At 51.4% G+C, this 57,276-nt stretch carries 53 protein-coding genes, 1 pseudogene and 1 other annotated feature; of the genes and pseudogenes, 18 read left to right on the top strand and 36 right to left on the bottom strand.

Annotation, left to right across the window (positions count from 1 at the left end; translation table 11 throughout):
• Window positions 1-564: 564 nt before the first annotated feature.
• Together pykF and TU92_RS18285 are read left to right on the top strand one after the other, a co-directional pair.
• Complete coding sequence (gene pykF, locus TU92_RS18290; RefSeq protein ID WP_112168611.1) at window positions 565-1,977, top strand: pyruvate kinase PykF; 1,413 nt, start codon at window positions 565-567, stop codon at window positions 1,975-1,977.
• Window positions 1,978-2,270: 293 nt separating this feature from the next.
• Window positions 2,271-2,507 (top strand): major outer membrane lipoprotein, encoded by a 237-nt coding sequence (locus TU92_RS18285; RefSeq protein ID WP_056773575.1) that lies wholly within the window; start codon window positions 2,271-2,273, stop codon window positions 2,505-2,507.
• A gap of 233 nt (window positions 2,508-2,740) precedes the next feature.
• On the opposite strand, the gene TU92_RS18280 is transcribed toward TU92_RS18285, so the two are convergent.
• The 7 genes from TU92_RS18280 to sufA form a co-directional block, all read right to left on the bottom strand.
• On the bottom strand, window positions 2,741-3,754 hold the full coding sequence (locus TU92_RS18280; RefSeq protein WP_112168609.1) for a L,D-transpeptidase family protein: 1,014 nt from the start codon (window positions 3,752-3,754) through the stop codon (window positions 2,741-2,743).
• A 266-nt stretch (window positions 3,755-4,020) separates the two neighbouring features.
• Window positions 4,021-4,434, bottom strand: a complete 414-nt coding sequence (gene sufE / locus TU92_RS18275) for a cysteine desulfuration protein SufE (protein ID WP_112168608.1) — start codon at window positions 4,432-4,434, stop codon at window positions 4,021-4,023.
• Between the two features lie 28 nt (window positions 4,435-4,462).
• The gene (gene sufS / locus TU92_RS18270; RefSeq protein WP_112168607.1) at window positions 4,463-5,683 is read right to left on the bottom strand and encodes a cysteine desulfurase SufS; all 1,221 of its coding nucleotides are present in this window, start codon (window positions 5,681-5,683) and stop codon (window positions 4,463-4,465) included.
• The gene (sufD, locus tag TU92_RS18265) at window positions 5,683-6,984 is read right to left on the bottom strand and encodes a Fe-S cluster assembly protein SufD (protein ID WP_112168606.1); all 1,302 of its coding nucleotides are present in this window, start codon (window positions 6,982-6,984) and stop codon (window positions 5,683-5,685) included. The genes sufS and sufD overlap by 1 nt, the downstream gene beginning before the upstream one ends.
• Window positions 6,959-7,705 (bottom strand): Fe-S cluster assembly ATPase SufC, encoded by a 747-nt coding sequence (sufC, locus tag TU92_RS18260; protein ID WP_112168605.1) that lies wholly within the window; start codon window positions 7,703-7,705, stop codon window positions 6,959-6,961. The genes sufD and sufC overlap by 26 nt, the downstream gene beginning before the upstream one ends.
• Window positions 7,706-7,825: 120 nt before the next feature.
• Window positions 7,826-9,349 (bottom strand): Fe-S cluster assembly protein SufB, encoded by a 1,524-nt coding sequence (gene sufB, locus TU92_RS18255; RefSeq protein ID WP_112168604.1) that lies wholly within the window; start codon window positions 9,347-9,349, stop codon window positions 7,826-7,828.
• A gap of 47 nt (window positions 9,350-9,396) precedes the next feature.
• Entirely contained in the window at window positions 9,397-9,768 is a 372-nt protein-coding gene (sufA, locus tag TU92_RS18250; RefSeq protein ID WP_112168603.1) for a Fe-S cluster assembly scaffold SufA, read from the bottom strand.
• 455 nt (window positions 9,769-10,223) lie between these two features.
• Here sufA and TU92_RS18245 point away from each other — a divergent pair, with 455 nt between their 5' ends.
• Window positions 10,224-10,628, top strand: coding sequence for a hypothetical protein (locus tag TU92_RS18245; protein ID WP_112168602.1), 405 nt, complete (start codon window positions 10,224-10,226; stop codon window positions 10,626-10,628).
• 107 nt (window positions 10,629-10,735) lie between these two features.
• Here the strand turns inward: TU92_RS18245 and TU92_RS18240 are convergent, their stop codons facing one another.
• Complete coding sequence (locus TU92_RS18240) at window positions 10,736-11,155, bottom strand: hotdog fold thioesterase (protein WP_112168601.1); 420 nt, start codon at window positions 11,153-11,155, stop codon at window positions 10,736-10,738.
• Window positions 11,156-11,171: 16 nt separating this feature from the next.
• Window positions 11,172-14,227: pseudogene (gene ydiJ, locus TU92_RS18235) on the bottom strand (D-2-hydroxyglutarate dehydrogenase YdiJ).
• 332 nt (window positions 14,228-14,559) lie between these two features.
• On the opposite strand from ydiJ, the gene ydiK reads away from it, so the two are divergent.
• Complete coding sequence (ydiK, locus tag TU92_RS18230; RefSeq protein ID WP_112168600.1) at window positions 14,560-15,657, top strand: AI-2E family transporter YdiK; 1,098 nt, start codon at window positions 14,560-14,562, stop codon at window positions 15,655-15,657.
• Between the two features lie 421 nt (window positions 15,658-16,078).
• On the opposite strand, the gene ppsA is transcribed toward ydiK, so the two are convergent.
• Window positions 16,079-18,454, bottom strand: coding sequence for a phosphoenolpyruvate synthase (gene ppsA, locus TU92_RS18225; RefSeq protein WP_112168599.1), 2,376 nt, complete (start codon window positions 18,452-18,454; stop codon window positions 16,079-16,081).
• A gap of 510 nt (window positions 18,455-18,964) precedes the next feature.
• Here ppsA and ppsR point away from each other — a divergent pair.
• From ppsR to TU92_RS18195, 6 genes are all read left to right on the top strand, one after another.
• The gene (gene ppsR, locus TU92_RS18220) at window positions 18,965-19,786 is read left to right on the top strand and encodes a posphoenolpyruvate synthetase regulatory kinase/phosphorylase PpsR (protein WP_112168598.1); all 822 of its coding nucleotides are present in this window, start codon (window positions 18,965-18,967) and stop codon (window positions 19,784-19,786) included.
• Window positions 19,787-19,913: 127 nt separating this feature from the next.
• Window positions 19,914-20,960 carry a 3-deoxy-7-phosphoheptulonate synthase gene (locus TU92_RS18215; RefSeq protein ID WP_112168597.1) on the top strand — a complete coding sequence of 349 codons (1,047 nt, stop codon included), beginning with the start codon at window positions 19,914-19,916 and terminating at the stop codon, window positions 20,958-20,960.
• Window positions 20,961-21,318: 358 nt separating this feature from the next.
• Complete coding sequence (locus TU92_RS18210; RefSeq protein WP_112168596.1) at window positions 21,319-22,353, top strand: hemin-degrading factor; 1,035 nt, start codon at window positions 21,319-21,321, stop codon at window positions 22,351-22,353.
• Window positions 22,350-23,180, top strand: coding sequence for a heme/hemin ABC transporter substrate-binding protein (locus TU92_RS18205; protein ID WP_112168595.1), 831 nt, complete (start codon window positions 22,350-22,352; stop codon window positions 23,178-23,180). The genes TU92_RS18210 and TU92_RS18205 overlap by 4 nt, the downstream gene beginning before the upstream one ends.
• Window positions 23,181-23,197: 17 nt before the next feature.
• Window positions 23,198-24,205, top strand: coding sequence for a FecCD family ABC transporter permease (locus tag TU92_RS18200; protein ID WP_112168610.1), 1,008 nt, complete (start codon window positions 23,198-23,200; stop codon window positions 24,203-24,205).
• A complete protein-coding gene (locus TU92_RS18195) occupies window positions 24,198-24,986 on the top strand; it encodes a heme ABC transporter ATP-binding protein (protein WP_112168594.1) in 789 nt (262 codons plus the stop codon). Before TU92_RS18200 ends, TU92_RS18195 begins: the two co-directional genes overlap by 8 nt.
• A gap of 53 nt (window positions 24,987-25,039) precedes the next feature.
• Here TU92_RS18195 and TU92_RS18190 read toward each other — a convergent pair whose 3' ends face one another.
• From TU92_RS18190 to TU92_RS18120, 15 genes are all read right to left on the bottom strand, one after another.
• On the bottom strand, window positions 25,040-26,494 hold the full coding sequence (locus tag TU92_RS18190; RefSeq protein WP_112168593.1) for a protein adenylyltransferase SelO: 1,455 nt from the start codon (window positions 26,492-26,494) through the stop codon (window positions 25,040-25,042).
• Between the two features lie 139 nt (window positions 26,495-26,633).
• Complete coding sequence (locus TU92_RS18185) at window positions 26,634-27,362, bottom strand: EAL domain-containing protein (protein WP_112168592.1); 729 nt, start codon at window positions 27,360-27,362, stop codon at window positions 26,634-26,636.
• A gap of 328 nt (window positions 27,363-27,690) precedes the next feature.
• The gene (gene lplA / locus TU92_RS18180) at window positions 27,691-28,707 is read right to left on the bottom strand and encodes a lipoate--protein ligase (RefSeq protein ID WP_112168591.1); all 1,017 of its coding nucleotides are present in this window, start codon (window positions 28,705-28,707) and stop codon (window positions 27,691-27,693) included.
• Between the two features lie 83 nt (window positions 28,708-28,790).
• Window positions 28,791-29,270: an NlpC/P60 family protein gene (locus TU92_RS18175; RefSeq protein WP_082465713.1), complete on the bottom strand. Its 480-nt coding sequence runs from the start codon at window positions 29,268-29,270 to the stop codon at window positions 28,791-28,793.
• Window positions 29,271-29,427: 157 nt separating this feature from the next.
• Complete coding sequence (gene arnF / locus TU92_RS18170) at window positions 29,428-29,817, bottom strand: 4-amino-4-deoxy-L-arabinose-phosphoundecaprenol flippase subunit ArnF (protein WP_112168590.1); 390 nt, start codon at window positions 29,815-29,817, stop codon at window positions 29,428-29,430.
• Window positions 29,814-30,146, bottom strand: a complete 333-nt coding sequence (gene arnE / locus TU92_RS18165; RefSeq protein WP_112168589.1) for a 4-amino-4-deoxy-L-arabinose-phosphoundecaprenol flippase subunit ArnE — start codon at window positions 30,144-30,146, stop codon at window positions 29,814-29,816. The genes arnF and arnE overlap by 4 nt, the downstream gene beginning before the upstream one ends.
• Window positions 30,143-31,813 (bottom strand): lipid IV(A) 4-amino-4-deoxy-L-arabinosyltransferase, encoded by a 1,671-nt coding sequence (arnT, locus tag TU92_RS18160; RefSeq protein WP_112168588.1) that lies wholly within the window; start codon window positions 31,811-31,813, stop codon window positions 30,143-30,145. The genes arnE and arnT overlap by 4 nt, the downstream gene beginning before the upstream one ends.
• Window positions 31,813-32,712 carry a 4-deoxy-4-formamido-L-arabinose-phosphoundecaprenol deformylase gene (arnD, locus tag TU92_RS18155; RefSeq protein WP_112168587.1) on the bottom strand — a complete coding sequence of 300 codons (900 nt, stop codon included), beginning with the start codon at window positions 32,710-32,712 and terminating at the stop codon, window positions 31,813-31,815. Before arnD ends, arnT begins: the two co-directional genes overlap by 1 nt.
• A gap of 13 nt (window positions 32,713-32,725) precedes the next feature.
• On the bottom strand, window positions 32,726-34,708 hold the full coding sequence (arnA, locus tag TU92_RS18150) for a bifunctional UDP-4-amino-4-deoxy-L-arabinose formyltransferase/UDP-glucuronic acid oxidase ArnA (protein ID WP_112168586.1): 1,983 nt from the start codon (window positions 34,706-34,708) through the stop codon (window positions 32,726-32,728).
• Entirely contained in the window at window positions 34,708-35,688 is a 981-nt protein-coding gene (gene arnC / locus TU92_RS18145; protein WP_112168585.1) for an undecaprenyl-phosphate 4-deoxy-4-formamido-L-arabinose transferase, read from the bottom strand. Before arnC ends, arnA begins: the two co-directional genes overlap by 1 nt.
• Window positions 35,688-36,830, bottom strand: a complete 1,143-nt coding sequence (gene arnB, locus TU92_RS18140) for a UDP-4-amino-4-deoxy-L-arabinose aminotransferase (RefSeq protein ID WP_112168584.1) — start codon at window positions 36,828-36,830, stop codon at window positions 35,688-35,690. The genes arnC and arnB overlap by 1 nt, the downstream gene beginning before the upstream one ends.
• A 343-nt stretch (window positions 36,831-37,173) precedes the next feature.
• Window positions 37,174-37,950, bottom strand: coding sequence for a vitamin B12 ABC transporter ATP-binding protein BtuD (gene btuD, locus TU92_RS18135; RefSeq protein ID WP_112168583.1), 777 nt, complete (start codon window positions 37,948-37,950; stop codon window positions 37,174-37,176).
• A gap of 30 nt (window positions 37,951-37,980) precedes the next feature.
• Window positions 37,981-38,532: a glutathione peroxidase gene (locus TU92_RS18130; protein WP_112168582.1), complete on the bottom strand. Its 552-nt coding sequence runs from the start codon at window positions 38,530-38,532 to the stop codon at window positions 37,981-37,983.
• A gap of 57 nt (window positions 38,533-38,589) precedes the next feature.
• Complete coding sequence (gene btuC / locus TU92_RS18125) at window positions 38,590-39,597, bottom strand: vitamin B12 ABC transporter permease BtuC (protein WP_112168581.1); 1,008 nt, start codon at window positions 39,595-39,597, stop codon at window positions 38,590-38,592.
• A 146-nt stretch (window positions 39,598-39,743) separates the two neighbouring features.
• Complete coding sequence (locus TU92_RS18120) at window positions 39,744-40,181, bottom strand: DUF2502 domain-containing protein (protein WP_112168580.1); 438 nt, start codon at window positions 40,179-40,181, stop codon at window positions 39,744-39,746.
• Window positions 40,182-40,452: 271 nt separating this feature from the next.
• Between TU92_RS18120 and TU92_RS22330 the strand changes: the two genes are divergently transcribed.
• Window positions 40,453-40,608 carry a lipoprotein gene (locus TU92_RS22330; protein ID WP_167457459.1) on the top strand — a complete coding sequence of 52 codons (156 nt, stop codon included), beginning with the start codon at window positions 40,453-40,455 and terminating at the stop codon, window positions 40,606-40,608.
• Window positions 40,609-40,967: 359 nt separating this feature from the next.
• Here the strand turns inward: TU92_RS22330 and ihfA are convergent, their stop codons facing one another.
• The 8 genes from ihfA to thrS form a co-directional block, all read right to left on the bottom strand.
• Window positions 40,968-41,264 carry an integration host factor subunit alpha gene (ihfA, locus tag TU92_RS18115; protein ID WP_004089944.1) on the bottom strand — a complete coding sequence of 99 codons (297 nt, stop codon included), beginning with the start codon at window positions 41,262-41,264 and terminating at the stop codon, window positions 40,968-40,970.
• 4 nt (window positions 41,265-41,268) lie between these two features.
• Window positions 41,269-43,656: a phenylalanine--tRNA ligase subunit beta gene (pheT, locus tag TU92_RS18110; RefSeq protein ID WP_112168579.1), complete on the bottom strand. Its 2,388-nt coding sequence runs from the start codon at window positions 43,654-43,656 to the stop codon at window positions 41,269-41,271.
• Between the two features lie 14 nt (window positions 43,657-43,670).
• Window positions 43,671-44,654, bottom strand: a complete 984-nt coding sequence (gene pheS / locus TU92_RS18105; RefSeq protein ID WP_112168578.1) for a phenylalanine--tRNA ligase subunit alpha — start codon at window positions 44,652-44,654, stop codon at window positions 43,671-43,673.
• Between the two features lie 99 nt (window positions 44,655-44,753).
• Window positions 44,754-44,878 (bottom strand) — a sequence feature (Phe leader region).
• Window positions 44,829-44,873: a pheST operon leader peptide PheM gene (gene pheM, locus TU92_RS22325; RefSeq protein WP_106120997.1), complete on the bottom strand. Its 45-nt coding sequence runs from the start codon at window positions 44,871-44,873 to the stop codon at window positions 44,829-44,831. It overlaps the preceding feature by 45 nt.
• 113 nt (window positions 44,879-44,991) lie before the next feature.
• Window positions 44,992-45,348 carry a 50S ribosomal protein L20 gene (rplT, locus tag TU92_RS18100; protein WP_056773451.1) on the bottom strand — a complete coding sequence of 119 codons (357 nt, stop codon included), beginning with the start codon at window positions 45,346-45,348 and terminating at the stop codon, window positions 44,992-44,994.
• 42 nt (window positions 45,349-45,390) lie between these two features.
• A complete protein-coding gene (gene rpmI / locus TU92_RS18095) occupies window positions 45,391-45,588 on the bottom strand; it encodes a 50S ribosomal protein L35 (RefSeq protein WP_056773448.1) in 198 nt (65 codons plus the stop codon).
• A gap of 95 nt (window positions 45,589-45,683) precedes the next feature.
• Window positions 45,684-46,235 (bottom strand): translation initiation factor IF-3, encoded by a 552-nt coding sequence (gene infC, locus TU92_RS18090; protein ID WP_013576136.1) that lies wholly within the window; start codon window positions 46,233-46,235, stop codon window positions 45,684-45,686.
• 3 nt (window positions 46,236-46,238) lie between these two features.
• Window positions 46,239-48,167 (bottom strand): threonine--tRNA ligase, encoded by a 1,929-nt coding sequence (gene thrS / locus TU92_RS18085; protein WP_112168577.1) that lies wholly within the window; start codon window positions 48,165-48,167, stop codon window positions 46,239-46,241.
• 290 nt (window positions 48,168-48,457) lie between these two features.
• Between thrS and TU92_RS18080 the strand changes: the two genes are divergently transcribed.
• Window positions 48,458-49,141 (top strand): MarC family NAAT transporter, encoded by a 684-nt coding sequence (locus tag TU92_RS18080; RefSeq protein ID WP_112168576.1) that lies wholly within the window; start codon window positions 48,458-48,460, stop codon window positions 49,139-49,141.
• A 25-nt stretch (window positions 49,142-49,166) separates the two neighbouring features.
• On the opposite strand, the gene TU92_RS18075 is transcribed toward TU92_RS18080, so the two are convergent.
• Window positions 49,167-49,802, bottom strand: a complete 636-nt coding sequence (locus TU92_RS18075; protein ID WP_112168575.1) for a transglycosylase SLT domain-containing protein — start codon at window positions 49,800-49,802, stop codon at window positions 49,167-49,169.
• A gap of 322 nt (window positions 49,803-50,124) precedes the next feature.
• Here TU92_RS18075 and TU92_RS18070 point away from each other — a divergent pair, with 322 nt between their 5' ends.
• Entirely contained in the window at window positions 50,125-50,994 is an 870-nt protein-coding gene (locus TU92_RS18070; RefSeq protein WP_112168574.1) for a fructosamine kinase family protein, read from the top strand.
• Between the two features lie 108 nt (window positions 50,995-51,102).
• Here TU92_RS18070 and TU92_RS18065 read toward each other — a convergent pair whose 3' ends face one another.
• A complete protein-coding gene (locus TU92_RS18065) occupies window positions 51,103-51,651 on the bottom strand; it encodes a YniB family protein (RefSeq protein WP_112168573.1) in 549 nt (182 codons plus the stop codon).
• 192 nt (window positions 51,652-51,843) lie between these two features.
• Between TU92_RS18065 and hxpB the strand changes: the two genes are divergently transcribed.
• The 5 genes from hxpB (at window position 51,844) to TU92_RS18040 (ending at window position 56,768) form a co-directional block, all read left to right on the top strand.
• On the top strand, window positions 51,844-52,509 hold the full coding sequence (gene hxpB / locus TU92_RS18060; protein ID WP_112168572.1) for a hexitol phosphatase HxpB: 666 nt from the start codon (window positions 51,844-51,846) through the stop codon (window positions 52,507-52,509).
• Between the two features lie 297 nt (window positions 52,510-52,806).
• A complete protein-coding gene (kduI, locus tag TU92_RS18055) occupies window positions 52,807-53,643 on the top strand; it encodes a 5-dehydro-4-deoxy-D-glucuronate isomerase (protein ID WP_112168571.1) in 837 nt (278 codons plus the stop codon).
• Between the two features lie 77 nt (window positions 53,644-53,720).
• Entirely contained in the window at window positions 53,721-54,482 is a 762-nt protein-coding gene (gene kduD / locus TU92_RS18050) for a 2-dehydro-3-deoxy-D-gluconate 5-dehydrogenase KduD (RefSeq protein ID WP_112168570.1), read from the top strand.
• A 150-nt stretch (window positions 54,483-54,632) separates the two neighbouring features.
• Window positions 54,633-55,190: a metal-dependent hydrolase gene (locus TU92_RS18045; protein WP_112168569.1), complete on the top strand. Its 558-nt coding sequence runs from the start codon at window positions 54,633-54,635 to the stop codon at window positions 55,188-55,190.
• A 186-nt stretch (window positions 55,191-55,376) separates the two neighbouring features.
• Window positions 55,377-56,768, top strand: coding sequence for an L-cystine transporter (locus TU92_RS18040; protein WP_112168568.1), 1,392 nt, complete (start codon window positions 55,377-55,379; stop codon window positions 56,766-56,768).
• Between the two features lie 85 nt (window positions 56,769-56,853).
• Here TU92_RS18040 and TU92_RS18035 read toward each other — a convergent pair.
• A partial coding sequence (locus tag TU92_RS18035) for an IclR family transcriptional regulator domain-containing protein (RefSeq protein WP_282432552.1) occupies window positions 56,854-57,276 on the bottom strand: 423 nt, incomplete at its 5' end.

The raw sequence follows: 57,276 nt of genomic DNA, 5'->3' as shown, positions 1-57,276 counted from the left end.
CAACTGTTATTACTCTCTCGCCTTTACCTATGCAGTACTTTCCTGATTCAAACACCTTCATTTCCACAGAGCCTTTACCCCTGATCTTCCCAACGGTATATCGACAGACGCCTTGCGCCCATTGGTCTTCTTGTCGGCTTATTTCGTCTTTGTAGCATTTTCGAAAGTCACGTAACGAAACTGTTATGCCTGTGATTTCCTCGCTGCCCGCTTTGGATATTTGCGCAACAACGCTCAGTCATCTGCTCTAAGCTTGCGCATTATCACGTTTTTTATTTGGTTTCCCACCTCGTTCCCCTCTATAATACGCATCGTCTCTTCGATTGAATGGTTTCAGCCCCTTGATCTGTCGATATCGCACTTATATAAGCGTGACCACTCCCGTAGCGATCTTAAATCGCACTAATCGCTATGCTTTGGCTGAACTAACTACACCATTCCTTTCACAGTCTTCTACGCTTAGTAATGATTTGATCAACCAGGCAAGACTTCAATTCCGCGCGGGCAGCCATGCTGTCAGGCAAACACGTTTCCAATCCATCACAACTTGTAGATAAAATCGTCATGAAAAAGACCAAAATTGTTTGTACCATCGGACCGAAAACTGAATCCGAAGAAATGCTGACCAAACTGCTTGATGCAGGCATGAATGTAATGCGTTTGAACTTCTCTCACGGTGATTACGAAGAGCACGGTCAACGCATTAAGAACATCCGCAACGTGATGGCCGCGACTGGCCACAAAGCAGCTATCCTGTTGGACACCAAAGGTCCTGAAATCCGTACCATGAAACTGGAAGGCGGCAAAGATGCTGCACTGGTTGCGGGCCAGACCTACACTTTCACCACCGACCAGAGCGTAATTGGTAACACTGAACGCGTTGCTGTGACCTACGCTGGCTTTGCTGCCGACCTGAAAATCGGCAACACCATTCTGGTGGACGATGGCCTGATCGGCATGGAAGTGACTAACGTCACCGAAACCGAAGTGACCTGTAAAGTTCTGAACAACGGTGATCTGGGCGAAAACAAAGGCGTTAACCTGCCAGGTGTTTCTATCGCACTGCCAGCACTGGCTGAGAAAGACAAACGCGACCTGATCTTCGGTTGTGAGCAAGGCGTTGACTTCGTTGCTGCCTCTTTCATCCGTAAACGTTCTGACGTTCTGGAAATCCGCGAACACCTGAAAAACCACGGTGGCGAACACATCCAGATCATCTCCAAAATTGAAAACCAGGAAGGCCTGAACAACTTCGACGAAATCCTTGAAGCTTCAGACGGCATCATGGTTGCCCGTGGTGACCTCGGCGTTGAAATCCCGGTTGAAGAAGTTATCTTTGCGCAGAAGATGATGATCGAAAAATGTAACCGTGCACGCAAAGTGGTTATCACCGCAACGCAAATGCTCGATTCCATGATCAAAAACCCACGCCCTACTCGCGCAGAAGCGGGTGACGTTGCTAACGCCATCATCGACGGTACTGATGCCGTGATGCTGTCTGGCGAAAGTGCTAAAGGTAAATACCCGCTGGAAGCTGTGACCATCATGGCGACCATTTGCGCCCGTACAGACCGCGTTATGCAGAGCCGCATCGATGGTCAGAACGACAACCGCAAACTGCGCATTACTGAAGCCGTCTGCCGTGGCGCAGTAGAAACTGCCGAAAAACTGGATGCTCCGTTGATCGTCGTTGCAACCAGCGGTGGTAAATCTGCTAAAGCTGTGCGTAAATACTTCCCGCACGCGACTATCCTGGCGCTGACCACTAACGAAATCACTGCACGTCAGTTAATCCTGACCAAAGGCGTTGTGACTCAACTGGTGAAAGAAATTGCCTCTACTGATGATTTCTATCGCATTGGTAAAGAAGCTGCGATTGAAAGCGGTTTAGCGCAGAAAGGTGATATTGTAGTGATGGTTTCTGGCGCGCTGGTTCAGAGCGGCACGACCAATACTTCTTCGGTGCACGTTGTTTAATTAAAAATGTGACCCAGAGCATGAATAAACGCTGCCTACCGTGGCGTTTATTTTTTCGAAAAGCCTCTTTTTTCTTAAAAAGTGCAGAAAACAGAATGCATGAAATTGGGATAAGTCCCATGGAATACAGCTGTTTTCCCAGCAATTTTTAACTTTTTCGTAAAAAAAGATGCTTCTTTGAGCGAACGATCAAAATATAGCGTTTACCGACAAAAAATTATTCTCATTAGAAAATAGTTTGTGTAATACTTGTAACGCTACATGGAGATTAACTTAATCTAGAGGGTTTTATAATGAATCGCACTAAACTGGTACTGGGCGCTGTAATCCTGGCTTCAACTATGCTGGCTGGTTGTTCAAGCAACGCTAAAATCGATCAACTGTCTTCAGACGTTTCTACTCTGAACTCTAAAGTTGACCAACTGAGCAACGACGTGAACGCAATGCGTTCTGACGTTCAGGCAGCTAAAGACGACGCAGCACGCGCTAACCAACGTCTTGACAACCAAGCTCACGCTTACAAGAAGTAATATTTACTTCTCTAGTTCAATGGCGCACTCAGTGCGCCATTTTTTTTACCTGTAATTTCCCCCGCAGTTATGTCATTGCTCCTCGCCTCTCTCTCATTTGTTTCTGAATAACACTTTTGTGTTACTCATCTCCTCTAAAAGCACCCTCCGCCTCCCGCCAGAGCTTTGGAAATAAAAAAGGAGCCATGATGGCTCCTTTGACAAAAAACGCTTCTGAATGGTTTCAGTACCCTTTACTGCGTACTTGCTGTATCCACTGCAGGTTGTGTGGCCGCTGCGGTCTGCGGTTCGTTGACAGCCGGGGCCGTTCCCGTCGCTTTATCACCGACGCTTACTACCACAGGCATGCCTGAACGCCGTTTAATGGCTTCTTTCACCACCTCAGCATTCGTGTCGTCATGCTTGATGAATTTCTTCATCGCTGCAGTCAGCGCAATCGGTTTGGTCTGCGGATCGTCTTTTTCGGTGTGTGAGAGTGGCTGATGTACTTCGATATAGCGTTTACCGTCAGGTTCGATGTCATATTTGATCGGCTGATTGACGATTTGTACACGAGTCCCTTTAGGCACGGTGTTAAAAAGCGCCTCAATATCATCAGGGCGCAGACGGATACAACCGGAACTCACGCGCATCCCGATACCAAAGTTAGCATTTGTCCCGTGGATCAGGTACTGCCCTGTGCCTGCTGACAAACGCATGGCAAACAGCCCCATCGGGTTCTCCGGCCCCGCTGGCACCATGCTAGGCAGCTTAATACCGTCTTTCAGGTAGGCTTTACGGATATTGGCGGTAGGCGTCCAGGTCGGGTTAGGGATTTTCTGGCTGACCGATGTGATCATCTCTGGGGTGTTACGACCCAACTGGCCAATACCAATCGGATAGACGACGACTTTATCTTCGCCTTTCGGATAGTAGTACAGACGCAATTCCGCGAGGTTGACCACAATACCCTCACGCTTGGTATCAGGTAACAGCATTTGCGAAGGGATGGTCAGCACCGTGCCGGGTTTCGGCAAATAAGGATCGGTGCCCGGATTGGCTTCCAGCATAGCGATCAGGCCGATTTGATATTTGGCGGCAACGGCTTCAAGCGGCTGGCCGTCGTTTGGCACCACATAAGTCGTGTTTTCGCCAATCAGGCGGCTATTATCCGGCGGCAGAGGATATTCTGCTGCACTTGCGGTCAGGGAGTGCGTTGCCATCATTGTGCCAACTAACATTGCCAGAAGGGGTAATGCGCGTCTCATACTCAGTCCTTTTTTGGCCTGCACTCAGACAATCTGAGTCCAGACAATTATCTTGTCTGTCAATACTAGCAGCGCAGAATTTCAGAGCAATCAAACCGCAGAAAATCAGAAAGTTACCTTATCGTTAGGCAGGCATTAAACGTGGCAAAATCGAATTTTAAACAGATGAAAAATCAGGAGTAAAACGGAATGAAGCGAGGGGAAGAACAAAAAAGGCTTTGCTCATTAGCAGACGATTCCTAATGAGCAAAGCGGTCAGTCAGGTGTTAAGCAAGCGCCGCGGCATTCGCGCGGATAGACCGGATCATTGCTTCCAGCCCCTGAGAGCGTGAAGGTGTCAGATGCTGGCTGAGTTCCAGTTCGGTGAAGAACGGACGCACATCCAGCGCTACCACATCACGCGGCGTCAGCCCCTGATAGAGACTGAACACGATAGCCACCAAACCTTTTACAATGGCCGCATCGCTGTCACCTTCGAAAGTCAGTGCACCAGTGTCATCCGTGCGCATAACAATCCACACCTGACTCTGGCAACCGGAAATCAGGTTTTTATCCTGACGATATTCCTCCAGCAGAGCCGGTAACTGGCCACCGAGTTCAATGACATACAGATACTTTTCTTCCCAGTTTGGGCAACGGGAAAAATTTCTGACTAACTTATTTTTATCTGGCAAAGCCATAACAACATCCTGAGCGGGGTTGCCGGGCTTAACCCAACAACCGGTGAATACGTTGCAGTCCTGCGACCAGACGGTCGACTTCTTCGTGGGTATTGTACATCGCAAGCGACGCGCGGCACATAGCCGGAACACCGTAGAAAGACATTAACGGCATCGCACAGTGGTGACCGGTACGGATGGCAATACCGTATTGATCGAGGAAACTGCCCACATCGTAAGCATGATGTTTCCCCAGATTGAACGCAATGACGCCTGAACGGCTGGCAGGACCATAAATATGAATATCCGGTACCTTCGCCATTTGTTCCAGCGCATAAGCCATCAGTTCATTTTCGTAGGCATGGATATTTTCCAGACCCAGCTCAGTCACATACTCCATGGCTGCGCCCAGTCCCATGATGCCACCGGTATTTGGCGTACCGGCTTCAAAACGCCAGGGGGCTGCCGCGAAGGTGGTACCTTCGGTCAGACTGACGTGTTTGATCATAGAACCGCCGCCTTCCCACGGTGGCATCTGATCAAGCAATTCTTTACGACCGTACAGAATACCGATGCCGGTTGGCCCGTAAAGTTTATGCCCCGACCAGACATAAAAATCACAGCCCAACGCCTGAACGTCCACGGCGTAATGCATCACAGCCTGCGCGCCATCTACCAGTACGGTCAGACCGGCGGCTTTAGCCTGAGGAATGATTTTTTCCAGCGGATTCACGGTACCCAGTACGTTCGAAACATGCGCCAGCGTCAGCAATTTCGTACGCGGGGTGATCAGCGCGTCGAGCTGTGCGAGATCAAGCTCACCCTCCGGCGTCAAATGCCAGACGTCGATATGGAGATTGCGCTCTTTCGCCAGCATCTGCCAGGGCACGATATTCGCGTGGTGTTCCATTTCGGTCAGAATAATGCGATCGCCCGGCTGCAACAGTACACGGCCATAAGTATTGGCGACGAGGTTAATGGCCTCCGTGGAACCTTTGACGAAAACAATTTCTTCCGCAGACGCCGCATTCATAAAATGAGCGGCCTGAGTGCGGACGTTTTCCATCTGCTCTGTCGCTTCTGCGCTCATGGTGTGAATGCCGCGGTGAACCGCAGCATAACCTTGTTCGAAGAAAGACATTTCACGTTGAATAACCTGACGCGGTTTCTGTGCGCTGGCTGCGCTGTCAAGATAAGCCAGCGGCTGGCGGTTAACTTCACGGCTCAGCACAGGGAAATCGCTACGTACTCTTTCCAGTGGAAAAGTCATTACTTACCTCGATTGAGTCGACCCGCAATACGGGCAATCACGACGTCACGCAGGGTTTCATTCTCGATGGCTTCCGTCAGTTCAGCAGCAAATGCAAAGATGATCATTTGCTGTGCATCCTGACCGCTAATACCACGGGTACGCAGATAGAAAAGCTGTTCATCGTCGATACGACCGACAGTCGCACCGTGGCTGCATTTCACATCGTCGGCATAAATCTCCAGCTGAGGTTTAGTATCGACCTCAGTATGCTTGCCCAGCAACAAGTTGTTGTTGGTCATCTTGCCGTCGGTTTTAAGTGCGTGCTTCGCCACTTTGATCATGCCGTTGAAGATGGCTTTCGCGCGATCGTTGACGATCACTTTGTGCAACTGGTTGCTGTTGCAATAACCTTTATTGTGTTCCAGATACGTACGGGTATCAGCAATCTCAGTATCAACCGGCAGAACCAGGCTGTTCATGTTGAGATTGGTGTTCTCGCCGTTAAGCTGCGCACTGGTGTTATTACGGGTCAAACCCGCGCCCAGCAGGAAACTGTGGCTGGCGACACGTGCATCACGACCAATAACCAAATCATTATGCGAGAAGTGGAAGCTCGCCTGGCTTTCAAATGCCAGCTTGTAATGCGTGAAATCAGCATTGTCGCCCACGTTTACCGTCATACGCGCACCGGTAAAGTGGCCGTGATCGTTAAGACTCAGGTAATGCTCAATCACTTCAGCGTTAGCGCCGCTTTCGATCGCCATATGATAGCGATGATGGACGGTATTCATTTCACGTGACTGATCACGACCGCTGCTGATGTGTAACAGATACAGCGGTTTATCCGCCTGTTTACCCGCAGGTAAACGCACAGATAGTGGATCCTGCGCCAGACTTTCAGTCAGATGCAAAAACACTTCAGACTGAATCGGAACAGGCAGCGTTTGCTGCGCCGCCGGGTTCAGTTTTTGGATCTCAAACGCGCCCGTTTCAGTATCACTCAGGCTCGCATCGAAGCGGCCATCGACGAATACCAGACGGTAGCAATCCAAAGGCAATGCCAGCGATTTCACGGTTTCAGCCGTTACCGCCTGCTGCTGAGGAGCAAAAAACTGATTGCCCAACAGGGATGAGACCGGCGTATATTTCCAGTCTTCCAGTTTGGCATGCGGAAAACCGAGGCGCAGCACTTGTTGCCAGTGTGCATGTGCGTGAGCAGATTGTTCACCACCGCGGCCTTCAAAAAGACGGTAAAGCTGCTGCATGGCATGTGAACTGCCCGCCGCAGGTACATTACTCTTCGTCGGTAAGCCAGCCATAACCCTGCTCCTCTAACTGTTTAACCAGGCTGAAATCGCCAGATTTTACAATACGTCCCTGATACAGCACGTGCACATAATCAGGCTTGATGTAGTCGAGGATGCGTTGGTAGTGGGTGACAATCACGAATGAACGTTGGCCATCGCGCAGCGCATTGACGCCGTTAGACACAATTTTCAGCGCATCGATGTCCAGACCGGAGTCGGTTTCATCAAGAATGCACAGGCTTGGCTCAAGCGCTGCCATTTGCAGAATATCGTTACGCTTTTTTTCACCGCCGGAGAAACCGACGTTGACGGAACGGGTCAGCAGATCAGCAGGCATTTTCAGCATGGCAATCTTCTCTTCAATGAAATCCGCGAAGTCAAAGCGGTCCATCGGCGGCAGATTACGGTATTTACGCACTGCGTTAACTGAAGTTTGCAGGAAGAAATGGTTGGTCACACCCGGGATTTCTACCGGGTATTGGAACGCCATGAACACACCTTCACCCGCGCGGTCTTCCGGCGCAAGATCCAGCAAAACTTTACCATTGAACATTACGGAACCCTCGGTCACTTCGTAATCTTCACGGCCAGCCAGTGTCGCGGAGAGTGTACTTTTACCTGAGCCGTTCGGGCCCATGATGGCGTGTACTTCTCCCGGTTTGATCTCCAGATCAAGTCCCTTAAGAATTTCCTTTTCTTCGACACGGACCTTCAAATTCTTGATGCTTAACATACGTATCCTTGAGTTTGCGCCTGCGCGCTCATAATTCTGATTATGCTTTGACTGTGCTGAACTCAAACCTGTTCGTCGCCGCGTCACACCACGTAACAACGACAGGAAAAGACGCCGGAATTACCCGACGCTGTGTTCAAGGCTGATCGCCAGCAGTTTCTGTGCTTCGACAGCAAACTCCAGCGGCAGCTCGGAAAAGACATCTTTACAGAAACCGTTAACAATCATGGAAATCGCGTCATCTTCGCTGATACCACGTTGCAGGCAATAGAATAGCTGGTCATCACCGATTTTAGACGTCGTGGCTTCATGCTCCAGTTGCGCGGTGTTATTGCGCACTTCGACATACGGGAAGGTATGTGCGGCGCTGTCCGGACCGATCAGCATGGAGTCACACTGGGTAAAGTTACGGGCATTTTCAGCACCCGGCAGAATCTTCACCAGACCACGATAGCTATTCTGGCTGTGACCTGCGGAGATACCCTTAGAGATGATCGTCGATTTGGTATTTTTACCAATGTGAATCATCTTGGTCCCGGTGTCTGCCTGCTGCTTGCCACTGGTCAGCGCAACGGAGAAGAATTCGCCAATCGAGTTATCACCTTTAAGGATAACGCTTGGGTATTTCCAGGTGATCGCAGAGCCAGTTTCAGACTGCGTCCAGGACATCTTCGACCCTGCGCCTTCGCACAATGCACGTTTGGTCACGAAGTTGAGGATCCCGCCGCTGCTGTCTTTGCTGCCGGAGAACCAGTTCTGCACGGTGGAGTATTTCACTTCAGCGTCTTTATGCAGAATGACTTCGACGACTGCGGCGTGCAGCTGATAGGTATCACGCACCGGTGCTGAACAACCTTCGATGTAGCTGACGTAGCTACCTTCGTCGGCAATCAGGATAGTACGTTCGAACTGACCGGTTTTGGCCGCGTTGATACGAAAATAGGTCGACAGCTCCATCGGACAGCGCACGCCTTTTGGAACGTAAACAAAGGTGCCGTCGGAGGCGACCGCAGCGTTCAGCGCAGCAAAGAAGTTATCCTGCGCGGGCACAACGGTACCGAGGTATTTGCGAACCAGATCCGGATATTCGTGAATGGCTTCGCCGAATGAGCAGAAAATGACGCCGGATTCCGCCAGCTTCTCACGGTACGTCGTGGAAACAGAAACGGAGTCGAAAATTGCATCGACGGCCACTTCTTTCCCTTCACGTACCGGAACACCCAGCTGCTCAAAGGCTTTTTCCACTTCGCTGGTCAGGTAGTTTTTACCATCAAGCGCCGGAATGCCGTGAGAATCTGCGGGTGGCTGTTGCGTAGCACCTGGCTGAGAACCACAGGTATCATCACAGCTGCCACAAGATGGCGCGGAATAATAGCTATAATCCTGATAATCGAGAGGCGTGTAATACGCTTTCAACCAGTGCGGCTCTTCCATTTTCAGCCAAGCATGATAAGCCTGCAGACGGAACTCCAGCATCCACTCAGGTTCGTTGCGTTTCGCGGAGATCGCGCGAACCACATCTTCGTTGATGCCTGATGCTAGTTCATCGGTTGCCAGCTGGGTAAAGAACCCTTCTTTATAATTCGTTCCCTCGCCGACCCAAGACTGCACATCGTCTGGAATTTCTACGTTGCTTCGTGACATGTTGGTTACATCGCTTTGTTTACAATAATCTTAAAAACGGCCGGTGCTTACAGGCCGAAACTTTCGCCACACCCGCAGGCATGCTGAGCTTTAGGATTATTGAATTTAAATATCTGATTCAGCCCTTCGCGGACGAAATCCACCTCGGTTCCGTCTATGAAAGGCATCGCCTTCAGCGGAACAAACAGCAAAGCGCCGTCATGCTCAAACACCAGGTCATCGCTGGCCGGTTGTTTGGTTAAATCCAGAACGTAGCCAAAGCCAGCGCAGCCCGATTGTTTCACCGAGAGCTGAAGACCTTTGACTTCTGGATCCTGGGTCATCAGGGTTTTCACCTGTTTCGCCGCAGCATCAGTCAGGATCACGCCTTGCCAAACGTTGTCGTCTAAAGAGAACGAGCCGACAGTTTCAGTTTGCATCTGTCTTACCTCATAGTTTTACGGTCATAGACAAGACCTATTGTCTCTATTCTAGTGATAACATTTATCACTTCAACCTCTTGTTTTAAGAGGGTATAGCGATGACCCACGAGGAACGCCACTCAATGTGCATCGGCTTTGGGTCTGGCTGCCGGCGGGTCTTGGACACCGCAACCATCAACTGATTGAATAAGTTGTCAATTTTTTGTTAAAAAACGCAAAATTAACCTTATAAAGATCATGGTTTAATAGCTTTCATTAGGTCTATTATAAAACATTCATCGGAAATGCCTATTTATGAATTCACCCTAAACGCAATAATAAGGCTCTTTTTGTTTACTCATTTTCGCGGAAAAATGAAAAAACCGATGAAAACGTTGATCCGGTTATTTTTTGACAATATGATGTGCATTCTTTGATAATGATTATCATTAAGATAAACCGGAATACTGAGAATGGCTCAATCGGTAAATGCGTGGTTGCAAAGTAAGATCGACGAATACAAATCCAGTGTCCGCGATGCCACCGTGGATTTCTATATGGCGGATGCCGCCTTACGCCGCTCTGACGCACACCTCTGCCAGCTAAAACGCCTCAACAGCATTTGTCTGGACATGGCCAATTTATGCCTGCAAAACGGGGATGATCACAGTTATCTGCATGCGTTATGCAAGCTGCATAACCGCCTGATTCTGGAAATAAACAGTGTCGGTCGTTGCGAACTCTTCCGTGTTCAGAGCTATCATTTTGCGCGGCATACGCTCAAACTCATTTGTCAGTATTATGCCATGATGGGCATCTGGGAAAAAGCGACAGCCTTCCAAACAGACTTTGCCAAACGCGTCCCCTATCATCTTTGATTGCGTTTCAATGCGTTAGCTGATGAATACTGCGAATAAAAAAGGCGGACAACTTTTCAGCCTGTCCGCCCCTTCTGTTTTCTACCTGCCTGACTCATTCACTCAGATCATCTATCGATAACCATCGTTGTCAGCCTGGATACACAGCAAAGCCCACCCTGCTGATCGAAAATTTCAATCTGCCAGACCTGGCTGCGACGACCGGCGCGTAACGCACGGCATACCCCACGGACATGCCCTTCCCGCGCTGACTTCATGTGGCTGGCATTGATTTCCACGCCAACCACCGTCTGTGTACCTTCGCTGCACAGATATCCCGCCATCGAGCCCATGGTTTCAGCCAGTACGACGGATGCCCCACCGTGCAACAAACCGAAAGGCTGAGTCGTACGTTCATCCACCGGCATTGTAGCTTCAAGAAAATCCTCGCCCAGCTGGGTGAACACAATTCCTACGTGCCCGACCATGCATCCCTGACTACCTGCATTGAGCGCATCAAGGGTGGTGGTTCTTTTCCAAAATGACATCGTGCTTCCTTAAGTATCAGGGAATGATTTCCAGTAAAGCCTGCAAAGGATGTCGGACTCCGTTGCCTTCAATACGTTTGACCTGACTGCGGCAGGAGTAGCCGGTCGCCAGGCAGCGCTGACGCGGCAGGCGCTGTAAAGACGTGTGCCATGAGAGCTCGTAAATTCCCAGCGAGTTTTGCAGGTTTTTGGTTTCGTGACCGTAAGTTCCGGCCATTCCACAGCAGCCCACGCTGACATTTTCAAGCTTAGCGCCGTAGCGGGCAAAAATATCCCCCCACTGCTTACCGCTGGTTGGCAACGCCGTGCTTTCAGTGCAGTGTCCGAACAGATACCAGGGCTCACCGCTCTGCTGTTGTGGTGGACGTTCTGCCAGCCACGTATCTAACCATTCGTGTACCAACTGAACCTGGAACGAACCGCGGGCATCCCCGAGAATTTCCTTATATTCATCGCGATAACACAGCACCAGCGCCGGATCGACTCCCACCAGTGGCATGCCTAACTGAGCTACACGGTTAAGGAACTGAGAAGTTTTCTTCGCGGTTTTTGCAAAGCGTTGCAGGAAGCCTTTAATGTGCTGCGCTTTACCGTTCGGTGAAAACGGCAGCAGTACAGGTTTCAGACCCAGTTTTTCGATAAGCCGGATGAAATCAGCCACGACCTGCGCATCGTAAAAACTGGTAAATGGATCCTGCACCACCAGAACATATTCACCGCGCTGCGCCGGAGATATTTTCTCCAGCTGTTCGAGCGTCATCGTGCTGGCACGATGACCCAGCAGTTGCTCTCGCAGCGTCGGTGTAGACAGCAAAGGCAGGTCTACCATGCCGATGCTTTTACGGCTCATTTCCCGCACCCATGGCTGTTTCAGGAAGAAGTTAAACAGCTTCGGTGCTTTGGCCATCAGCGGCGCATAACTCTCAACGCTCGCGACGACATGGTCGCGCGCCGGGCGCAGATAACGGGTGTGATAAAGCTGAAGGAAACGCGAGCGGAAGCCGGGTACGTCAATCTTAATCGGGCACTGGGTGGAACAGGCTTTGCAGGCCAGACAACCTGACATCGCCTCTTTCACTTCATGGGAAAAATCATATTCACCTTTGTTGGCGTGCCAGGTATTACGCGTGCGGTCGATGAGAGTGCGGAAACTCAGCCCTTTCTCCGGCAAGGCATTTTCCAACGCCAGCGGATCAACACCCTGCTCAGATAGCAAACGCAGCCATTCACGGACTAATCCTGCCCGTCCTTTTGGAGAATGAATACGGCTACCGGTGATTTTCATCGACGGACACATCGGGCTTTTCACATCAAAGTTGAAGCAAAGACCGTTACCGTTACATTCCATTGCACCACGGAACGACTGACGTACTTCCAGCGGAATGCGGCGATCCAGCGTGCCACGTTTTGCCGCATCGACTTTCATCATCGGCTCATCGCAATCAAGTGGCGCGCAAATTTTACCTGGATTCAAACGGTTATCCGGGTCAAACGCCGTTTTAATCCGGCGAAGCTCATGGAACAATTCCTCACCGAAAAATGCCGGACTGTATTCTGCCCGGAAACCTTTGCCGTGCTCGCCCCACAGCAGGCCGCCATATTTCGCGGTCAGTGCAACGACTTCATCTGAAATTTGCTTTAGCAGCATTTCCTGCTGCGGATCACACATATCGAGCGCCGGACGTACATGCAGTACGCCGGCATCGACGTGCCCGAACATGCCATAACTCAGATTATGACTGTCCAGCAGCGCGCGAAATTCAACGATATAGTCAGCCAGATGCTGCGGCGGCACGCAGGTATCTTCCGCAAACGGCAGGGGTTTGGCCTGCCCTTTCGCATTGCCCAGTAGTCCGACCGCTTTCTTACGCATATTATAAATGCGCTCAATACCGGCAAGATCGGCACAAATCTGATAACCAATCACGCCGCCTTCCTGGTCACTCATCAGTCCGTCGAGGCGTTCACAGAGTGTGCTGACCTGAGCTTCAATCAGATCCGCGTCGTCACCGGCGAACTCAACGATGTTAAGCCCCTGCATGTCTTTGCCATCGACGTCTTTGATATATTCGCGAACGCTGTGCCAGACGATATCTTCGCGCGCCAGATTCAGCACTTTGGAATCCACGGTTTCTACCGACAGCGCTTTGGCTTCGACCATTACCGGCGCATTGCGCAGTGCGGAATTAAAGGAGTCGTATTTAATGTTGACCAGACGGCGCACTTTCGGGATTGGCGTGATATTCAGACGCGCTTCAGTAATAAAGGCCAGTGAACCTTCCGAGCCGGTGAGGATACGGGTCAGATTGAAGGTTTGCAGATCATCACTTAAAACGTGACGTAAATCGTAGCCGGTAAGGAAGCGATTGAGTTTCGGGAATTTTTCGATCACCAGCGCGCGGTTATCACGGCAACTGTCGAGTACAGTGCGGTAGATGCGGCCGATAACAGAATCCTCTTCGCCGAGTTTATCGGCCAGCGCCGCGGGTATTGCCGTGGTGTCTAGCATGTCGCCACCGAGCACAATGGCGCGCACACCCAGCACGTGGTCTGAGGTTTTGCCATAGACCAGCGAACCCTGACCGGACGCATCGGTATTGATCATTCCGCCAAGTGTTGCGCGGTTACTGGTAGACAGCTCCGGCGAGAAGAAATAACCCAGCGGGCGCAAATAATCGTTGAGCTGGTCTTTAATCACACCGGCCTCGACCCTAACCCAACCTTGTTCAGTATTAATATCGAGAATTCGGTTCATATGACGGGACATATCAACCACAATCCCGCGATTCAATGACTGACCGTTAGTGCCGGTGCCCCCGCGCGCGGCGTGAAGACCAACGTTTTAAAACGTTCCTGCCCTGCCAGGCGTGCTATCAGGGCAACGTCAGAGGTTGCCAGTGGAAACAGAACCGCATCCGGTAAGAGCTGATATACGCTGTTGTCAGTGGCCATCGTCAGACGGTCGGCATATGTGGTGGTGAGATCACCGGTAAATCCGTCGTTTTTTAAGGCTTCCAAAAAATCGAGCACCAGCTGGATAACACCCGGCGCCTGAGAAATCTGTGGGATCATTGAATTATGACTCTGTCTTTGTTGTATGCCTGGCAAGCGCTAAGCGATTTGCCGGATCTGCGGGGCAGATCCACCCTGTTCTTTACCCAGATTAAAAACTAACATACTTCTTTTTTAAGCGCTCCGTCTGGTTAACCATTGTTGCATTTGTTTCATGACGTGCCGCAAAACGCACGTTTAGCAACAACGTGTTGCAACTAAATTTGCTGCACGCTATCCAAAACCAACCGAATGTTCCATGCTTATGCATGGCACCGGCCGGAGCGCTGTGTCGCTAATTTTTTGGAGGCTCAAGGCTGATGCCTCTTCGTTTATCCTTTTGAGAAACATGAATGAATCTCCCAATTAAACGTTATGACTTACCGCAAATTATGTTTGGGGTGCTGTTTATTGCGCTGATGACTATCGCCAGTATCTGGATAGTGCAGCCCTTTATTTTGGGCTTTGCCTGGGCGGGCATGGTGGTCATTGCCACCTGGCCGCTGATGATCAAACTACAGCGCATTATGTGGGGACGACGCTTCCTTGCCGTCATCGTCATGACGCTGTTACTGATCTTGCTCTTCGTATTGCCCATCGCTTTACTGGTCAGCAGCGCAATCGAGAATGGCGCGCCGCTGGTGGCTCTTGCAGGAAATCCATCGACCTTACACATGCCGGATTTTCACTGGCTGAACTCGATTCCGCTGGTCGGCCACAAGCTCTATTCCGGCTGGCACGCGCTGATCAACGGTGGCGGAAATGTTCTGATGACTAAGGTTCAGCCTTACGTCGGACAAACGGCATCGTGGTTCCTGACACAGGCCGGGCATCTGGGTCGCTTTATCGTCCACTGTTCGCTGATGCTGTTATTCAGCGCCTTGCTGTACAGCCGTGGTGAGCAGGTTGCGATGGGGATACGTCACTTCGCCGTTCGTCTGGCCGCTGAACGTGGTGATGCGGCGGTGATCCTTGCCGGTCAGGCGATTCGCGCCGTGGCTCTGGGTGTGGTCGTGACAGCCATTGTGCAATCGGTTCTCGGCGGCATCGGGTTGGCCATTGCCGGCATCCCTTATGCCACCGTATTGACCGTGGTGATGTTCGTTTGCTGCGTGGCACAAATTGGCCCATTGCTGGTGCTTATCCCGGCCATTATCTGGCTGTACTGGTCCGGTGATAATACCTGGGGCACCGTACTGCTGGTATGGAGTTGCGTGGTTGGTTCTCTTGATAATGTGCTGCGACCAGTGCTTATCCGCATGGGTGCTGATTTACCCATGCTGCTTATCCTCTCCGGCGTTATCGGTGGGCTGTTTGCTTTCGGAATGATAGGTCTGTTTATCGGCCCGGTCGTCCTCGCTGTGTCTTACCGCCTGATTTCACTGTGGGTGCACGAAGCGCCGGAGCCTGAATCAGACCCGGTAGAAGCGCTAAAAGCTCTCGAAGATTAATCATTCAGTCCCTTTATAAACGCCCGGTGTACTCTCAGACAAATAAAAGAGAAGACACCGGGCGTTATTATTCCTTTTAAATTTCTGCCCCGCCGCTCGTCTCGTAAAAAATTCAAGAGTTATTCAGGTGAGAATAAAACCTATTAGGAGGATTCTTACAGACTAAATACCTTGAGAAACCTAGTATTATTAACAGTTCGGATTTCAACCCACTGATATATATACACGCTTTCCCCTAAAGCATGTATACCCCAAATTGCTGTGTGTAGTCTTTGCCTGTCTTCGAGACGGGCTTTTTTTTATCTAAAATTTCCCTCTGTGTAATTCTAATCTCAACAGTACGTCTCGCATTTTGTGCCATAAAAAAGCCATCGTTTTTACACGATGGCTTTCAGAATATTTAAATTATGGCGTTAAGATTTTATTTTTCTGCCAGTGCAAGCCAGGTTTGCACCACTGTATCCGGGTTCAGGGACAAGCTGTCTATCCCTTCATCCATCAGCCATTGGGCGAAGTCCTGATGATCGGACGGACCCTGGCCGCAAATACCGACGTATTTACCCTGTTTCTTGGCGGCCTTGATCGCCATCGACAGGAGGGCTTTCACGGCTTCGTTGCGCTCGTCAAAGAGTTCAGACACCACGCCTGAGTCACGATCGAGACCGAGCGCCAGTTGCGTCATGTCGTTTGAACCGATAGAGAATCCGTCAAAGTGCTCAAGGAATTGATCCGCCAGCAGCGCATTGGATGGGATCTCACACATCATGATTACCTTTAGGCCGTTCTCACCGCGTTTCAGCCCCTGACGTGCCAATTCGGCCACCACAGCTTCCGCCTGTGCCACGGTACGCACGAACGGGATCATGACTTCAACATTGGTCAGGTCCATGTCATTACGGACCCGTTTCATCGCCTCACATTCCAGCGCAAAGCAATCGCGGAAGCTGTCAGAGACGTAACGTCCCGCACCACGGAAACCGAGCATCGGGTTTTCTTCATGCGGTTCATACTTCTCGCCACCGACCAGATTGGCATACTCATTAGATTTAAAATCTGACAATCGCACAATGACGCGTTTAGGCCAAAAAGCTGCACCCAGTGTCGCAATCCCTTCAGTCAGGCGCGCGACATAGTATTCGCGCGGGCTGTCGTAACCCTGAATCAATTTGCTGATTTCGGCCTTTAACTCAGGTGTTTGCTGGTCAAACTCCAGCAACGCTTTAGGATGCACACCAATCATGCGGTTAATGATGAACTCCAGACGCGCCAGCCCGACACCTTCATTAGGCAAACAGGCGAAATCAAAGGCGCGATCAGGATTACCGATATTCATCATGATTTTCAGTGGCAATTTTGGCAGTTCATTGACTTCAGAACTTTGCACCGTAAAGTCCAGTTCATCCTGATAGACGTAACCGGTATCCCCTTCAGAGCAAGACACAGTGACTTTTTGGTTTTCCTTGAGTTTTTCTGTTGCATCGCCGCAGCCCACCACTGCCGGGATCCCCAGTTCACGGGCAATAATCGCGGCGTGACAGGTACGTCCACCACGGTTTGTCACAATCGCCGATGCTTTTTTCATGATCGGTTCCCAGTCCGGATCGGTCATGTCAGTCACCAGCACATCTCCGGCTTTAACGTGATGCATTTCGCTGATGTCATGAATGATTTTGACCGGCCCGGCACCGATGCGATGACCAATTGCACGGCCTTCCACCAGAACTTGGCTGCTGCCGTTGAGCTGGTAGCGCTCCATGACCTGACCGTTTGAACGAACGGTCTCTGGCCGCGCCTGCACGATGTACAACTTACCGTTATGACCGTCCTTCGCCCATTCGATATCCATCGGGCGACCGTAGTGTTTTTCGATAAGCAATGCCTGACGCGCCAGTGCCTGAATTTCGTCATCGGTCAGCGAGAATTGCGTGCTGAGTTCTGCGGGTACATCTTCAATCTGTACCTGTTTGCCATGTTCCTGACTCGGCGCGTACACCATACGGATTTTCTTGGAACCCATAGTGCGGCGCACGATCGCCGGTTTGTTTTTGGCAAGCGTCGGTTTGTGCACGTAGAACTCATCCGGGTTTACTGCGCCCTGCACAACCATTTCGCCCAGACCGTAGGCTGAGGTGATAAAGACCACCTGATCAAAACCGGATTCGGTATCAATGGTGAACATCACCCCCGCGGCCGCAAGATCGGAACGCACCATGCGCTGGATACCGGCCGAGAGTGCCACGCCGCGATGGTCATAGCCCTGATGCACACGATAGGAAATCGCACGGTCATTGAATAAAGAGGCATACACGTGTTTCACGGCAATCAGTACCGCATCAAAGCCCTGTACGTTCAGGAAAGTTTCCTGCTGCCCGGCGAAGGATGCATCGGGCATATCTTCGGCAGTGGCAGAAGATCGCACGGCAAAGGAAGCATCTGGTTCACCTTCCGAAAGCTGCTGATACGCCTCGCGGATTGACACTTCCAGTTCAGGCTGGAAAGGCGTCTCGATGATCCACTGCCGAATTTGCGCCCCCGCCTGCGTCAGTTGAGCGATATCATCGACGTCGGTTTTATCCAGCAACTCATGAATACGATGGTTAACACCACTTTGATCAAGAAAATCATTAAACGCCTGAGAAGTGGTGGCAAAACCGTTAGGGACAGAAACCCCTAACTCAGACAAATTAGTGATCATTTCCCCGAGGGATGCGTTCTTGCCCCCGACTTTATCAACGTCGTTCATACCCAGTTGGTTGTACCAGATAACATTGCGTAAATCGGGATCGAGATGAGCCATGAAACAATCCTTTCTTAATATTCAGTAGGAGAGCAGAGAGTCGTAATTCAGTCACAGTCAAATGACTTAATGTCCTTTAACTGCATGTCCTTTCAAACACGCGGTCATTTCGAGACTAGCATATTGATCCATAAGAGCAGGACAGGTGAATCGTTCCAGCAAATCAAACTATTTTTGTTTAGGAAAATTCCAGAGTGTCTTTAGGCTTTCTTCCTGTAAAAAACCTATAACCCCTTATGAATCAGCGATGAATAACAGGACATTTCGTTATATACACTACGCTACCAGAGAAGCTGACGCGCTGCTGAAGCAAATCAAAAAGGTGCGGAATAACGCGAAAAAATTAAAATCCCATTTCATTTATTACAGTCATTTTGCGCAGTATCTCGCAGCAATGAATTTAAGAATGCCCATCCGTTGAAATAGCCTTTTTATTTAGTGAAATTCTGGTTATTACTAAACAGGTTCCCGGTAGGGATAAGGCAAACAGAAAGAAATCAGGAGCGGTTTGTGGACAGATGTGTGTTTTACATTTCCGACGGCACGGCAATTACGGCGGAAGTTTTAGGCCATGCCGTGTTGTCACAATTTCCGGTGAATGCGACGACCTATTCCCTGCCCTTTGTAGAAAGTGAAGCACGGGCGAAAACGGTCGTTCAGCAGATCAATGACATATTTGAAAAATCCGGCGATCGCCCTTTGGTGTTCTATTCCATCGTTTCGCCCGATATTCGCAACATCATCAAAGCCAGCGAAGGGTTTTGTCAGGACATCGTTCAGTCGCTGGTCGCACCGCTGCAAAATGAGCTCGGCGTAGAACCGACGCCCATTGCCAACCGTACACACGGACTGACCGCCAGCAATATCACCAAATACGATGCCCGTATCGCCGCCATTGATTACACGCTGGCGCATGACGATGGCATTTCGCTGCGTAATCTCGATCAGGCGCAAGTCATTTTGCTCGGCGTTTCCCGCTGCGGGAAAACACCGACCAGCCTTTATCTGGCGCTACAGTTTGGTATCCGCGCGGCAAACTACCCTTTCACTGCCGATGATATGGATAACATCCAGCTGCCCGCGGCCCTGAAACCTCATATGCACAAGCTATTCGGACTGACGATTGACCCCGAACGCCTGACGGCGATCCGCCAGGAGCGTGTAGAAAATAGCCGTTATGCCTCACTGCGCCAGTGTCGGATGGAAGTCTCTGAAGTGGAGGCACTTTTCCGCAAAAATCAGATCCGCTATCTCAACAGCACAAATTATTCCGTGGAAGAGATTGCCGCAAAGATTATGGACAGTTTCGGCATGAGCCGGCGCATGTTCTGACCCTTTTGCTGATGTGAGTGGCATAACCTGCCAACAGTGGTTGAATTCATCTGTTTTTGCGTTATTGTGATCGCCATCACTTCCCGGTATTCCTGCCGCAGAGAAGAATCAAATTTTAGAGAGCACCATGTCACAAACAGATGAGCTGCGTACGACGCGCATCGACAGCCTGATTACGCCTCAGGCACTGGCAGATAAACTGCCAATATCCCCGTCGGTCGCCCAACACGTGATGGCATCACGTAAACGTATTGAAAAAATAATTACCGGTGAAGACCCGCGCCTGCTGGTGGTCATCGGCCCTTGCTCGATTCACGATATTGAAGCTGCTATTGATTACGCCGGAAAGCTGAATGTGCTGCGTGAAAAATATCAGGATCGTCTTGAAATCGTGATGCGTACCTATTTCGAGAAACCCCGCACCGTGGTTGGCTGGAAAGGCCTGATTTCAGATCCCGAACTTAACGGTTCATGTCGCGTTAATGACGGTATCGAGCTGGCGCGCAAGGTTCTGCTGGCGGTCAATCAGTTGGGTATTCCGACGGCGACCGAATTCCTGGATATGGTCATCGGCCAGTACATCGCTGATCTGATCAGCTGGGGCGCTATCGGCGCGCGTACTACGGAGAGCCAGATCCACCGTGAAATGGCGTCTGCATTGTCCTGCCCGGTTGGCTTTAAAAACGGCACTGACGGCAATACACGTATCGCGATTGATGCCATGCGCTCTTCACGCACCAGCCATATGTTCCTGTCACCGGATAAAAACGGTCAGATGACGATTTACCGCACTGCCGGTAACCCGTATGGTCATGTGATCATGCGCGGCGGTAAGAAACCAAATTATCACGCTGAAGACCTGGAACAGGCTTGCCTGAATCTGGCAGAGTTTGACCTGCCACAGCGGCTGGTGGTCGATTTCAGCCACGGTAACTGTCAGAAGCAACACAAACGTCAGCTGGATGTGGCCGCCGATATTTGCGAGCAAATCCGCAGCGGTTCGACCGCGGTCGCGGGCATCATGGCGGAAAGTTTCCTGATTGAAGGCACACAGCCTGTCGCCGCCAGCAAACCGCTGGTCTACGGAAAATCGATCACGGACCCTTGCCTGGGCTGGGAAGACACCGAAACGCTGCTAGCGATGCTGGCAGAGGCGACAGATAGCCGGTTCTGACCGGTTGTTCTGGTGAAAACTTAAAAACACACTCTGGGCGACATTTTTGTTGCCCTTTTTTGTCCCTCTGCCTCGCTCGTCCCCGTTAATTAAAACGTCCTGCCAGCAGCAATCCCCTTCGGCTATCCCACGGTATTTACAGGGTTATTTGCCGAAAATTACATTCTGCCAACAAAAATTTTCTTGATGTGTTTCTTTAATGATTTGATAATGATTATCAAATTGATATTAATTCCCATTACCAACGCGTGGGCTAATTTGGTGCTTTGGGAATAATATTTTACAAATCATTCACATAACAGCTCAAATTTTTATCTGCCCGATGGCGGATGACATTTAAGACTACGAGGAAACAGCCATGCATCCAGTTCACTATCAGGATTACTTACAGGCCAAAGAAGCGAATCCGGGTAAATATGCCCGCGATCTGGCTGAAATTCTTGGCATCAGCGAAGCCGAATTAACGGCGTTACGCGTTTCTCACGATGCAGCAAAACTGGATGTTGATGCCCGTAGTCTGCTGGCCGCGCTGGAAAGTGTGGGTGGAACGAAATCCATTACCCGTAACGACTATGCTGTTCACGAGCAGCAAGGCCATTATACAAACCAGCATCTGAACGGACACGCCGGGTTAATTCTCAATCCACGCGCGCTGGATCTGCGCTTGTTCCTGCAACACTGGGTGCACATTTTCAGCATGACGGAATCGACTCCGCGCGGCGATCGTCACAGCATTCAGTTTTTCGATGCCCAGGGCGATGCGATGCATAAGGTCTATACCACCGATGAAACGGATATGGCGGCGTGGAATGCGTTGGTGGCTCAGTACAAAAGTGATGTTAATCCGCCGTTGCAACGGAAAGCCGTGCCGGAAAATCCGCTGGTCAACACTGCCGACACCCGTACTCTGGATGCCGAATGGCGCGCAATGACCGACGTTCATCAGTTCTTCCAGCTTCTGAAACGCCATGATGTAACCCGCCAGCAGGCTTTCAAAGCGGTCGGCGACGATCTCGCATGGCGCGTTGAAAACGGCTCTCTTACCCGTTTGCTGAATATCGCTAAAGACGATCAGAATGAGATCATGATTTTTGTTGGCAACAGAGGCTGTGTGCAGATCTTTACCGGCCAAATCGAAAAAGTGATGCCGCAGAGTGAGTGGATCAACGTCTTTAACCCGCGCTTCACGCTGCATTTGGTAGAAAGCGCCATCGCCGAAAGCTGGATCACCCGCAAGCCGACGAAAGACGGTTTCGTCACCAGCCTGGAACTGTTCGCCGCCGACGGCACTCAGATCGCACAGCTTTATGGTCAGCGTACCGAAGGCACGCCGGAGCAAACTCTGTGGCGCGAACAACTGGCGCAGCTCTCCAACGAAGGCGTTGCCGAATGAAGCACACTTTAAACGTTCTGATCGCTGCGGCATCCTTGCTGACCGCACCCGTTCTGCATGCCGCAGAAAAGCTGGTGAGCATCGGCGGTGACGTCACAGAGATCGTTTACGCGCTGGGCGCGGGCGATGAACTGGTCGCGCGCGACAGCACCAGTTTACGTCCAAAGGCGGTTCTCGCATTGCCGGATGTCGGTTATATGCGCCAGCTAAATACCGAAGGTATTCTCTCCATGCACCCGACGCTGGTGCTCAGCAGTGAGCTGGCGGAACCGTCGCTGGTGTTACAGCAAGTGGCGCAAAACGGGGTGAAAGTGATCCGCGTGCCGGGCACGGCATCTGTCGATACCGTACCGAAAAAGATCGACGTGATTGCTAAGGCACTGAACCGTCAGGCCGAAGGTGAAAAGCTGATCGCCACCTACCGCACGCAACTTGCAGCCATTAAGCACGAAACCTTGCCGGTCAAAATGTTATTCGTGATGAGTCACGGCGGTATGAATTCCATGGCCGCAGGTCAGGATACGGCAGCAGATGCGATGATAACCTCCGTGGGCGCTAAAAATGCCATGCAGGGGTTCAGCCGCTATCGTCCCCTTTCACAAGAAGGTGTGATCGCCAGTGCGCCGGACATCCTGCTGCTGACCGCTGACGGAATTAAAACCCTGGGTGGTATGGATCAGGTGTGGAAATTACCGGGCGTGGCGATGACGCCAGCGGGTAAAAACAAGCGCGTTCTGGTGCTGGATGATATGTCGCTGCTTGGCTTTGGATTGCAAACTCCGGCAGTGATGGCGCAACTTCGTCAGGCAGCGGAAAGCGTGAAATGAGCAGCATGAGCCCCCCAATGCCATCACGTCGGCGCTCACCGGTTTGGGCGCTGACGGGTCTCGGCGGAGCTCTGCTGTTGCTGGCCATTCTGGCGGCGAATACCGGCGCAATGTCCCTTTCGCTGCGAACGCTGATGGGCTTGCCGCTCAACGACGGCTTATGGCAGGTCTGGCTGACCGTGCGCCTGCCCCGCGTATTGCTGGCGGTGGTGGTCGGCTGCGCGCTGGCCAGCTCCGGCGCGGTGATGCAAGGATTGTTCCGCAATCCGCTGGCCGACCCCGGATTACTGGGGATAAGCTCCGGCGCGGCGCTGGCAGTGGCGCTGACCATTGTGATGCCATTCTCCCTGCCGCCGTTGCTGGCGCTTTACAGCCATATGATCAGCGCCTTTGTCGGCAGTCTCGCCATTTCACTGATCGTCTTCACGCTGAGCCGTTTCGGACACGGCGGATTATCACGTCTTCTGCTGGCGGGAATTGCTATTAATGCACTGTGCGGCGCGGCGGTTGGCGTGCTGACTTATATCAGCGACGATCAGCAGCTGCGTCAGTTCTCCCTGTGGAGTATGGGTAGCCTCGGGCAGGCGCAATGGCCGACGCTGGCTGTCGCTTCCTCCCTTATTTTGCCAGCCTGCATCGCGACGTTCTTTATGTCCCGACGCCTGAATATTCTGCAACTGGGCGAAGAGGATGCGCACTATCTTGGCGTCAATGTCCGCCGTACACAGTTGCAGTTACTGCTGCTGAGTGCTCTGCTGGTCGGGGCTGCGGTGGCGGTATCGGGCGTGATTGGCTTTATCGGTCTGGTGATCCCGCATTTGCTGCGCATGCGCATCGGCGCCGATCACCGCTGGTTGTTACCGGGTTCGGCGATGGCAGGAGCCTGTCTGTTGCTGTTAGCCGATACGCTGGCGCGCACGCTGGTGGCTCCGGCGGAAATGCCGGTCGGTCTTATCACCAGCATCATCGGCGGCCCTTATTTTTTATGGCTGATCCTGCGTCCGGGAGTGCCACGTAATGTCTGAACTATCTTCGTCCCTGATCGCAGAAAACCTGGTGTATTCCGTTGAAGGACGCAGGCTGATTGATGATGTCTCGGTCAGCTTGCACAGTGGTGAAATGGTGGCGCTGATTGGCCCGAACGGCGCAGGGAAATCCACGCTGATGCGTATGCTCACCGGCTTTCTGGCGCCGCAAAAAGGGCATTGCTTACTCCAGGGTAAACCGCTGACCGAATGGCCTGCGCAGGAACTGGCGCGTACCCGGGCGGTGATGCGCCAGAACAGTACGCTGGCTTTCGGGTTTAGCGTGCGGGAAGTGCTGAGGCTCGGACGTTCACCGCACGGCCAGCTGAATATGCAACATGCACTGGCCGAAGTCATGACGCAAACCGGGTGTCTGAATCTGGCAGATCGTGATTACCGGCATCTTTCCGGCGGCGAACAGCAGCGCGTCCAGCTGGCTCGCGTGTTGATCCAACTGTGGCAGCCGGAACCTTCGCCACGCTGGCTGTTTCTGGATGAACCAACGTCTGCGCTGGATTTGTATCATCAGCAACATGCTTTGCGTCTGTTACGTCAGTTAACGCAAGAGACGCCACTTTCGGTGTGCTGCGTACTCCACGATCTGAATCTGGCGGCGCTGTATGCCGACCGGATTATTCTGCTGCACAGCGGGAGAGTGGTCGCCAGCGGGACGCCGGCTGAGGTGTTAAATGAAGAGACGCTAAGCCGCTGGTATCAGGCTGATCTGAACGTTTGCGCCCACCCTGAAACCGAATTACCCCAGGTGTTCCTGCGCCAATAACACTCCACGTTAAAACTGCGCCACAGGGGATCCCCTCTGTGGCGCAAAGTGGCTCAGCTTGAGCAGGAAATTTCCAGATGTTTACCCCAGTCTGGCGGCAGAGCGGCCAGAGAGTCGTAGTGAGGATTATCGCTGTACGGGTCACAGAGTGCCTGATGTAATTGCGTCAGCGCACTGATGTCGTCCACTTCGGCTTTTTCGATCGCCTGCTGAGCCAGATAATTACGCAAAATAATGCGCGGATTACTCTGTTTCATCGCCTGCTGACGCGTTGCGTCGTCCACGTCTTCTTCCTGCAACCGCTGGCGATAATCCTGGTACCAGCTGTCAAACGCTGCGCGATCGATGAATTCATCGCGCAGCGGCGAACTGGCCTGTTGCTGTTCGACCTCACTTAGCATGCGGAAGGTCCGGGTGAAATCCCGCCCCTCTTTCGCCATCAGGCTCAGTAATCCGGTCAGCAAATTGTTGTCTTGCTTATTTTCGCTGAAAAAGCCCAGTTTGCCGCGCATCAGCGTGCCGTAAGCTTTCATCAGCGCAGGCTCATACTCGCCCAGCGCCGCCTGTAACTGTTCGGTGCTCATCAGGCCGGAAAGCGTCTGCGCCAGGCGATGCAGGTTCCAGTAGGCCACCGCAGGCTGATTATCGTAACTGTAGCGTCCCTGATGGTCAGAGTGGTTGCAGATATAACCCGGCTGATAATCATCGAGAAATCCGTACGGGCCGTAATCCATCGTCAGGCCGAGGATCGACATATTGTCAGTATTCATTACGCCGTGCGCGAACCCGACGCTCTGCCACTGTGCAATCATCTTTGCCGTACGTTCAACCACCTCGGTGAACCACCGCTGATACCGCTGCGCCTCCAGCGGTTCGCTTTCCAGCAGCTGCGGCCAGTGATGCGCGATGACGTAATCTGCCAGTTGCTTCACTTGCTCAGGTTGTTTGCGATAATAAAAATGCTCAAAGTGACCGAAGCGGATATGGCTTTCGGCAATGCGCATCAGCATTGCGCCGCGCTCGGGTTGTTCGCGAAATACCGGCTGATCGCTGGTCACGATAGTCAGCGCGCGCGTCGTCGGTATGGCTAAATGGTGCAGCGCTTCGGAAGCCAGAAACTCTCGCACTACAGAACGCAGTACCGCGCGGCCATCGCCCATGCGTGAGTAAGGCGTCAGCCCCGCGCCTTTGAGATGCCAGTCAACCCGTTTACCCTCAGGCAACACCTGTTCGCCGAGCAGAATACCGCGCCCGTCGCCCAGTTGCCCTGCCCACTGGCCAAACTGATGTCCGCTGTAAACCTGCGCCAGCGGTAACATACCGGGGAAAAATTTTTCGCCACACCAGAATTCCCGATGATCATGATCGAAAAGCGTTTCATCGAGACCCAGTTCCTGCGCCAGCGGTGCGCTGTGATAAAGAAGCCGTGCGCCCTTAAGCGGCGTCGGTTGCAGTGCGGTATAAAATCCGCCGAGCTGGTCGGCGTAGTGATGTTCGAATAGCGGCATAAATCCCCCTTTTCTTAAGTGTAGAGCCGCGCCGCCGTGATTAACACGGAGCAACAGCAGGGAGATAGGAGGCGATTAACAAAAATCCCGACACAGCGCAGGCTGACCGGGATTAGGAGACATTAAGTGAAACGCCCGATTAATGAAATTGGACAGGCCTGACAAGCAGGCTGTCGAGTTGCTCAGGGTCGACGCCCGGCCACAGCAGGCCTTTTAGCCCCTGAACATCTTTCTTAAGCAGGGCGTCAAAATAGTCCTGATTATCAAGGCCATCCACCACAATATTTCGGCAAAAACGGTTCACATTTCTCAGTAATGAAGGCATTACGATGGAGAAATGCTCCCCTTCGTATAATTGCCAGAACAGATTTTTATCCAGTTTCACGCACTGAAAAAGATGGTCAAAAATGGGCGCCATGTTGACGTTGCCTGAACCGAAATTATCCAACCAAAGGGTAAAATGCTTTTTCAGCGCCATTAACTGCTGATTATTGCGACCATCAGAAAGCTGCGGAAATGACTCATTGAGATTGAGCTGGACAAAATCATGGGTTTTGAAGGCATCGCGCAGGATTTCATCTTCCAGCAAAATCGCTACCAGTCTTTCTTCGACGCCGATATTCAATATCACCTGATTGTCACTAAACCATTGTGCATGCTCAGCCGCCCAAAGCTGTTGTTCATTGAGAAAACGAAACAACTGAGCCTGAGACAGCAGGTTTAAAACCAGTTCTGTCGGCATGGTTAACTTGCTGTCTGTGCTGGAAAAGCGACAAATTAATTCAATCGCCAGCAATTTCCCCTCAACGGAGTAAATCGGCTGACACAGAAAGCTGCTGTTAAAGGCCGTATCGAATTGTATTTTCATTATTTTCCAAAACTCAACGGCACTACGAGGTGACTCAGGCCTTTCTAATTTATCCTTCCACTGAAATGACGGAAGCCCGGGGTATCAAAGAAATATGAGGAATTGACTATCAAAATCAAGTTTAGGACTAATCTTATCGCCAGCCTCCTAAACGTGCAACTTCGGGCTTGATGCAGGGAGATTTTGCAGCAAAGAATCAGCTTCCCGCGCAATTTTTTTCGCGCAGAATATGCGAAACCCTAAACTTTTCGCTAACGGTTATAAGGTGTTGTGAAATATTGCGCAAGCCCCGGAGACCGCGCCCCCGGCGTTTCTGCGGGTTTTCAGATTATTGAACGCAACGGACCAGCCAGGTTTGCAACTCCGTTAACTCGGCACTGAGGGCCGGAAATTGTTCAATGATTTTGTTACAGGCCAATGAAACATCCTGCGCGCGGTACCGTGTTGCGGATAGCTGCTCAGCCAGCGCCAGCAAAGGTGCCGGATTGAGGCTGTCAGTGAAGATTTGTGCCCGGCTGATATTGCCCTTTTCCACATCAAAGTGGATATCCACGCCCCCCCAGACAAAGCGTTCGTTAAGTTCGTGGCTGAAAGCCGGCGCTTTACCAAAATTCCATTCCCAGCTGCTTTGTTTGGCAAACCGTTCCGAAAAACCGGGTAAATCAGGGAAAACATCTGGCGAAATGATTTCTGGTTCAACGCGCTGGCCGTACCAGTCAAAGAAGGCATCGGTGACCGCGGCGCAAATCTGGTCGTGATGAATGTCGGGCACAAATTCGTTGAGATTCGCCACCCGCGAGCGCACAGAGGTGATGCCTTTGGCCTGCAGTTTTTTGACATCGGGATTGAGATAGTTCGCCAGACGGCTGAGATCGGCATTTAGCAATAAGGTGCCGTGGTGAAAACCGCGATCGGCTGTTTCACGATAGGCGGACCCGGAAATTTTTCGCTCACCTTCGCAGGTCTGCACCACCAGATCATTGCGTCCAGATGCACTGGCATCAATCCCCAGCGCTTTAAGTGCATTCAATATGATGCCGGTAGACACACTTTTGTCGTATTCAGGTTTGCCTGCCATAAAAGTAAAACAGGTATTCCCAAGGTCGTGGAAAACCGCCCCGCCCCCGCTGCTGCGGCGAGCCAGCCGGATACCGTCCTCTTCCATCCTGCGGGTATTACATTCTTTCCACGGATTTTGCGCCTGCCCGATAACCACGGTTTCCGCATTACGCCACAGAAACAGCACGCGCTGGTCGGTGGTCATTTCGCGAAAAATACAGTCTTCGACGGCAAGATTGAACCAGGGATCGTAAGAATCGGAAAGTAATAATCTGAGAGGTGTCATCGCGTATTCATCCTGAAAAAGTCTGCCTCGATAATAACAGCAAACATCGGGATCAAATACGCGGGGAGATCAGGGAGACTCGGTCAGATGCGCCGTGCCTGCCAGTAGACTTTGCGCCAGTAGACGTTATCAAGCGAAGAACGCGTAACCCCCTGACTGGTAGATGCATGGATAAACTGATCGGCGGTGTCGTAGATACCAACGTGTAATCCGTTTTCACCGCTGCCGGTTTTAAAGAAAACCAAATCGCCGGGAAGCAGCTCATCACGGGAAACTTTCGTGCCGATTTTGGTTTGATCGGCAGTGGTGCGTGGAAGCACAACGCCAAAGCGATCGCGATAAGTACGGAAAACAAAACCGGAACAATCGACGCCGCTCGGTTGCAATCCGCCATAACGATAAGGTGCGCCATGCCACTGACTGAGCTGATCGTTAAGCTCGGCGACCACGGTAATGGAATCGGCGAAGCGGCCACTTGGCGGCGGCGCGTGGCTGCTACAGCCGTTAAGAATTAATGCGGCAACAGCCAGCAGGGAATACATGGATACGGACGACCAGCGCATAGTGCATTCCTTCTTGAATCGCGTCACGGCTGAGGCCATAACGCGAGAATTTACGCGGGCCGGATAAGTCGCCGTTATCTAAGAACTAATAGAATTTAGCGCTATTTTATCCGTCATCCAACCTTTAAATGATGATTTTTATCGTGGCCGGACCGTATCAGTGAGGATTTTTAGCCGGTTTACTGTGGATCACCCACACACCGGTGAGGATCAGCATTCCGCCAAGTGTTTTGGTTAAGCTGATGCTTTCATTGAACCAGGGCAGCGTGACGGCAGCGATGTAGACCAGCGCGTAGCTCAGACTGAGCAAGGTATAGGCACGGTTGAGCGGTAAAACGCGCAGCGCGAAGAACCAGCAGGCCATTGAAAGCGCATAGCCGCACAGCCCGAAAAACACCGCCGTCAGCGCGCTTAAGTGATTCTGTACAAAGAGAATATTGATATCAGGAAGTGAAAACCACGGGATTTGCACCATCCCCCACTTCATCAGCAGTTGCGCCATCGTCACTAACAGAACGCTGGCCCCGCCCCACAGGTATCCTTTCATAGGCTGACACTCATCAACGCGATGCCCGACATGATCAGCGCCACGCCAAACCAGTGCCGGCCATCGACCTGTTCATGGAAAAACCAGCGGGCGCAGAGCGTGATCAGGACAAAATTCAGGCTGAGCATCGGATACGCCAGGCTGAGCGGCAGAAGCTGTAAAACGCGCAGCCACAGCAGCATAGCGATGCCCAGTAACAGCACCGCCAGCGCCAGCCAGCGCAGTACACGAGCCACGCCTTTGCCCGAAAACTGTGCGGCCTGCTTCTGACAAAGCTGGCCGGCACAGGTGATCACGCTTACCGCCAACACCAGAAGGAATCCGGTCATGGCAGTTTTTTGTAGAACAACAGCGCCTGACGGTCGATAAGTACTGTTTTATCAGCAGCTGGCATTGTTGATTTGACGTGGGCATTTCGGTCAAGTCTGAGGATCACAGAAACATTTCCTTCCTGACGGGCTTTTTGCAGCCACGCAGGGAAACTGGCCGCATCAATAAAGTTATCTTTCGCATCAGGATAACTTAATCCGTACTGCAACTCGCCCTTCTCATCAAACATCAGGATATCGCTGCGTTTGAGCGCCCAGGCAATGGCAGTGGCCACGCCCACGTTATCGGTCAGCACATAACGACTGTCCTGCAACAGGCCCATATTTTTATCTAAAAAGATCTGCGGCTGTTTGGAATCCATCACTTTTTGGGGAATAGCCTGCCCGACCAACAGCGCCAACACCAGCGGGCAGGCAGCGCCCCAGTACCAGCGTTTTTTCACATTGGTGAGAGACATTGCCCCTGCCAGCGCCCATACGGCAAAGCAGAGAATACCGATCAGGGCGCGCGGTAACTCGGTGCGGGTAAAGACGGCTTTAACGTTGATCGGCAGAATACCCGATATCACCAGAACAGTGATCGCCATCAGAACACCAAAAATGATGTTAATGACACCGTTAGCCTTCAGTGCACGTAACTTTCCGGACTGACGGATCTGTTCGAGGTGATCGGCCATCAGCAAGGCCAGCGGCGCAAAGCACGGCAGAATATAGGTGGGCAGTTTCCCTTTGGCGATACTGAAGAAAATCAGCGGCATAATCGCCCAGCTCAACAGGAAAAACAGTTCCGGGCGCATAACACGTTTAGTCCATCCCTCGCGCAACGCCCCCGGCAGCAGACCCAGCCACGGCAGCGCCCCCAGAAAGAGCACCGGCAGATAGAACCAGAATGGCGCTTTGTGCTGTGCATCCGCTTCTGCAAAGCGCTGAACATGCTCAACCCAGAAGAAATAGCGCCAGTAATCCGGCTCCTGACGGGCGATGGCCAGCACCCATGGCAGGCTCAGCACAACGGCGCTGACAATCGCCAGCGGCCCCCAGCCGAACAGCGTTTTGAAACGCTTTTCGCGCCAGATAATCGGCAGAACTGCAATCACCGGCAGCGCCAGCGCGATAAAGCCTTTGGTCATGAACCCCATGCCGCAGGCCAGTCCCAATACTATCCAGCTGATGGCTTTTTGCGGCGTGCGGGAGACACGAAGACAGAAATAGCTGGCGACCATTGCGGCGGTCATCCACAGGGTGATCATCGGATCCAGCACGCTGTAGGTGCCGATACTAAACACCAGCGTGAAGGAGAGATAAATCAGCGTGGCGATGTATGCAGTCTGGCGGTTACGCCACATCAGATTGGCCAGCCAGAACACCAGCAAGGCGCTGATCAGCGTGCTGAACACGGAGCCAAAACGCACAGCAAAGTTGCTGTCGCCAAAAATCATCTGGCTAAGATTATTGAACCAGTAACCCGCCACCGGTTTTTCAAAATAGCGTAAGCCCAGCAGATGCGGCACCACCCAGTCGCCGCGCTGAAGCATTTCGCGGCTGATCTCGGCATAACGGGTTTCATCGGGTTGCCATAACAGGCGGGTATTAAGAGGAACAAGATAAACCAGTGCGAAGAACACCAGAACCAGTGTGCTCCACACGCTTTTATATGCTTTCGACATCAGGAAAAACCTTCTTGCTGACAACCTAACCAGCCTTCCCGTCCGGGGAAACTGGCGCGAATCACTTTGCCTTTTGGCAGCGTACTGAGATCTTCGGGCAATAAATCTCCCAGCGCACAGAACCTGATCCCCTGTGCCGCAGCACGGGTTAATAGCTCCTCAAACTGCACTGCCAGCGACATTCCTTCCACTTCCGCATGAATGGTGTACACCGGTACGCCTCCATCCTGCGCGATAGCGTCAAGGATAAAGTCGTTGAAGTTATCGGCGTTGATGTCCCCACCGGCCACTTCATCATAGGTCGGTAACGTCACCGGAATTTGTACCGTCCCGAGAGTGCCATTTTCCAGCACCGGCAGGAACGGATATTTCCCACGGCAATCGCTGTTGTAATAAAAATGGAACCGCTCTTTAACTTCGATAACGCGTTCATCAGCGCGCCAGCCAGCCACCGCCGAGCATTCAACATCGTGACCGAGACTTTTTTCCAGTGCGTCCAGACCCAGCTGAATTTGCTGTTGCAGCTGTTCCTCAGACCATTTGCCCACTTTCGCCTGCCAGCCCTGATGATCCCAGGCGTGCAACCCGACTTCATGGCCGCGTCTGGCGGTTTCTTTCATCAGATAACCGAGATCACGCGCAATAGGTTTACCCGGCCACGCGGTACCGGCCAGTAAGATATCCCAGCCGTAGAGTGACGCGGCATTGGAGCGCAGCATCTTCCATAAAAAGCGCGGTTTAAGCAGGCGCCATAAGTGACGCCCCATGTTGTCCGGCCCGACGCTGAAGAAGAAACTGGCGGTAATATTATGTTTTGCAAGCACTTGCAGAAGCTGAGGGACACCCTCGCGGGTGCCACTCCAGGTATCTACATCAATGCGCAGACCCACTTTCTTCATGTATGGCACCGTTTCAGGACTGACCAGATTCAGGGTTCACGGAGCGCAGGAAGAAGTCCAGCGTATCGGCAACGGTTTTATCCATGCCCACTTCCGGTTTCCAGCTCAGCAGACGACGGGCATTTTTGATGCTCGGCGTGCGGTGTTCCACGTCCTGATAGCCTTTGCCGTAATAAGTGCTGCTCTCGACCAGATTGAAACCGGCAAACGGCGGGAACTGTGCGCGCAGCGGATGCGCTTCAAAGCTCGCCAGCAGCATTTCCGCCAGTTCACGAATGCTCGCTTCGTTGGTCGGGTTACCGATGTTAATTATCTGGCCATCACACAGGTTGTCGCGGTTTTCAATGATGCGGAACAGCGCTTCGATACCGTCGTTGATGTCAGTGAAGCAACGCTTTTGTTCGCCGCCGTCCACAAGTTTGATCGGAGACCCTTCAACCAGGTTGAGGATCAGCTGCGTGATAGCGCGGGAACTGCCGATACGCGCGGCGTCGAGGTTATCCAGACGCGGCCCCATCCAGTTGAACGGACGGAACAGGGTAAACTTCAGGCCTTCTTTGACGCCATACGCCCAGATCACCCGGTCGAGCAGCTGCTTGGACACGGAGTAAATCCAGCGCTGTTTGTTGATTGGCCCGACGATCAGACGTGAGTTATCTTCATCAAACTCTTTGTCATCACACATACCGTAAACTTCGGACGTGGACGGGAAGATAATGCGTTTTTTGTATTTGACACAATCACGAACGATTTTGAGGTTTTCCTCGAAATCGAGTTCAAATACGCGCAGCGGGTTACGGGTATATTCGATTGGCGTGGCGATCGCCACCAGCGGCAGCACGACGTCACATTTTTTGATGTGATACTCGATCCACTCGGAATGAATGCTGATATCGCCTTCAACGAAGTGGAAATGCGGATTGCCCATGAAGCGGCTGATCGCGTCGGAACTGATATCCAGACCGTAGATTTCGTAACGATCTTCGCGCAGCAAACGCTCGCTGAGGTGGTTACCGATAAAGCCGTTCACACCAAGGATCAGGACGCGGGTACGGCGTTTCATCACTGCGGTTGGCAAGGTAGAAAGACGCATTTCCGGCATGATGCCCAGTTCCAGCGCCAGTCGGGAACCCTGAACGTAGAGGCCATTTTCACTCTGACCGGCCTGAATTTCCAGCGCACCCTCGCCGCAGGCGATGGTCAGCGGATGAGCAGAAAGCACGGTGCCTGGCTGTTTATCATGCTGAGTATTGAGCGGCAGCGCGCGCCATACTGTGAGTTTGCGCTGTCCGAGGTACGTGAAAGCGCCCGGATACGGCTCAGTGACGGCGCGGATCAGGTTATTAATTTCAGTTGCCGGTTTGTGCCAGTGAATTTCACCATCAGCCGCCGTGCGGCGACCAAAATAGGTCGCCTGCGCTTCATCTTGTGGCGTCAGGGTGATTTTCCCGGCTTTCATTTCCGGCAGTAAATCCGTCAGCAAATCTTTCGCAGCATCGCGCACTTTGGCATGCAGCTTCAGCGCGGTATCTTCAGCCGTAATAGCAACTTTGCGCTGGCCAACGATATCGCCCGCATCAGGACGTTTCACCATTTTATGCAGGGTCACGCCGGTTTCCGTTTCGCCATTGACCAACGCCCAGTTTACCGGCGCACGGCCACGGTAGCGCGGCAGCAGAGAACCGTGCAAATTGAAACCGCCCTGCGGCGCCAGAGACAGAATGTCTTCGCTCAGCATGTTGCGGTAGTAGAAAGAGAAAATAACATCAGGCTGCAAGGCACGAATGCGGTCAACCCACAGCGGATGATTGACGTCTTCCGGCGCGTACACCGGCAGATTTAACTCAGCGCCCTGACGGGCAACGGAGGAAAAGAACTGGTTCTCATTCGGCGCGTCCGTATGGGTAAAGACCGCCTGAACGTCATAACCGGCATCAACCAGAGCCTGCAAACCAACGCAACCAATATCATGGTAGGCAAATACAATCGCTTTCATCACTCTTCTTCCTGACTGTTTTCTTCGGAACGAACGCCGACGACTTTTTGAACGAAATAACGAGGACGTGCGCGAACATCGTTATAGATCCGCCCGATGTATTCACCGAGTAATCCCATGCCGACAAACTGCGCACCGATAAACATAAATAACAATGCAAATAGCGTAAACACGCCTTCCGCCGCCCATTCAGGGCCGTTGATAAGGCGCATCAGAATCAAGAACACCGCCAGCACAAATCCGAAGAGAGCAATCACACTGCCCACAACGCTGAGCATGCGCAACGGGGTGGTTGTCAGGCAGGTGATCAGGTCGTACATCAGATTGATAAGCTTCATCAGGCTGTATTTGGAATCACCAAATTCACGCTCGGAATGCTGAACCGGAATTTCCACGGTTTTACGCGCGAAGGTGTTGGCGAGGATAGGAATAAACGTGCTGCGCTCATGGCAATGCAGCATGGCTTCAATGATGTGGCGGCGGTACGCACGCAGCATGCAGCCGTAGTCGCCCATCGATTTACCGGTAGCCCGCTGGATCATCATGTTGATCATCTTCGACGCGGTTTTACGGAACCATGAGTCGCGACGGTTCGCACGAACGGTGCCCACGACGTCATAACCTTCATCGGCTTTAGCAACCAGACGCGGAATTTCTTCCGGCGGGTTTTGCAAATCGGCATCGAGCGTGATCACCAGATCACCGGTCACATGGCTAAAACCGGCCATGATCGCCGAGTGCTGACCATAGTTGCGGTTGAGTAAAACGGCCACGATGTGGCTGCCAGGTTGTTCTGCGGCGGCGGAAAGCATGTCGCCGGAGCTGTCCGAGCTGCCGTCATCCACCAGAATAATTTCGTATTTTTGGGTCAGTTGCTGACAAGCGGCCTGTGTACGCGATAACAACGCGGGCAGGCTTTCTTCTTCGTTATAGACCGGGATGACCACCGAGACTTTACGAATGGGTTCATAATGCGCCACTACTGCGCCTCCAAAAGGGAAAAGAGAGCTGCGACAACACGGTCAACGTCGCTGTCTTGCATATCAGGAAAAAGTGGCAGGCTGCATAAACAGGCGGAGTTCCATTCGCTGTGTGGCAGGCTGAGTTGCGGATAACGTTCGCGGTAATATTTTTGAGTATGTGCGGCACGGAAATGTAAACCGGTACCGATGCCCTGCTCTTTCAGGCGTTCCATCAACGCATCACGGCTGATGCCGCAGCGTTTTTCATCCACGCGGATCATGAACAAGTGCCAGGCGTGAAGGTGCGGATAGTCCGGCACGCTCATCGGCAAATAGGCCGAGCCTTGCAGCTTGTCGAGATAACGTTGTGCCAGTTCGGTACGGCGGGCATTCATTTCATTCAGGCGCTTCAACTGGACGACGGCAATCGAGGCGTGAATATCGGAAAGGTTGTATTTAAAGCCCGGCTCGACCACTTCTGCCTGCGGCTTGCGTCCCTGAACCTGACGGTCAAAGGCATCTACCGCCAGACCGTGGAATTTCAGTGCACGCACCTTCGCCGCCAGCTCATCGTCGTCGGTGGCAATCAGGCCACCTTCGGCGCAAGTCATGTTTTTAATGGCGTGGAAGGAAAAAATGGCCGTTCCCTGTGCGCCAATCCAGCGATCCCGGTAACGGGTACCGGCGGCGTGGGCGGCATCTTCGATCACCGCAATACCGTGCTGATTTGCCACGGCATAAATGGGGTCGAGATCCAAAGGCGCTCCGGCGTAATGCACCGGAATAATGGCTTTAGTCTTAGGCGTGATGGCAGCCGCAATGGCTTCGGCACTGACCATTAATGTGTCAGGGTCAACATCAATCATGACCGGCTCGGCACCGAGCAGAACTATCATGTTGAGGGTAGAAACCCAGGTCTGGGAAGGGGTAATGACTTCATCGCCGGGACCGATGCCCAGCGCCATCAGGGTAACGTGCATCCCGCCGGTTGCGGAACTGACCGCAATGGCATGTTTACAACCGAAAGCCGCAGAGAAATCTTGTTCAAGCTGATGTGTTTGCGGGCCGGTGGTTATCCAGCCAGAACGCAATACTTGCCCTACAGCCTCGATCTCTTCTTCGCCCATAGAGGGGCGGGAAAAAGGCAAAAAGTTTTCCATGACACTATCCCAAAAGGTAATTAGCACATACCGACTTTAGACTGCGTTTATTTAACCGTAAGTAAACACCGTCCTGAATTATGGATCTTATGATGTCGGTTTAAGCTTAATTTAACCTTAAGGATTTGCCAGTTATGTGAAGTTAAACAGAAAGTAAATAGCACAAGGATAAATAGTAAACTACGCAGTAAATTCAATAAAATCATCAGATTAAAATATATTAAGATTTTATTAAAATAATGAACTTTATTAAAAGAAGAGTGATGAGTATTTTTTATGAGCAATTAAGGGCTAACATTGGCACATTGCGGGTTTTAAATATAATTAAACTGCTATTCATTTTTTAGAAGGAAGACTTCGCCGTGGTCATTATCCACTGACGGCCTGCCAGAGAATGTATCTGAAATGTGACGTGATACACCTGTGAAAGACGCTCAACCTGCATCACATCAGCACATTCACCGGCAGCGATCACTTCCCCTGCGGACATCAGCCAGACCTGACGGGCATAGTGCAGAGTGTGATTCAAATCGTGATCGCTCATTATGACAGAACGTCCGGCGGCACATAATTCGGTCAGCAACTGATCCAGCGCCTGCTGCTGCGCCACATCAAGACTGTTCATCGGTTCATCCAGCAAGAGAATTTGCGAGTCAGGATTCACCGCCGGCCAGACCTGCAATAACACCGCTGCCAGCCGCACCCGCTGCCATTCGCCACCGGAAAGATGCGTGACCGGTTTGGCCAGTTTGTCACTAAGCTGTAACGCATCGCAAAGCCGTGTGATGGTATGTTCCAGCGCGGCGGGATCGGCGAGACGAGGCTGATGCAAAGATAAATATTGAAAAACCGGCATCAGGGATGCCGGTGTAAGTTGCTGGCAAAGCCAGGCGCGCAGTCGGGCGAGTTGAACACCGGAGAAAGCAGAAACCGGCTGGCCGTTAAACAGCACATCGCCTTTGACTTCGCCCTTGCCTTCAAACACCCCGGCCAGCCTCGCCAGCAAGGTACTTTTCCCCGCACCGTTTGGCCCGATGAGGTGAACGCGGCTGCCCGGCGCAATATTTGCGTTAAACGCCTGAAGACGCCCTTCCACACTTATCTCACGACACTCCAGCATCTGCGTTCCCTGCCCTTTTGAGGATTTAACTTATTTCGCCAGTGCGGCTTTGATGGCTTCCATCAGAATCGGATCTTCCGGTGCCATATCCGGCGCAAAGCGCTGCACCACGGTGCCGTCGCGTCCGATGAGGAATTTCTCGAAGTTCCACAGAATATTTTCTGGTTTGACCGGCTGACGGCCTTTGCTGGCCAGACGCTCGTAGAAACCGCTGGCTTCTGGTTTGACTGCTTCTGGACGGGCGGCAATCAGCGCGCTGTACAGCGGATGGCGGTGTTCGCCATTGACGTCAATCTTGCTGAACATCGGGAATTTCACGCCAAACTGCGTGGTGCAGAAGGTTTTGATTTCGTCTTCTGTGCCCGGCTCCTGTGCTCCAAACTCATTGCACGGGAAACCAAGCACTTCAAAGCCACGGTCGTGCCATGCCTGATAAATGTTTTCCAGACCTTCGTATTGCTTGGTCAGGCCGCACTGCGACGCCACATTGACCACCAGCAGTACCGAACCTTTGTAATCGCCCAGTGTTTTAGTCTGGCCATCAATGGTTTTCAGGGAGATATCAAAAATGTCATTACTCATCGTTTTTTATCCTGATAGTGAAAGGTAAGGAATAAGGATTGATTGCAGGGATCCCGCTCAGCGAATTTGTCCGACTCTGACCAGTAACCAGATAAACACCGGCGCGCCCAGCGTGGCAGTCACCACGCCAATCGGCAGTTCGGCCGCGTACAGCCCGATCCGCGACAGCACATCCGCCAGCAATAACACCGCCGCGCCACACAGCGCACAGGCCGGTAGCAAACGGCGCTGGTCAGTCATACCACACAACCGAAGGATATGAGGGATCACCAGACCGATAAACCCTATCACACCTGCCAGCGCAACGCTCAGTCCGACCATCCAGCCAACCGCGAGCACCAGAATATATCGCCACGTCGTCAGTGAGACACCTAGCTGCCGGGCCTGTAAGGTGCCCAGTGACAGCAAGTTTAACGTTTTGCCCTGAAAGGTCAGCCAGAGCAGCACGGGTAATAACATGATCCCGAGCCAGATTTGCCGCCAGTCAACGCCGCCAAAACCCCCCATCATCCAGTACATGAGCTGTCGGAGATCCATGTTACTGCTGAAATAGATAGTCCAGGTCATCAGCGCACTGCACACAATCCCGATGGCGACGCCCACCAGTAGCAAACGGGCATTGGTTAGCCGGTGCCTGCGGGCGGCATACAGAAGGAAGAAAGTGACCACCAGCGCGCCAGCCACGGCGGCGAGGCTCATCAGCCAGACCGGCAGCATTCCGTGGCCGAACATGACACAAAATACCAGCGCCACGCCCGCACCGTTAGCGACACCAAGCAGGCCGGGTTCTGCAAGCGGGTTTTCAAACAGCGACTGCATCACTGCGCCGGCGACAGCCAGGCTCGCACCGACCAGAATCACCGCAATCGCACGCGGGAGACGCAGTTGCCATACGAACAACCTCGCTTCACTGCTCAGCCATTGATTGGGCCATAACCAGTTTTCGCCTGCACTGAGGCTTAGCGTCAGCACCAGAATCAAAAGAACAGACAGAACAAACACACCGCGGTGATCGCGCTGCTTTTGCCGTTGTTCGAGTGCAGAAAAAGTCTGCCGGATTGACATGAATTGCAGATTCCAGAAGCGGACGGGAAAAAGAAGAATTTCGCTATCCTACCGATATTAGGCAGTTAGCTCTAGTGTACGGAAACAGAAAATGAAAAAGCCGGTGACTGAGCACCGGCTTTGGTATTTTTTACAATCACGGGTGATTAACGCCCCGGCTGACCATTCGGAGGGATCGGCTGCCCGTTCCCCTGATGGCCGTTGTTACCGCCCTGATGGCCATTGTTACCGCCACCGTTGTTGCCACCCTGATGACCGTTATTATCACGGTTATCATGATGGTCGCCCCCCTTCGGACGCCCCTGATTATGCGGCTCGCTATGACCGCGCTGAGGCGGTTTTGAATCCCAGCGGTTGCCGTGCCAGTACATGCCACGCTCATTGCGCTCACCGTAATGATGGCCCTGATGAGCACGCCACCACTGCGGCGGACGCCAGTCATAACCATCCCAGTAGTAACCGCGCTGATCCTGATCCCCGAGGTGAAGCGAAACGCCTGGTACGTTAAGGTCAATAGAAACATTTGCCTGTGCGATCACAGGCAATGCCAGCGCACAACAAAGCAATAAAAGAGATTTTTTCACGATAGTCACGCCTTCTTAATTTTTTATGACGTGTTTTTTATATCAGGGGGAATTGATACTGACTATGAGGAATAGGCGGATTTTCGTTTAACTTGCTGCGACCTTACACAATAAATACAAACATATCCTGCTTGAAATAATTCAGCAGGATTGAGTTCGTTATCTATTCAATTCTTACGACGACATTAACAAATCTTAACTTAACCCTGACAACAGGTTATTAAAGATTTATTTATACTCACAGTGTTTATTCAAGCAAAGGATGTATTTTATGCGTCGTATTATAGCCCTGTTAAGTGTTGCCCTGGTTGTAGTCAGCCTGAGCGGCTGTCTGTTTCCTCCGTTCTGGGGCCCTGGTGGTGGCGGCGGTCACGGTGGTGGTCATGGCGGCGGCCCTGGTGGTCCTCGCATGTTTTATAACCATTAATCACATAACGAATTCATTTCATTCGGGTTAAAGCGGATACATAATCTAGGGCATCAGGCATTATTTATCTGCGCCAGAATGCGGAATTTAATTTAAGGGGCTTCGGTCCCTTTTTTTCATCATTGAAATACTCATTTTTTAAAATTTTATTTTTAATGAGAAATCAGAATCAATGAATACACCCCCCCTGTTCCGCCTTGAAATTAAATCTATCAGACTAATCCTGAACAGCCCACCCCTTTAACACTATCTTTTCACTTTCTGCGCGAATTGCTTAACGGCGTAAAAAATGCTGGTGTCACCGGGTCAAATTGCAGCCAAAAAAAAGGCCGCTTTCGCGGCCTTTCAGAAGATGTTACTTATTCTTTCGGAGTGGCATTCTCTACGCGACTCTTCAATTTTTGTCCCGGACGGAAAGTCACCACACGACGCGCCGTGATCGGAATATCTTCGCCGGTTTTCGGGTTACGTCCCGGACGTTGGTTTTTGTCACGCAGATCGAAATTGCCAAAGCCAGACAGTTTAACTTGCTCGCCATTTTCCAAAGCTCTACGAACTTCTTCGAAAAATATTTCAACAAGGTCTTTGGCATCCCGTTTGCTAAGCCCAAGCTTCTCAAACAGGTGTTCTGACATTTCAGCTTTAGTAAGCGCCATAGGTTCAATCCCTCAAGGATGCTTGGAATCGCTGTTTTAGAGCCTCTACGCATTTTGCAACGGTAGCGGCGATCTCCTCTTCTTCCAGTGTACGGCCGGTATCCTGCAACACCAGACTGATAGCCAGGCTCTTGTAACCTTCCGCTACGCCCTTGCCACGGTACACATCAAACAAGTTTACGCCAACTACCTGATTTGCGCCAACTTTCTTGCACTCTGCCAAAATATCGTCTGCGGGCACCTTTTCAGCCACAACAACAGCGATATCACGACGGTTCGCCGGGAAGCGGGAAATCTCTTTAGCATCAGGCAGTACGCGGTCTGAGACCTTATTCCACAGCATTTCGAAGACCACAGTACGGCCATTGAGATCGAGTTTACGTTCGAGTTCAGGATGGACTACACCAATGAAACCAATACGTTCGCCGCGTAAATAAATTGCAGCACTCTGCCCCGGATGCAATGCAGGATTTGCTTCAACCCGGAACTGCACGTCGTTCATTTTGCCGGTAAGCTCAAGAATCGCCTCAAGATCACCTTTCAAATCGTAGTAGTCAACGGCCTGACGCGCCAGATCCCAATGCTCTTCATTTTTATTGCCGGAAATCACCCCTGACAGCATGACGTCCTGACGGATACCTAAATCAGCTTGGGTATCAGGCACAAAGCGAAGGCCGCTTTCGAATAAACGCACGCGGCTTTGCTGACGATTTTGGTTATTTACCACCGCCGTCAGCAAACCTGACCACAGGGAAAGGCGCATAGCCGACATTTCAACCGAAATCGGGCTTGGCAGGATCAGCGCTTCTTCGCCCGGATGCAGTAACGCCTGCACTTTAGGATCCACAAAACTGTAGGTGATCGCTTCCTGGAAACCACGGTCAACCAGCAGATTTTTCACTCGTTTCAGTGACAAATTGGCTTCGCGGTGCTTAGTCATTTCCAGATTGGCTTTCACCGGCACATCAGGAATGTTGTTGTAGCCGTAAATGCGGGCAACTTCTTCCACCAAATCTTCTTCAATCTGCATGTCGAAACGCCAGCTCGGCGCTACAGCCACCCAGTGATCGCCTTTGTGATCAACTTTGCAGCCCAGACGGGTCAGAATGTCCGTCACCTGTGCGTCTTCAACGTGGTGTCCAATCAGGCGATCCAGCTTTTCACGACGTAGCGTAATGGTAGCGGCTTTCGGCAGATGAGCCTGAGAAGTCACATCAATGACCGGGCCGGCTTCACCACCACAAATGCTCAGCAGCAGCGCGGTAGCGCGCTCGATAGCTTTGTGTTGCAGCTCAGGGTCAACGCCACGCTCATAGCGGTGTGAAGCATCGGTATGCAAACCCTGACGGCGCGCACGACCCGTGATCGACAGCGGAGCAAAGAATGCCGACTCAAGCAGGACATCCTGGGTTTCATCGTTCACGCCAGAATGCTCACCACCAAAGATACCGGCCATCGCCAGCGCTTTATCATGATCGGCAATAACCAGCGTATCTTCTTTCAGCTTGGCTTCTGTGCCATCAAGCAGCGTCAGCGCTTCATCTTTCTGCGCCATACGCACCACGATACCGCCGTTGATACGGCTCAGATCGAAGGCGTGCATAGGCTGACCGAGTTCCAGCAGCACGTAGTTAGTGATATCCACCACGGCATCAATAGAACGGGTGCCGCAACGACGCAGTTTTTCACGCATCCACAATGGCGTTGGCGCTTTAACATTAATGCCTTTGACCACACGGCCTAAATAGCGCGGGCATGCGTCTGGTGCCTGAACGTCAATAGACACGGAAGCGTCGATGGTTGCTGCGACCGGATTCATCTCAGGTTCAACTAAAGGCAGTTGGTTAACCACAGCAACATCACGGGCTACGCCAATGATACCGAGGCAATCAGCCCGGTTTGGCGTCACGCTGATTTCGATGGTGTTATCGTCCAGCTTCAGGAATTCGCGGATATCCGTGCCAACCGGAGCATCCAGCGGCAGCTCGATGATACCGTCGTGATCTTCGGAAATACCCAGCTCGGAGAACGAGCACAGCATCCCTTCTGAAGGCTCACCGCGAAGCTTAGCCGCTTTGATCTTGAAATCACCCGGCAGTACGGCACCGACGGTCGCCACAGCAACCTTCAGACCCTGACGGCAGTTAGGTGCGCCACAAACGATGTCCAGCAGACGATCGCCGCCGACGTTCACTTTGGTAACACGCAGTTTGTCGGCGTTCGGGTGCTGACCGCACTCAACCACTTCACCGACAACGACGCCATTGAATGCGCCAGCAACCGGATCAACGCCGTCCACTTCCAGACCGGCCATAGTGATTTGGTCAGATAATGCCTCGCTGCTGATGGCTGGGTTTACCCACTCACGCAACCAGAGTTCACTGAATTTCATGTGATATTCCCGCCTTACTTAAACTGTTTGAGGAAACGCAGATCATTTTCGAAGAATGCACGCAGGTCAGTTACGCCATAACGCAACATGGTCAGACGTTCCATGCCCATACCGAAGGCAAAACCGGAATACACTTCCGGATCAATGCCGACGTTACGCAATACGTTCGGGTGCACCATGCCGCAGCCCAGCACTTCCAGCCATTTGCCGTTTTTGCCCATGACGTCAACTTCCGCAGAAGGCTCGGTGAACGGGAAATAAGATGGACGGAAACGGATCTGCAAATCAGCTTCGAAGAAGTTGTTCAGGAAATCGTGCAGTGTGCCTTTCAGATTGGAGAAGCTGATGTCTTTATCAACAATCAGGCCTTCCATCTGATGGAACATCGGGGTATGCGTCTGATCGTAATCATTACGATATACGCGGCCCGGGGCAATGATGCGGATAGGCGGTTGCTGGTCTTTCATGGTGCGGATCTGCACACCGGATGTCTGCGTACGCAGCAGACGTTTAGCATCAAACCAGAAGGTGTCGTGGTCTGCGCGCGCCGGATGGTGGCCAGGAATATTCAGGGCATCAAAGTTATGGTAATCATCTTCGATTTCCGGACCGGTTTCCACGGTAAAGCCTAATTCACCGAAGAAGGTTTCAATGCGGTCGATAGTACGGGTCACCGGATGCAAACCACCGTTTTCTATACGGCGGCCTGGCAGGGAAACGTCAATTGTTTCTTCGGCCAGACGGGCATTCAGTACTGCGGACTCCAGCGTATTTTTACGCGCATTCAAAGCTTCCTGAACCTGCGTTTTCGCTTCGTTGATCACGGCACCCGCCGCCGGGCGTTCATCCGCTGGCAAGTCACGGAGGGTCGTCATCTGGAGTGTCAGGTGGCCTTTCTTACCCAGATATTCGACACGCACGTTATCCAGCGTGGCGATATCCTGAGCACTCTCTACGGCTGCCTTGGCGTTGGCAACCAGCTCTGCGAGATGTGGCATTGCTTTCCTCTTCTTCTGGCCAAAATGGCCCGATGTAAAATAACCGTGATTAATCAGGGGCGCGATTTTGACCCTGAACCTTAGTGTATAAAGCACAGATACAAAAAAGCCTCCACGAGGGAGGCTTAGGCGCTACTTTTCGTTTCTTCTCTTACGCGCGAAAGCCTTCCTGAGTCAGGCGCTAAAGTAAAAAAAGAAACGGAAAATAGCAGCATTCATGCTTGCGTTACCTTGTTGAAAAAACTGTTAAAACACGAGTGACGATAGTACACAATGAATGGAGTTACTTACAAACACAAAATATAAAAGAGGGAGCAAGCTCCCTCTTTCACCTGACTTACGCCAGTGCTGCTTTCGCTTTCTCAACCAGAGCGGCAAATACCACTTTGTCGAAGACTGCGATGTCAGCCAAAATCTTACGGTCAATTTCAATAGAAGCTTTTTTCAAGCCGTTAATGAATTTGCTGTAAGACATGTCGTTCTGACGAGCTGCTGCGTTGATACGCGCGATCCACAGCTGACGGAACTGACGTTTCTTTTGACGACGGTCACGGTAAGCGTATTGACCAGCTTTGATAACAGCCTGGAATGCAACACGATATACGCGCGAACGGGCACCGTAGTAACCTTTCGCCTGCTTTAAAATTTTCTTGTGACGTGCACGTGCAATCACACCACGTTTTACGCGAGCCATATGCTCTCCTGAGTTTTATATTCTAGATGAAAAAAAGTGTATTTATGCGTACGGCAGACATGCAGAGACAAGGCCCAAATCGTTCTTGGATACCATGCCTTTTGGACGCAAGTGACGTTTACGCTTAGTAGCTTTTTTGGTCAGAATATGACGCAGGTTAGCGTGCTTACGCTTAAAACCACCGTTGGCGGTTTTTTTGAAGCGTTTAGCGGCGCCGCGTACTGTTTTGATCTTTGGCATTTTACATTCCACTTCGCATTGTTATTAACATGAATCAGAAAGGCGAATCCAGCATACGCGGTGCGAACACCGCGCAGCAGGATTACTTGGAAGCCTTACTGTTTCTTCTTAGGTGCGAGCACCATGATCATCTGACGACCTTCGATCTTCGTAGGGAAGGATTCGACAACGGCCAGTTCAGAATCTTCACACAGGTCTTTACGGACGCGGTTAAGCACTTCCATACCGATCTGTTGGTGCGCCATTTCACGCCCACGGAACCGCAGGGTGATTTTGGCTTTATCGCCATCTTCCAGAAAGCGAATCAGGTTGCGTAGTTTGACCTGATAGTCGCCATCATCGGTACCAGGTCGGAATTTGATTTCCTTAACCTGAATAACTTTTTGTTTCTTCTTCTGCTCTTTAGTCGACTTGCTCTTCTCGTAGAGGAATTTGCCGTAATCCATGATTCGACAAACTGGCGGCTCGGCATTCGGACTGATTTCTACTAAATCGACGCCCGCTTCCTCAGCTTTTTCAAGAGCTTCATTCAGACTGACAATACCAATCTGCTCGCCATCGACGCCTGTGAGGCGAACTTCTTGCGCGCGAATCTCTTTGTTAATGCGATTAGGACGCGCCGGTTGAACTCGTTTTCCGCCTTTAATACTTTATTCCTCCAGTTGATGAAGACTTCTGCTGCGGATTTCCGCCAGCAGTTTGTCAACGACTTCGCTAACATCCATGCTTCCTAAGTCTTTGCCGCGACGAGTACGAACAGCAACTTTGCCTGCTTCGACCTCTTTATCGCCACAAACTAACATGTAAGGAACACGGCGTAGCGTGTGTTCGCGAATTTTAAAGCCAATCTTCTCATTTCTCAAGTCGGCTTTAACGCGAATGCCTGCATCTTGCAGTTTTTTGGTTAATTCTTCGACATAGGTAGCTTGTGTATCAGTGATATTCATGATCACTACCTGAACCGGAGCCATCCATGTTGGGAAGAAGCCTGCGTATTCTTCAGTCAGAATACCAATGAAGCGCTCCATTGAACCCAGAATAGCACGGTGAATCATTACCGGAACCTGACGGTCGTTGCTTTCGCCAATATACGACGCGTTCAAACGACCAGGTAATGAAAAGTCGAGCTGCACGGTACCACACTGCCACGCACGATCCAAACAATCGTACAAGGTAAATTCAATTTTTGGACCGTAGAACGCACCTTCACCCGGCTGATAATCGAACGGAATCTCGTTTTCAGTCAGTGCTGCCGCGAGATCATCCTCAGCGCGAGTCCACATTTCATCAGTACCGATGCGCTTCTCAGGACGGGTGGATAATTTCACCACAATCTTCTGGAAACCAAAAGTGCTGTACATGTCATAGACCATGCGGATGCAGCTGTTCACTTCATCACGTACCTGCTCTTCTGTACAGAAGATATGGGCATCATCCTGAGTGAAACCACGAACGCGCATCAGACCGTGCAATGCACCTGATGGCTCGTTACGGTGACAGCTGCCGAACTCTGCCATACGCAGCGGCAGGTCACGGTACGATTTCAGACCCTGATTGAAGATCTGAACATGGCCCGGGCAGTTCATCGGTTTGATGCAATATTCACGGTTTTCAGAAGACGTGGTGAACATCGCTTCTTTGTAGTTTTCCCAGTGACCTGTTTTTTCCCACAGCACGCGATCCATCATGAATGGACCTTTCACTTCCTGATAGTCGTAAGACTTCAGTTTCATGCGTACGAAGGCTTCCAGCTCACGGAAAATTGTCCAACCGTCATTGTGCCAGAACACCATGCCTGGTGCTTCTTCCTGCATGTGGTACAGGTCAAGTTGCTTACCGATTTTACGGTGATCGCGCTTGCCGGCTTCTTCCAGACGTTGCAGGTAGGCATTAAGTTGTTTTTTCTCAGCCCATGCTGTGCCGTAAATACGTTGCAGCATTTTGTTGTCGCTGTTGCCACGCCAGTACGCACCGGAAGTTTTCTGCAATTTGAAATGATGGCAAAAACGCATGTTCGGAACGTGAGGACCACGACACATATCGACGTATTCTTCGTGGTGATACAGGCCAGGACGGTCATCATGACTGATGTTCTCATCCAGGATCGCCACTTTGTATTCTTCGCCACGGCTTGCAAAGGTATCGCGTGCTTCCTGCCAGCTGACTTTCTTTTTAATAACGTCGTAATTCTTTTCAGCCAGTTCGTGCATGCGCTTTTCAAGCAGTTCGATGTCTTCCTGAGTCAACGTACGATCTAAATCCACGTCGTAATAGAAGCCATTATCGATAACCGGGCCGATAGCCATTTTGGTGTCAGGCCACAGTTGTTTAATGGCATGACCCAAAAGGTGCGCACAGGAGTGGCGCAGAATTTCAAGACCGGCTTCGTCTTTAGTGGTAATGATCGCCAGTTGTGCATCGGCCTCGATAAGGTCGGTAGCATCCACCAGTTCGCCATTAACGCGGCCAGCGATACAGGCTTTCGCCAGACCAGGACCGATATCAAGGGCAACATCAAGAGGAGAAACGGGACGATCAAAAACGCGCTGGCTTCCGTCAGGAAGAGTAATAACAGGCATGTTAATTCCTTAATCTACAGTGGTGCCCCACACGACAGAGCACATCTAGAAAAATATTTGAGTTTGAGTTCGTATAGTTATTCACGCTATTCAGCTTTACCTTGCCGAATATAAGCACCCTGAATACATCACAGTGTCGTATCGGGATGCGACGCAAAAACAGACAAGGAGTTTACCACCCGTAAAGTGCGCATTTCCAGCAACCTGTGTTGCTTAGTGCGGATATTTTTCGTGTAATCACTCCCGGAGCAGCTAAGGTAAATGAAAGACGCACACTAAAAGGGAAATTTATGACAGAAGTCGGCCAGTTATTTCAGGCAATTGGATTAGGTCTGGTGGTGATTCTGCCGCTGGCAAATCCGCTCACGACCGTGGCTTTGTTGCTGGGCCTTTCCGGGAATATGACCGCGCAGGAGAGAAACCAGCAATCGCTGATGGCCTCGGTATACGTCTTCATTATCATGATGGTGGCCTACTATGCCGGACAGGTAGTTATGAATACCTTTGGTATTTCTATTCCTGGTCTGCGTATCGCAGGCGGTCTTATCGTAACGTTTATCGGTTTCCGGATGCTTTTCCCTCAGCAACACGTGGAAGAAAAAGTGCTGATGGAAAACAAAACCGAAGAAATGAAAAGGCAGGATTCGCCGAACATTGCGTTTGTCCCGCTGGCCATGCCTAGTACTGCCGGGCCGGGTACGATTGCGATGATCATCAGCAGTGCGTCTACTATTAAAGACGGTGTCGATTTCCCGCATTGGGTGATCATGGTGGCACCGGTGATGATTTTCTTCCTTGTGAGCCTGATCTTATGGCTGACGCTGCGCAGCTCTGGCGCGATTATGCGTCTGGTTGGGAAGAGTGGCATTGAAGCGATTTCAAGACTGATGGGATTCTTGCTGGTATGTATGGGTGTGCAGTTCGTGATTAACGGTATCAGTGAGATTATCACTCACTTCCCGCCAGCAGCCTGAGCTGCTGGCAGAAGGTACGACACGCTTATCGCATCGCCAGATAGGCGTTGTTAACTTTCCACAAATATCGCGGAGCCTGTGGCGCCGGGTGTTTTTTCTGAACGTGCTGATAAAACTCGGTCGGTGACATCTGATTGATTTGGGCAATCGCGAAGGTCTTATCTTTCGCGAAAGTTCTCAACAGAGCCCCTGCGCCATTTACGTACGCCACGGTTGTCGCATAACGACGCGTCTCAGGATTGCTTATCCCGGCAAGCTGTTGCTGCAAAATGCTCAGATAAGCCGTGCCTAAGTCGATATTTACTGCGGGATCTTTAAGATCACGCGGTGAAGGTTGACCATAACGTCCTTTCATCCGGTAGGCATCGCGTCCTGCCGTTGAGGCCTTTAGCTGCATTAACCCAATCGCATTCGATTTACTGACAACGGTTGGGTTATATCCAGATTCGACCTGAATGATGGCTTTTACCAATGTTTCATCTACGCCGTAAGTGCTTGCCGCCTGACGAATTACTTCGCCGTAAGGCCCCTGATGCATTAATGAAGTATCAGCCCGCGAAGGCGGTGTTGGTTTCAAAAAATGCGTCGTCTGAACCGGCGTTTCTTTAGCGCAACCCGCCAGTAATAGCGCGGCCATCAAATAAAGAATGTTTGGTTTCACATTATCTCTCTCGCGACTTGGACGAGATGTAGCATATACATCTTCTTCCCACACCTGAATATCTTTTTAGTCTATTATTAATATTGTTTTGTTAAACAAGGGGGTTAGAGTCATGTCGATAAGACAATTCTGCTAATAAAACCTGTTTCACTTCACATATTCTTAAATTGTCTTTTTCATTACCTGAAAGCTCAATTTCGCCAACGCTTACATTGCGTAAATTAACGCCTTATTCTGGTTCAGCCGTGCGCAGGATCAGGTTTTTGAGGCAAAAAAAACGCTAACTTAATGAATTATCGGGCCAGTCAGAAGGGGTGATACCATGTGGCAAGCCGTCAATCGTTTGTTGAGTGAACATCTGGGCAGTGCAGAAATCCGCGAACGTGTTGAGCTTCCGGGAGGAGAAATTCATCCCGCCTGGCGGCTGAGTTATGGTGACAGGGATGTATTTGTAAAGTGCAACGCGCGTGAAATGTTACCGATTTTCGCCGCCGAAGCCGATCAGCTCGCCCTGATCGCCCGCAGCCAGAGTGTGCGCGTTCCTGAAGTGTACGGCGTCGGCAGCGATCGCGATTACAGTTTTCTGCTGCTGGAATACATTCCGCAAAAGCCGCTTGATGCCCACAACGCCTATTTATTAGGTCAGCAGCTCGCAGCACTCCATCAGTGGAGTGAACAGTTACAGTTCGGGCTGGATTTCGATAATGAACTGGCAACGCTTCCGCAACCTAACAGCTGGCAACGACGCTGGGCGAAATTTTTCGCAGAGCAACGCATTGGCTGGCAGTTACAGCTGGCAGCTGAAAAAGGCATGGTGTTTGGCAATATCGAAGACATAACCGCCATAATTCATACCCGTCTTCAAAATCATCAGCCGCAACCTTCTCTGCTACACGGCGATTTATGGCCGCATAACTGCGGCCTTGCTGATAATGGCCCGGTGATTTTCGATCCCGCCTGTTATTGGGGCGACAGGGAGTGCGATCTGGCGATGCTGCCGTTATATCCGAATGTTCCTCCCCAACTTTATGATGGCTATCAGAGTAAGACACCGTTGCCTGATGACTTCATTTCGAGGCAGCCGATATACCAGTTATATTATCTGCTCAACCGTAGCAATTTATTCGGCGGACAGCATCAGGTGGTAGCACAACGCGCCGTAGAAAGATTGTTACACGGCGATATTAATTAGCAGGGTAAATAAGTGGAAGCTCAAACAAATAAGGCCTGAATATTTAAAATATTCAGGCCTTATTTATGCAGCGAAATCGCTATATTTGCTCGCCCAATTTCTGATCCACTAGACCAATAAACCCAGCAATTTCAAAATGAAATAGCCGATAACGGCAATGATAATTGGCAGAATATACAGTGGGAAATATTGTACAAAAATCGTATGACGTGGGATCACAATCCGTTCTTCAATCTGAGGACGTGTGCGCCCTTCTGCACCTTTGGCCTGCTCCAGAATTAGCTGATCCTGAATGCCTTCCCGGATATGTTTCACCTGACGTGACATTCTTGCGCCGGACGCCTGAAGCGCCAGACCGACAAAAATCAGCCAATAAATAATGAAGAACATAATGTTCGCGCTCGTCATCCCCTGGCCTAAAGACGGCACCGGAGAGTTGTACCAGAACATATTAAGAAAAGTGGTGTTAAATCGCACCATATCCACCATGACGTGGACGAAATCCAGCATCACCGCATTGATGCCTTGCTGAGCTTTAGTATGCTCATCAATAAAAGTAAGTAGTGAAATCAGTGTAGAAAGCAGCGCAGGGATGAAAATTACCCACCCTGCAATCCTTTTAAGGACTGCGACACGTCCGGCTTGTTGGTACGTCATGAATTCCCCTTGTTAGGACGTCTTTATCAACGGCTAAGTTTACCCACAGAAAGTCTGCTCTGCTCATCATTTTAATCAGTTAGCGCCACACTTCGTCGAAAATAAGACCTTTAGGAATTTGACCAACGGATTTATCCCTTTCACTGCCAGTGATAGAGTAGCATTTCATTCACTGATCCGGAGTTCACCCGCATGGCTTATGCACGCCCTGTTAATGCCGCAATTTTCGATATGGATGGTCTGTTAATTGATTCTGAACCTTTATGGGTTCAGGCAGAACTTGATGTGTTCAGCAGTCTCGGTGTGGATATCACACAGCGGCATTTACTGCCGGATACACTCGGCCTGCGCATCGATCAGGTGGTGCGGATGTGGTATCAGGCACTGCCGTGGCAGGGGCCGAATCAGGAAGAAACCTCAGCAATGGTGATCGCCCGCACGATTGAGCTGGTTGAACAAACCCGCCCGCTGCTGCCTGGCGTGACGCATGCGCTGGAACTGTGCCGCGATCAGGGGCTGAAAATCGGTCTGGCTTCCGCGTCGCCGCTGCACATGCTGGATACCGTGCTGGAGATGTTCAACCTGCAGTCGTATTTTCAGGTGCGCGTGTCTGCCGAAAGACTGCCTTACAGCAAGCCCCATCCGGAAGTGTACCTGCTCGCTGCCGCAGAGTTGCAGACCGATCCGCTCAACTGCGTCACGCTGGAGGATTCCTTTAACGGCATGATCGCCACCAAAGCAGCCCGTATGCGCTCGATAGTCGTTCCGGCCCATGAATTCAGCGCCGACCCGCGCTGGGCGCTGGCAGACACCAAATTGTCCTCACTTGAAGAACTCATTCCCGCGCATATCCGCTGACTGACCGGCGTAGCAGACTGAAATCCACTGCTGCGTCGTTGTTTCCCCTTCGCACCCTTTCGTATTCCCTTCCCGCTCCCCTCCTTGTCGATTAATCGGAAAACTTGAGCTGCCTCATAAATAAATAAAACGTTATTTCATTTTTATTGAATTCGCGTGCCAATGAACTTATGCTTTCTGCAATACGGACGAGCCGGGAGCTTTCCTGCTTCTGCACGCTGTTACTGCCACGCAACGGTCAGACTAGCCCGGCAAGTCCTCCTTTATATGCACATCACAACGCACGAGAGGCACGACATGCAAGTTCGTCAAAGCATCCACAGCGACCACGCTAAAACCCTTAATACCGCTGAGTTACGCCGCGAATTTCTCATTGAAAAGATCTTCGAGAGAAATGCCTACACCATGACGTACAGCCACATCGACCGCATAATTGTTGGTGGCGTGATGCCAGCTGAAAAAACTGTCTCTGTCGGGGATGAAGTCGGTAAACAGCTCGGCGTGAGCTATTTTCTTGAGCGCCGTGAGTTGGGAGTGATCAATGTCGGCGGGCCGGGCGTCATTGTTGTCGATGGCACAACTTATGAAATTGGTCACGAAGAAGCGCTGTACGTCGGCAAAGGCGCAAAACGGGTTGAATTCAGTAGCATCGATGCCGCTAAACCGGCCAAGTTTTACTACAACAGCGCTCCGGCCCACACCACTTTCCCGAACAAAAAAATCACGCTGGCAGAAGCCTCTCCGCAAACCATCGGCGATGCCGCCACCAGCAATCGCCGCACCATCAATAAATTCATCGTGCCGGACGTTCTGGAAACCTGCCAGCTGACCATGGGGCTGACCAAACTGGAAGAAGGCAGCCTGTGGAATACCATGCCGTGCCATACCCATGAGCGCCGTATGGAAGTGTATTTCTATTTCAATATGGAAGAAGAAACTGCGGTCTTCCACATGATGGGGCAACCACAGGAAACGCGTCATCTGCTCGTTCACAACGAGCAGGCGGTGATTTCTCCTAGCTGGTCAATTCATGCGGGCGTGGGAACGAAAAACTATACCTTTATCTGGGGTATGGTCGGTGAAAACCAGGTATTCGACGACATGGATCACGTCAAAGTCAGCGAAATTCGCTAATCCAGTGACTCCGCCACATCACGGCGGAGCCTTCCAATCTTTCAGGCGAATGTGCCGTTGCAAAAGAGACTCTGATTATGATCCTCAATGCGTTTGAATTAACTGGCAAAGTTGCCATCGTGACCGGTTGTAACACCGGCCTTGGGCAAGGAATGGCGCTCGGACTGGCGCAGGCGGGCTGCGATATTGTCGGCATCAATGTGTCGGAGCCAGGTGAAACAGCTGAAAAAATCATCGCAACAGGCCGTCGCTTCCTCGATCTGCGTGCCGATCTAAGCAGCATTCAGGGGATTACTGGACTGATAGAAAAAGCGGTCAGCGAATTTGGTCATATCGACATTCTGGTGAATAACGCCGGGATTATTCGCCGTGAGGATGCTATCGAATTCAGTGAAAAGAACTGGGACGACGTCATGAACGTTAACAGCAAAACGCTGTTCTTTATGTCGCAAGCCGTCGCGAAACAGTTCATCAAACAAGGTAACGGTGGCAAGATCATTAACATCGCGTCGATGCTGTCCTATCAGGGCGGAATACGTGTGCCTTCCTACACCGCGTCGAAAAGTGCGGTGATGGGCCTTACGCGGCTGATGGCCAATGAATGGGCGAAGCATAACGTCAACGTGAATGCGATAGCACCGGGGTACATGGCGACCAATAATACTGAGCAACTTCGCGCGGACGGTGAGCGTAGCAAAGAGATTCTCGACCGTATCCCGGCGGGTCGCTGGGGCTTGCCGGAAGACGTGATGGGGCCAGTGGTTTTCCTGTCCTCAAAAGCTTCGGATTATGTGAATGGCTACACTATCGCCGTCGACGGTGGCTGGCTGGCACGTTGAGATTGATACGTGACAATTTTAAGGCGTATTTTTATACGCCTTTTCCTATTTAATCAATCCGTTGACAATTAGTTACAGGGTTCCGCTTCCAAGATTGTGACAGTTTCACTTATACTGGATAAAATAACAGTTATCCAGTTCGGACGCGTCATGACGGCGGAAGGCCACCTCATTTTTTCTATCGCCTGTGCGGTATTTGCCAAGAAGGCGCAGCTCTCACCCGAGCTGGCGCACGGCGACTGGTGGCATATTATCCCAGGGTCTTTGCTGACGTGCCTGCTGCCGGACATTGATCACCCGAAATCACTGATAGGCCAGCGCCTGAAATGGATTTCCCATCCGATTGCCCGCGCTTTCGGACATCGCGGCTTTACGCACAGCCTGCTGGCGGTCATCGGCGGTATTTTCCTTTTACGTACCCATTTCCCCCACGACTGGGTTATCCCGGCTGATGCCTTTCATGCCATGGTCATTGGCTACCTTAGCCATATTCTTGCCGATATGCTGACGCCAGCGGGTGTTCCTCTGCTCTGGCCGTGCCGCTGGCGTTTTCGCTTGCCGATCATTAACAGTCAGAAAGGCAATCAGCTGGAACGCACGCTTTGCCTGATGCTGGTCGGATTTACGCTGTTCTGGCCCGACTGGACGCCCATCATTGGTGCAATCAATCCCGAGATATTTAATCATCTGCTGAAACTGTTTATCTGATTAGAATAAAATAGCGGCAATCCGGCGATAATTAATACGAATATCACCAAAAAGTTATAATGCATTCTTTTTGGATATAAATGATCGGCCACCCAAACTGATATTCTTCACTCCAACGCTATGGGATGGTGCAATCCTTTTTGGAACACCCGTTTAAAATATAAAACTATAAGTCTGGAGTTTGGTATGAATCTTCCGCTCGTTCTTAACGTAGTGGTTTTTGTTGCTTTGCTTATACTGCTGGCGCAAACCCGTCACAAGCAGTGGAGTCTGGCAAAAAAAGTCCTGGCTGGTCTGGGGCTCGGTGTGGTTTTTGGTCTGGCGCTGCAGCTGATTTACGGCTCTGATGACCCGGTTCTGAAAACGTCGATTACCTGGTTTAACATCGTCGGTAATGGTTATGTGCAGTTACTGCAAATGATCGTGATGCCGCTGGTGTTCGTCTCTATTTTAAGTGCGGTCGCGAAATTACATAATGCGTCCTCATTGGGCAAAATCAGTTTCCTGACCATCGGCACTCTGCTGTTCACCACGCTTATCGCCTCACTGGTCGGTATCTTTGTGACAGGTCTGTTTGGCCTGACCGCGGAAGGTCTGGTACAGGGTACGCAGGAAACCGCGCGTCTTACCGCCATTCAGTCTAACTATGTCGGCAAAGTAGCGGACCTGAGCGTTCCACAGCTAATCCTTTCCTTTATACCTAAGAACCCGTTTGCTGATCTGACCGGTGCAAGTCCGACATCAATCATCAGCGTGGTGATCTTCGCCGCATTTGTGGGCGTTGCTGCCCTGCAACTGGTGAAAGATGATGCGGATAAAGGCCCTCGCGTTCTGGTGTTCATTGATACCCTTCAGGCGTGGGTAATGAAGCTGGTGCGTCTGGTGATGAAACTGACTCCGTACGGCGTGCTGGCTTTGATGACCAAAGTAGTGGCAGGTTCGAACATTCAGGATATCGTCAAGCTGGGCAGCTTCGTAGTGGCTTCATATCTGGGTCTGGCGATTATGTTTGTCGTCCACGCTGTTCTGTTGTCCTTCACCGGCGTTAACCCGGCGAAATTCTTCCGTAAAGTCTGGCCGGTGCTAACCTTCGCGTTCACCAGCCGTTCAAGCGCAGCGACTATCCCGCTGAGCGTGGAAGCGCAAACCCGCCGTCTGGGTATTCCGGAATCTATCGCCAGCTTCGCCGCATCCTTCGGTGCCACTATCGGCCAGAATGGCTGTGCCGGTCTCTATCCAACCATGCTGGCCGTGATGGTTGCTCCGACCGTCGGCATCAACCCGTTTGATCCTATGTGGATTGCAACACTGGTAGGTATCGTAACACTGAGTTCTGCGGGTGTTGCAGGCGTCGGTGGCGGTGCAACCTTCGCGGCGCTGATAGTGTTGCCAGCAATGGGCCTGCCGGTCACGCTGGTCGCGCTGCTTATCTCCGTTGAGCCGCTGATCGATATGGGTCGTACTGCGTTGAACGTGAGTGGTTCCATGACCGCCGGTACCATCACCAGCCAGATTCTGAAACAAACCGATAAAACGGTGATGGATTCAGAAGAGACAGCTGAGCTGGCTCACCGCTAAGTTCTCAACGTTCAAAAACAAAAAACCGAAGCGCTGGCTTCGGTTTTTTTTTCATCTTTTACTGCTGCTGCGTAAAGTAAAAAAATCAGAACGGATAGTCGTGAAAACCAATCTGCTCTGAAATATTACGTGCCGCTGTGTGTAGCATCGCAACGTAGTCAGTCTTACTTTCTTCAGAGAAACGGATCGTCGGGAAGGAAATACTCAACCCCGCGATCACTACGCCGAAACGGTCGAATACTGGCACAGCGATACAACGAAGCCCCTGCTCCTGTTCTTCATTATCTTCACCGTAACCTTGCAGACGCACCTGCTCCAGCGCCGATTGTAAATCAGTGGCATTCATAATGGTGTTTTCAGTACTGCGGGTGAATTCAATTTCCTGCAACAGCGCACCCACTTCGGCTTTATCACCCCACGCCATCAGCACTTTACCAATAGCGGTGGTGTGAAGCGGGTTACGGCGGCCGATGCGAGAATGCATGCGCAGGTTATACATCGAATCGAT

Origin of the sequence: Rahnella inusitata (assembly GCF_003263515.1) — a bacterium.
In the GTDB taxonomy this organism is placed as follows: Bacteria; Pseudomonadota; Gammaproteobacteria; order Enterobacterales; family Enterobacteriaceae; genus Rahnella; species Rahnella inusitata.
The sequence above is the reverse complement of the archived record's forward strand: the minus strand, read 5'-3'. Positions and strand labels throughout refer to the sequence as shown.

Excerpts from the sequence above, each read along its gene's own strand:
- arnD (WP_112168587.1), bottom strand. The coding sequence starts at position 32,712 with ATGAAGAAAGTGGGTCTGCGCATTGATGTAGATACCTGGAGTGGCACC.
- kduD (WP_112168570.1), top strand. The coding sequence starts at position 53,721 with ATGATCCTCAATGCGTTTGAATTAACTGGCAAAGTTGCCATCGTGACC.
- arnE (WP_112168589.1), bottom strand. The coding sequence starts at position 30,146 with ATGACCGGATTCCTTCTGGTGTTGGCGGTAAGCGTGATCACCTGTGCC.
- TU92_RS18205 (WP_112168595.1), top strand. The coding sequence starts at position 22,350 with ATGAAGCACACTTTAAACGTTCTGATCGCTGCGGCATCCTTGCTGACC.
- TU92_RS18175 (WP_082465713.1), bottom strand. The coding sequence starts at position 29,270 with ATGCGCTGGTCGTCCGTATCCATGTATTCCCTGCTGGCTGTTGCCGCA.
- rplT (WP_056773451.1), bottom strand. The coding sequence starts at position 45,348 with ATGGCTCGCGTAAAACGTGGTGTGATTGCACGTGCACGTCACAAGAAA.
- rpmI (WP_056773448.1), bottom strand. The coding sequence starts at position 45,588 with ATGCCAAAGATCAAAACAGTACGCGGCGCCGCTAAACGCTTCAAAAAA.
- TU92_RS18190 (WP_112168593.1), bottom strand. The coding sequence starts at position 26,494 with ATGCCGCTATTCGAACATCACTACGCCGACCAGCTCGGCGGATTTTAT.
- TU92_RS18210 (WP_112168596.1), top strand. The coding sequence starts at position 21,319 with ATGCATCCAGTTCACTATCAGGATTACTTACAGGCCAAAGAAGCGAAT.
- TU92_RS18185 (WP_112168592.1), bottom strand. The coding sequence starts at position 27,362 with ATGAAAATACAATTCGATACGGCCTTTAACAGCAGCTTTCTGTGTCAG.
- hxpB (WP_112168572.1), top strand. The coding sequence starts at position 51,844 with ATGGCTTATGCACGCCCTGTTAATGCCGCAATTTTCGATATGGATGGT.
- arnF (WP_112168590.1), bottom strand. The coding sequence starts at position 29,817 with ATGAAAGGATACCTGTGGGGCGGGGCCAGCGTTCTGTTAGTGACGATG.
- TU92_RS18195 (WP_112168594.1), top strand. The coding sequence starts at position 24,198 with ATGTCTGAACTATCTTCGTCCCTGATCGCAGAAAACCTGGTGTATTCC.
- kduI (WP_112168571.1), top strand. The coding sequence starts at position 52,807 with ATGCAAGTTCGTCAAAGCATCCACAGCGACCACGCTAAAACCCTTAAT.
- TU92_RS18240 (WP_112168601.1), bottom strand. The coding sequence starts at position 11,155 with ATGTCATTTTGGAAAAGAACCACCACCCTTGATGCGCTCAATGCAGGT.
- ihfA (WP_004089944.1), bottom strand. The coding sequence starts at position 41,264 with ATGGCGCTTACTAAAGCTGAAATGTCAGAACACCTGTTTGAGAAGCTT.
- thrS (WP_112168577.1), bottom strand. The coding sequence starts at position 48,167 with ATGCCTGTTATTACTCTTCCTGACGGAAGCCAGCGCGTTTTTGATCGT.
- sufA (WP_112168603.1), bottom strand. The coding sequence starts at position 9,768 with ATGCAAACTGAAACTGTCGGCTCGTTCTCTTTAGACGACAACGTTTGG.
- TU92_RS18285 (WP_056773575.1), top strand. The coding sequence starts at position 2,271 with ATGAATCGCACTAAACTGGTACTGGGCGCTGTAATCCTGGCTTCAACT.
- TU92_RS18065 (WP_112168573.1), bottom strand. The coding sequence starts at position 51,651 with ATGACGTACCAACAAGCCGGACGTGTCGCAGTCCTTAAAAGGATTGCA.
- arnT (WP_112168588.1), bottom strand. The coding sequence starts at position 31,813 with ATGTCGAAAGCATATAAAAGCGTGTGGAGCACACTGGTTCTGGTGTTC.
- sufB (WP_112168604.1), bottom strand. The coding sequence starts at position 9,349 with ATGTCACGAAGCAACGTAGAAATTCCAGACGATGTGCAGTCTTGGGTC.
- TU92_RS18040 (WP_112168568.1), top strand. The coding sequence starts at position 55,377 with ATGAATCTTCCGCTCGTTCTTAACGTAGTGGTTTTTGTTGCTTTGCTT.
- pheS (WP_112168578.1), bottom strand. The coding sequence starts at position 44,654 with ATGCCACATCTCGCAGAGCTGGTTGCCAACGCCAAGGCAGCCGTAGAG.
- lplA (WP_112168591.1), bottom strand. The coding sequence starts at position 28,707 with ATGACACCTCTCAGATTATTACTTTCCGATTCTTACGATCCCTGGTTC.
- arnB (WP_112168584.1), bottom strand. The coding sequence starts at position 36,830 with ATGGAAAACTTTTTGCCTTTTTCCCGCCCCTCTATGGGCGAAGAAGAG.
- sufD (WP_112168606.1), bottom strand. The coding sequence starts at position 6,984 with ATGGCTGGCTTACCGACGAAGAGTAATGTACCTGCGGCGGGCAGTTCA.
- arnA (WP_112168586.1), bottom strand. The coding sequence starts at position 34,708 with ATGAAAGCGATTGTATTTGCCTACCATGATATTGGTTGCGTTGGTTTG.
- TU92_RS22330 (WP_167457459.1), top strand. The coding sequence starts at position 40,453 with ATGCGTCGTATTATAGCCCTGTTAAGTGTTGCCCTGGTTGTAGTCAGC.
- TU92_RS18245 (WP_112168602.1), top strand. The coding sequence starts at position 10,224 with ATGGCTCAATCGGTAAATGCGTGGTTGCAAAGTAAGATCGACGAATAC.
- ppsA (WP_112168599.1), bottom strand. The coding sequence starts at position 18,454 with ATGGCTCATCTCGATCCCGATTTACGCAATGTTATCTGGTACAACCAA.
- btuC (WP_112168581.1), bottom strand. The coding sequence starts at position 39,597 with ATGTCAATCCGGCAGACTTTTTCTGCACTCGAACAACGGCAAAAGCAG.
- TU92_RS18080 (WP_112168576.1), top strand. The coding sequence starts at position 48,458 with ATGACAGAAGTCGGCCAGTTATTTCAGGCAATTGGATTAGGTCTGGTG.
- sufE (WP_112168608.1), bottom strand. The coding sequence starts at position 4,434 with ATGGCTTTGCCAGATAAAAATAAGTTAGTCAGAAATTTTTCCCGTTGC.
- btuD (WP_112168583.1), bottom strand. The coding sequence starts at position 37,950 with ATGCTGGAGTGTCGTGAGATAAGTGTGGAAGGGCGTCTTCAGGCGTTT.
- TU92_RS18070 (WP_112168574.1), top strand. The coding sequence starts at position 50,125 with ATGTGGCAAGCCGTCAATCGTTTGTTGAGTGAACATCTGGGCAGTGCA.
- pykF (WP_112168611.1), top strand. The coding sequence starts at position 565 with ATGAAAAAGACCAAAATTGTTTGTACCATCGGACCGAAAACTGAATCC.
- TU92_RS18280 (WP_112168609.1), bottom strand. The coding sequence starts at position 3,754 with ATGAGACGCGCATTACCCCTTCTGGCAATGTTAGTTGGCACAATGATG.
- TU92_RS18215 (WP_112168597.1), top strand. The coding sequence starts at position 19,914 with ATGTCACAAACAGATGAGCTGCGTACGACGCGCATCGACAGCCTGATT.
- TU92_RS18130 (WP_112168582.1), bottom strand. The coding sequence starts at position 38,532 with ATGAGTAATGACATTTTTGATATCTCCCTGAAAACCATTGATGGCCAG.
- TU92_RS18045 (WP_112168569.1), top strand. The coding sequence starts at position 54,633 with ATGACGGCGGAAGGCCACCTCATTTTTTCTATCGCCTGTGCGGTATTT.
- TU92_RS18200 (WP_112168610.1), top strand. The coding sequence starts at position 23,198 with ATGCCATCACGTCGGCGCTCACCGGTTTGGGCGCTGACGGGTCTCGGC.
- ydiK (WP_112168600.1), top strand. The coding sequence starts at position 14,560 with ATGAATCTCCCAATTAAACGTTATGACTTACCGCAAATTATGTTTGGG.
- pheT (WP_112168579.1), bottom strand. The coding sequence starts at position 43,656 with ATGAAATTCAGTGAACTCTGGTTGCGTGAGTGGGTAAACCCAGCCATC.
- sufS (WP_112168607.1), bottom strand. The coding sequence starts at position 5,683 with ATGACTTTTCCACTGGAAAGAGTACGTAGCGATTTCCCTGTGCTGAGC.
- sufC (WP_112168605.1), bottom strand. The coding sequence starts at position 7,705 with ATGTTAAGCATCAAGAATTTGAAGGTCCGTGTCGAAGAAAAGGAAATT.